Annotated in this window: 52 protein-coding genes and 3 rRNA genes (1 of these 55 cut by a window edge); 32 read left to right on the top strand and 23 right to left on the bottom strand. The window is 64.9% G+C overall.

What is annotated here, in order from left to right:
- The first annotated feature begins 546 nt into the window (after window positions 1–546).
- Window positions 547–2,001: a PAS domain S-box protein gene (locus NJQ44_RS12070; protein ID WP_254271599.1), complete on the top strand. Its 1,455-nt coding sequence runs from the start codon at window positions 547–549 to the stop codon at window positions 1,999–2,001.
- A gap of 76 nt (window positions 2,002–2,077) precedes the next feature.
- On the opposite strand, the gene katG is transcribed toward NJQ44_RS12070, so the two are convergent.
- The 3 genes from katG to NJQ44_RS12055 form a co-directional block, all read right to left on the bottom strand.
- The gene (gene katG, locus NJQ44_RS12065; RefSeq protein WP_254271598.1) at window positions 2,078–4,222 is read right to left on the bottom strand and encodes a catalase/peroxidase HPI; all 2,145 of its coding nucleotides are present in this window, start codon (window positions 4,220–4,222) and stop codon (window positions 2,078–2,080) included.
- A 332-nt stretch (window positions 4,223–4,554) separates the two neighbouring features.
- Window positions 4,555–4,908, bottom strand: coding sequence for an ArsR family transcriptional regulator (locus NJQ44_RS12060; protein ID WP_254271597.1), 354 nt, complete (start codon window positions 4,906–4,908; stop codon window positions 4,555–4,557).
- An 85-nt stretch (window positions 4,909–4,993) separates the two neighbouring features.
- Window positions 4,994–5,668: a helix-turn-helix domain-containing protein gene (locus NJQ44_RS12055; protein WP_348533057.1), complete on the bottom strand. Its 675-nt coding sequence runs from the start codon at window positions 5,666–5,668 to the stop codon at window positions 4,994–4,996.
- 224 nt (window positions 5,669–5,892) lie between these two features.
- On the opposite strand from NJQ44_RS12055, the gene NJQ44_RS12050 reads away from it, so the two are divergent.
- Window positions 5,893–6,090, top strand: coding sequence for a hypothetical protein (locus NJQ44_RS12050; RefSeq protein ID WP_254271595.1), 198 nt, complete (start codon window positions 5,893–5,895; stop codon window positions 6,088–6,090).
- A 142-nt stretch (window positions 6,091–6,232) separates the two neighbouring features.
- Here NJQ44_RS12050 and NJQ44_RS12045 read toward each other — a convergent pair whose 3' ends face one another.
- Entirely contained in the window at window positions 6,233–6,496 is a 264-nt protein-coding gene (locus tag NJQ44_RS12045) for a hypothetical protein (protein ID WP_254271594.1), read from the bottom strand.
- A 92-nt stretch (window positions 6,497–6,588) separates the two neighbouring features.
- Here NJQ44_RS12045 and NJQ44_RS12040 point away from each other — a divergent pair, with 92 nt between their 5' ends.
- Together NJQ44_RS12040 and NJQ44_RS12035 are read left to right on the top strand one after the other, a co-directional pair.
- On the top strand, window positions 6,589–7,311 hold the full coding sequence (locus NJQ44_RS12040; RefSeq protein ID WP_254271593.1) for a profilin-fold protein: 723 nt from the start codon (window positions 6,589–6,591) through the stop codon (window positions 7,309–7,311).
- Window positions 7,312–7,373: 62 nt separating this feature from the next.
- On the top strand, window positions 7,374–7,976 hold the full coding sequence (locus tag NJQ44_RS12035; protein ID WP_254271592.1) for a class I SAM-dependent methyltransferase: 603 nt from the start codon (window positions 7,374–7,376) through the stop codon (window positions 7,974–7,976).
- Window positions 7,977–8,096: 120 nt separating this feature from the next.
- Here the strand turns inward: NJQ44_RS12035 and NJQ44_RS12030 are convergent, their stop codons facing one another.
- Window positions 8,097–9,620, bottom strand: a complete 1,524-nt coding sequence (locus NJQ44_RS12030) for an aldehyde dehydrogenase family protein (protein ID WP_254271591.1) — start codon at window positions 9,618–9,620, stop codon at window positions 8,097–8,099.
- A 170-nt stretch (window positions 9,621–9,790) separates the two neighbouring features.
- Between NJQ44_RS12030 and NJQ44_RS12025 the strand changes: the two genes are divergently transcribed.
- Window positions 9,791–10,525 (top strand): helix-turn-helix domain-containing protein, encoded by a 735-nt coding sequence (locus tag NJQ44_RS12025; protein WP_254271590.1) that lies wholly within the window; start codon window positions 9,791–9,793, stop codon window positions 10,523–10,525.
- Here the strand turns inward: NJQ44_RS12025 and NJQ44_RS12020 are convergent, their stop codons facing one another.
- On the bottom strand, window positions 10,526–11,353 hold the full coding sequence (locus NJQ44_RS12020; RefSeq protein ID WP_254271589.1) for a proline dehydrogenase family protein: 828 nt from the start codon (window positions 11,351–11,353) through the stop codon (window positions 10,526–10,528). It abuts the gene before it with no gap.
- A gap of 159 nt (window positions 11,354–11,512) precedes the next feature.
- Here NJQ44_RS12020 and NJQ44_RS12015 point away from each other — a divergent pair, with 159 nt between their 5' ends.
- The 8 genes from NJQ44_RS12015 to NJQ44_RS11980 all read left to right on the top strand — a co-directional run bounded on the left by NJQ44_RS12015 (window position 11,513) and on the right by NJQ44_RS11980 (window position 20,097).
- Complete coding sequence (locus tag NJQ44_RS12015; RefSeq protein WP_254271588.1) at window positions 11,513–12,844, top strand: ABC transporter substrate-binding protein; 1,332 nt, start codon at window positions 11,513–11,515, stop codon at window positions 12,842–12,844.
- Between the two features lie 8 nt (window positions 12,845–12,852).
- Window positions 12,853–13,812, top strand: a complete 960-nt coding sequence (locus tag NJQ44_RS12010) for a branched-chain amino acid ABC transporter permease (RefSeq protein WP_254271587.1) — start codon at window positions 12,853–12,855, stop codon at window positions 13,810–13,812.
- Window position 13,813: 1 nt separating this feature from the next.
- Window positions 13,814–15,040: a branched-chain amino acid ABC transporter permease gene (locus NJQ44_RS12005; protein ID WP_254271586.1), complete on the top strand. Its 1,227-nt coding sequence runs from the start codon at window positions 13,814–13,816 to the stop codon at window positions 15,038–15,040.
- The gene (locus NJQ44_RS12000; protein ID WP_254271585.1) at window positions 15,033–15,851 is read left to right on the top strand and encodes an ABC transporter ATP-binding protein; all 819 of its coding nucleotides are present in this window, start codon (window positions 15,033–15,035) and stop codon (window positions 15,849–15,851) included. Before NJQ44_RS12005 ends, NJQ44_RS12000 begins: the two co-directional genes overlap by 8 nt.
- A gap of 2 nt (window positions 15,852–15,853) precedes the next feature.
- The gene (locus tag NJQ44_RS11995; protein WP_254271584.1) at window positions 15,854–16,567 is read left to right on the top strand and encodes an ABC transporter ATP-binding protein; all 714 of its coding nucleotides are present in this window, start codon (window positions 15,854–15,856) and stop codon (window positions 16,565–16,567) included.
- A gap of 385 nt (window positions 16,568–16,952) precedes the next feature.
- On the top strand, window positions 16,953–18,161 hold the full coding sequence (locus NJQ44_RS11990; RefSeq protein ID WP_254271583.1) for an orc1/cdc6 family replication initiation protein: 1,209 nt from the start codon (window positions 16,953–16,955) through the stop codon (window positions 18,159–18,161).
- A gap of 325 nt (window positions 18,162–18,486) precedes the next feature.
- The gene (locus NJQ44_RS11985; protein ID WP_254271582.1) at window positions 18,487–19,404 is read left to right on the top strand and encodes a universal stress protein; all 918 of its coding nucleotides are present in this window, start codon (window positions 18,487–18,489) and stop codon (window positions 19,402–19,404) included.
- 240 nt (window positions 19,405–19,644) lie between these two features.
- Window positions 19,645–20,097 (top strand): pyridoxamine 5'-phosphate oxidase family protein, encoded by a 453-nt coding sequence (locus NJQ44_RS11980; protein WP_254271581.1) that lies wholly within the window; start codon window positions 19,645–19,647, stop codon window positions 20,095–20,097.
- A 1-nt stretch (window position 20,098) separates the two neighbouring features.
- Here the strand turns inward: NJQ44_RS11980 and NJQ44_RS11975 are convergent, their stop codons facing one another.
- Entirely contained in the window at window positions 20,099–20,680 is a 582-nt protein-coding gene (locus tag NJQ44_RS11975; RefSeq protein WP_254274336.1) for a VIT1/CCC1 transporter family protein, read from the bottom strand.
- Between the two features lie 5 nt (window positions 20,681–20,685).
- Complete coding sequence (locus NJQ44_RS11970; protein ID WP_254271580.1) at window positions 20,686–20,976, bottom strand: DUF211 domain-containing protein; 291 nt, start codon at window positions 20,974–20,976, stop codon at window positions 20,686–20,688.
- A gap of 87 nt (window positions 20,977–21,063) precedes the next feature.
- Between NJQ44_RS11970 and NJQ44_RS11965 the strand changes: the two genes are divergently transcribed.
- From NJQ44_RS11965 to NJQ44_RS11955, 3 genes are all read left to right on the top strand, one after another.
- Window positions 21,064–23,646 carry a calcium-translocating P-type ATPase, PMCA-type gene (locus tag NJQ44_RS11965; protein WP_254271579.1) on the top strand — a complete coding sequence of 861 codons (2,583 nt, stop codon included), beginning with the start codon at window positions 21,064–21,066 and terminating at the stop codon, window positions 23,644–23,646.
- 87 nt (window positions 23,647–23,733) lie between these two features.
- Window positions 23,734–24,603, top strand: a complete 870-nt coding sequence (locus NJQ44_RS11960) for a universal stress protein (RefSeq protein WP_254271578.1) — start codon at window positions 23,734–23,736, stop codon at window positions 24,601–24,603.
- Window positions 24,604–24,750: 147 nt separating this feature from the next.
- Window positions 24,751–25,794, top strand: coding sequence for a DHH family phosphoesterase (locus tag NJQ44_RS11955; RefSeq protein WP_254271577.1), 1,044 nt, complete (start codon window positions 24,751–24,753; stop codon window positions 25,792–25,794).
- Here the strand turns inward: NJQ44_RS11955 and NJQ44_RS11950 are convergent, their stop codons facing one another.
- The gene (locus NJQ44_RS11950; RefSeq protein ID WP_254271576.1) at window positions 25,795–27,717 is read right to left on the bottom strand and encodes a beta-CASP ribonuclease aCPSF1; all 1,923 of its coding nucleotides are present in this window, start codon (window positions 27,715–27,717) and stop codon (window positions 25,795–25,797) included.
- Window positions 27,718–27,927: 210 nt separating this feature from the next.
- Between NJQ44_RS11950 and NJQ44_RS11945 the strand changes: the two genes are divergently transcribed.
- Window positions 27,928–28,101 carry a DUF5786 family protein gene (locus tag NJQ44_RS11945; protein ID WP_254271575.1) on the top strand — a complete coding sequence of 58 codons (174 nt, stop codon included), beginning with the start codon at window positions 27,928–27,930 and terminating at the stop codon, window positions 28,099–28,101.
- A 115-nt stretch (window positions 28,102–28,216) separates the two neighbouring features.
- Here the strand turns inward: NJQ44_RS11945 and NJQ44_RS11940 are convergent, their stop codons facing one another.
- From NJQ44_RS11940 to NJQ44_RS11925, 4 genes are all read right to left on the bottom strand, one after another.
- Window positions 28,217–28,555 carry a glutaredoxin family protein gene (locus NJQ44_RS11940; RefSeq protein WP_254271574.1) on the bottom strand — a complete coding sequence of 113 codons (339 nt, stop codon included), beginning with the start codon at window positions 28,553–28,555 and terminating at the stop codon, window positions 28,217–28,219.
- Between the two features lie 60 nt (window positions 28,556–28,615).
- Window positions 28,616–28,849 carry a BolA/IbaG family iron-sulfur metabolism protein gene (locus NJQ44_RS11935; RefSeq protein ID WP_254271573.1) on the bottom strand — a complete coding sequence of 78 codons (234 nt, stop codon included), beginning with the start codon at window positions 28,847–28,849 and terminating at the stop codon, window positions 28,616–28,618.
- 82 nt (window positions 28,850–28,931) lie between these two features.
- Window positions 28,932–29,231, bottom strand: coding sequence for a HalOD1 output domain-containing protein (locus tag NJQ44_RS11930; protein WP_254271572.1), 300 nt, complete (start codon window positions 29,229–29,231; stop codon window positions 28,932–28,934).
- Window positions 29,232–29,341: 110 nt separating this feature from the next.
- A complete protein-coding gene (locus NJQ44_RS11925; protein WP_254271571.1) occupies window positions 29,342–30,397 on the bottom strand; it encodes a TrmB family transcriptional regulator in 1,056 nt (351 codons plus the stop codon).
- Window positions 30,398–30,578: 181 nt separating this feature from the next.
- On the opposite strand from NJQ44_RS11925, the gene NJQ44_RS11920 reads away from it, so the two are divergent.
- Window positions 30,579–33,374 carry a glycoside hydrolase family 3 C-terminal domain-containing protein gene (locus NJQ44_RS11920; RefSeq protein WP_254271570.1) on the top strand — a complete coding sequence of 932 codons (2,796 nt, stop codon included), beginning with the start codon at window positions 30,579–30,581 and terminating at the stop codon, window positions 33,372–33,374.
- Between the two features lie 4 nt (window positions 33,375–33,378).
- Here NJQ44_RS11920 and NJQ44_RS11915 read toward each other — a convergent pair whose 3' ends face one another.
- Window positions 33,379–33,789: a CoA-binding protein gene (locus NJQ44_RS11915; RefSeq protein WP_254271569.1), complete on the bottom strand. Its 411-nt coding sequence runs from the start codon at window positions 33,787–33,789 to the stop codon at window positions 33,379–33,381.
- 187 nt (window positions 33,790–33,976) lie between these two features.
- Between NJQ44_RS11915 and NJQ44_RS11910 the strand changes: the two genes are divergently transcribed.
- Window positions 33,977–34,282, top strand: coding sequence for a HalOD1 output domain-containing protein (locus tag NJQ44_RS11910; RefSeq protein ID WP_254271568.1), 306 nt, complete (start codon window positions 33,977–33,979; stop codon window positions 34,280–34,282).
- Between the two features lie 35 nt (window positions 34,283–34,317).
- Here NJQ44_RS11910 and NJQ44_RS11905 read toward each other — a convergent pair whose 3' ends face one another.
- Window positions 34,318–35,181 carry an SDR family oxidoreductase gene (locus NJQ44_RS11905; protein ID WP_254271567.1) on the bottom strand — a complete coding sequence of 288 codons (864 nt, stop codon included), beginning with the start codon at window positions 35,179–35,181 and terminating at the stop codon, window positions 34,318–34,320.
- A gap of 157 nt (window positions 35,182–35,338) precedes the next feature.
- Here NJQ44_RS11905 and NJQ44_RS11900 point away from each other — a divergent pair, with 157 nt between their 5' ends.
- Window positions 35,339–35,515 carry a DUF7331 family protein gene (locus tag NJQ44_RS11900; RefSeq protein WP_254271566.1) on the top strand — a complete coding sequence of 59 codons (177 nt, stop codon included), beginning with the start codon at window positions 35,339–35,341 and terminating at the stop codon, window positions 35,513–35,515.
- Window positions 35,516–35,532: 17 nt separating this feature from the next.
- On the opposite strand, the gene NJQ44_RS11895 is transcribed toward NJQ44_RS11900, so the two are convergent.
- Window positions 35,533–35,904 carry a winged helix-turn-helix transcriptional regulator gene (locus tag NJQ44_RS11895; protein ID WP_254271565.1) on the bottom strand — a complete coding sequence of 124 codons (372 nt, stop codon included), beginning with the start codon at window positions 35,902–35,904 and terminating at the stop codon, window positions 35,533–35,535.
- A 110-nt stretch (window positions 35,905–36,014) separates the two neighbouring features.
- Between NJQ44_RS11895 and NJQ44_RS11890 the strand changes: the two genes are divergently transcribed.
- Window positions 36,015–37,436, top strand: coding sequence for an FAD-dependent oxidoreductase (locus tag NJQ44_RS11890; protein ID WP_254271564.1), 1,422 nt, complete (start codon window positions 36,015–36,017; stop codon window positions 37,434–37,436).
- Here NJQ44_RS11890 and NJQ44_RS11885 read toward each other — a convergent pair.
- The gene (locus NJQ44_RS11885; RefSeq protein ID WP_348533084.1) at window positions 37,433–38,623 is read right to left on the bottom strand and encodes an MFS transporter; all 1,191 of its coding nucleotides are present in this window, start codon (window positions 38,621–38,623) and stop codon (window positions 37,433–37,435) included. The two genes, NJQ44_RS11890 and NJQ44_RS11885, sit on opposite strands and share 4 nt — an antisense overlap.
- Before the next feature lie 288 nt (window positions 38,624–38,911).
- On the opposite strand from NJQ44_RS11885, the gene NJQ44_RS11880 reads away from it, so the two are divergent.
- Entirely contained in the window at window positions 38,912–39,355 is a 444-nt protein-coding gene (locus NJQ44_RS11880) for a YybH family protein (RefSeq protein ID WP_254271562.1), read from the top strand.
- Window positions 39,356–39,387: 32 nt separating this feature from the next.
- On the opposite strand, the gene NJQ44_RS11875 is transcribed toward NJQ44_RS11880, so the two are convergent.
- Together NJQ44_RS11875 and NJQ44_RS11870 are read right to left on the bottom strand one after the other, a co-directional pair.
- On the bottom strand, window positions 39,388–40,605 hold the full coding sequence (locus NJQ44_RS11875) for an iron-containing alcohol dehydrogenase family protein (RefSeq protein WP_254271561.1): 1,218 nt from the start codon (window positions 40,603–40,605) through the stop codon (window positions 39,388–39,390).
- 9 nt (window positions 40,606–40,614) lie between these two features.
- The gene (locus NJQ44_RS11870; RefSeq protein WP_254271560.1) at window positions 40,615–41,568 is read right to left on the bottom strand and encodes a ring-cleaving dioxygenase; all 954 of its coding nucleotides are present in this window, start codon (window positions 41,566–41,568) and stop codon (window positions 40,615–40,617) included.
- A 124-nt stretch (window positions 41,569–41,692) separates the two neighbouring features.
- Between NJQ44_RS11870 and NJQ44_RS11865 the strand changes: the two genes are divergently transcribed.
- The 9 genes from NJQ44_RS11865 to NJQ44_RS11825 all read left to right on the top strand — a co-directional run bounded on the left by NJQ44_RS11865 (window position 41,693) and on the right by NJQ44_RS11825 (window position 50,267).
- Window positions 41,693–41,899 (top strand): hypothetical protein, encoded by a 207-nt coding sequence (locus NJQ44_RS11865; protein ID WP_254271559.1) that lies wholly within the window; start codon window positions 41,693–41,695, stop codon window positions 41,897–41,899.
- On the top strand, window positions 41,896–42,744 hold the full coding sequence (locus NJQ44_RS11860) for a beta-keto acid cleavage family enzyme (RefSeq protein WP_254271558.1): 849 nt from the start codon (window positions 41,896–41,898) through the stop codon (window positions 42,742–42,744). The genes NJQ44_RS11865 and NJQ44_RS11860 overlap by 4 nt, the downstream gene beginning before the upstream one ends.
- A gap of 52 nt (window positions 42,745–42,796) precedes the next feature.
- Window positions 42,797–42,949, top strand: coding sequence for a hypothetical protein (locus NJQ44_RS11855; RefSeq protein WP_254271557.1), 153 nt, complete (start codon window positions 42,797–42,799; stop codon window positions 42,947–42,949).
- Window positions 42,950–43,551: 602 nt separating this feature from the next.
- Window positions 43,552–43,788, top strand: a complete 237-nt coding sequence (locus tag NJQ44_RS11850; protein WP_254271556.1) for a UPF0058 family protein — start codon at window positions 43,552–43,554, stop codon at window positions 43,786–43,788.
- A gap of 148 nt (window positions 43,789–43,936) precedes the next feature.
- Entirely contained in the window at window positions 43,937–44,233 is a 297-nt protein-coding gene (locus NJQ44_RS11845) for a translation initiation factor eIF-1A (RefSeq protein ID WP_256557158.1), read from the top strand.
- Between the two features lie 569 nt (window positions 44,234–44,802).
- Window positions 44,803–46,273: ribosomal RNA gene (locus NJQ44_RS11840) — 16S ribosomal RNA — on the top strand.
- A gap of 340 nt (window positions 46,274–46,613) precedes the next feature.
- Window positions 46,614–49,540, top strand: a 23S ribosomal RNA gene (locus NJQ44_RS11835).
- A gap of 129 nt (window positions 49,541–49,669) precedes the next feature.
- Window positions 49,670–49,792, top strand: a 5S ribosomal RNA gene (rrf, locus tag NJQ44_RS11830).
- Together the 16S, 23S and 5S rRNA genes form the textbook arrangement of a ribosomal RNA operon.
- Window positions 49,793–49,907: 115 nt before the next feature.
- Complete coding sequence (locus tag NJQ44_RS11825; RefSeq protein WP_254271555.1) at window positions 49,908–50,267, top strand: DsrE family protein; 360 nt, start codon at window positions 49,908–49,910, stop codon at window positions 50,265–50,267.
- A 5-nt stretch (window positions 50,268–50,272) separates the two neighbouring features.
- Here NJQ44_RS11825 and NJQ44_RS11820 read toward each other — a convergent pair whose 3' ends face one another.
- The 4 genes from NJQ44_RS11820 to NJQ44_RS11805 all read right to left on the bottom strand — a co-directional run bounded on the left by NJQ44_RS11820 (window position 50,273) and on the right by NJQ44_RS11805 (window position 55,157).
- A complete protein-coding gene (locus NJQ44_RS11820; RefSeq protein WP_254271554.1) occupies window positions 50,273–51,049 on the bottom strand; it encodes an ABC transporter ATP-binding protein in 777 nt (258 codons plus the stop codon).
- Window positions 51,046–51,852 carry an ABC transporter permease gene (locus NJQ44_RS11815; RefSeq protein WP_254271553.1) on the bottom strand — a complete coding sequence of 269 codons (807 nt, stop codon included), beginning with the start codon at window positions 51,850–51,852 and terminating at the stop codon, window positions 51,046–51,048. Before NJQ44_RS11815 ends, NJQ44_RS11820 begins: the two co-directional genes overlap by 4 nt.
- 25 nt (window positions 51,853–51,877) lie before the next feature.
- On the bottom strand, window positions 51,878–52,885 hold the full coding sequence (locus NJQ44_RS11810; protein WP_254271552.1) for an ABC transporter substrate-binding protein: 1,008 nt from the start codon (window positions 52,883–52,885) through the stop codon (window positions 51,878–51,880).
- Window positions 52,886–53,069: 184 nt separating this feature from the next.
- Window positions 53,070–55,157, bottom strand: coding sequence for a beta-glucosidase family protein (locus NJQ44_RS11805; RefSeq protein ID WP_254271551.1), 2,088 nt, complete (start codon window positions 55,155–55,157; stop codon window positions 53,070–53,072).
- Window positions 55,158–55,251: 94 nt separating this feature from the next.
- On the opposite strand from NJQ44_RS11805, the gene NJQ44_RS11800 reads away from it, so the two are divergent.
- Window positions 55,252–55,919 carry the 5' portion of a VOC family protein gene (locus NJQ44_RS11800; protein WP_254271550.1) on the top strand. The gene runs 166 nt beyond the window's last position, so 668 of the gene's 834 nt are visible here — the first part of the coding sequence; the start codon lies at window positions 55,252–55,254; its stop codon lies off the right edge, out of view.

Here is a 55,919-nt window from a genome sequence, read left to right as displayed (position 1 = left end):
AAACAACGTGGCTCAGATAACTCAGGGGTGTATGCTGGCCGCGACGGGGCGAACAGTCTGGGTCCGACACACGTCGGGCGACCGGCCAGCAGATGTCTGTGTCGTATTTTCTCTGTGTGGAACGGTCGGCGTATCTGTGTCTTTGTGTCAATACCGGATTGTCGGTGTCGGTCGGGAGTAATCGTCCGGTGAGTACGGCGGGTACCGCGCTCTCGGCCGACGGTGGTGGCGTCAGTCGCGGGACGGTCCGATGGCTCGGACCGCCCTTCGAAACCGGAGGGGCGCGCTATCACTTACCATGGTCTACCGTACGTTTATACCCTGGAGTACGGTTTCTTTGCTATACAGTCGACAGCGAAGACGTGCCACATGACTGTGTCACCGCATCGGGACGATGGCTGGAGGGAGTCCGGACACAGCGACAATCGGGGCGAGGCACCTGAGCCGACTGCGTAGACGGTCGGAGGCCGAATTTGGAATCCCCGGTTTCAGGTCGGCGTGACCGGTCTGCCGGAACGTTCCGACCCAGACGCGCCCCGAAAAACCATGCCACTCGACAATACTGAGAACCCGGACCGATTCACCGCGCTGTTCGAGAACGCTACCGACGCTATCGCGTCGGTCAGGTACGAGAACGACGCGTTCATCGTCGAGGAGGTCAACACCGCCTTCGAGGAGACGTTCGGGTACGGCGCGTCGACGCTCGTCGGGTCGGACATCAACGATTTCGTCATCCCCGACGAAGAGGGCGAGGGAACCGCGAGCGTCGGCGAACAGATGCGCGCCGGTGAACGCATCGAACGGCAGGTGAAACGACGGACCACGTCCGGGGTCCGCGACTTTCTGATACGGACTGCCCCGTTCGAACGGGACGGCACGTGGTCTGGGGGGTACGTCATCTACACCGAGATAACCGAACAGAAACGGCGCGAACGACTCTTAGAACGCTACGAGACGATAGTCGACGTCATTCCCGACCCGGTGTTCACCGTCGATGTCGACGGACGGTTCACCCTCGTCAACGACGCCTTCGCCAGCCTACTCGGGTGCGACCGGGAGTGGTTACTCGGGACCCACCTGACGGAGGTGTTCGAGGCCTCGATTGCGGACGACTACGAGGACCACGTGGCGCGACTTCAGGACTGTGCTGTCGGCGCAGTCGAGCGGTACGAACTGTCCATCGACGACGCCGAAAGCCACACGTGGATTTTCGAAAGTCACCTGACGCTGCTCCCTTCGGACGACCAGTTCGAGGGGGTTGCGTGCGTGCTATTGGACATCACGAATCGTCGGAAGCAGAAAGAGCGTCTCGAATCGCTGGCGAAAATCGTCTCGCACGACCTCCGAAATCCGCTGCAGGTGGCTCACGGTCGGGTCGACGCCCTGCGGCAGACGGACGTCGACGACGTGGTCGGTCTGGACGACGCAGTCGTCGCACTCGACCAAATGGATTCGCTCATCAACGAGTTTCTCGCCGTCGCACGCGAGAACGAGTCGGCGTTCTCGCTCGCCCCGGTGGACCTGACGGCCATCGCGTGCGAGGCGGCAGACGGTCTCTTGCGTGACGACATCGACTTCGAAATCGACGAGTTGGGGTCGACCGTGGCCGAGCGAACCCAACTGCACCAACTGTTCAGTAACCTGTACAACAACAGCAGCAACCACGGCGGCGAGTCGGTCACCGTTCGGGTCGAATCGCTGGCCGACGGGTTCGCCGTCGTCGACGACGGGCCGGGATTCTCGGTCGAGGAGCCACAGAGCGTGTTCCGTCGCGGATTTACGACGAGCGACACCGGAACCGGTGTCGGACTGACTATCGTCGACCGCGTCGCCAATATTCACGATTGGACTGTCGCCGCGACGAACGACGCCGAGACAGGCGGCGCACGCATCGAGATACGGGGCGTCGAATGGTACTCCGAAGACGACGCGGAGCACCCGTTGACGGCCGCAGAAGACGACGACACGGCGAACGACCCGTCCACTCCCGACGAGGGGTGAGCGTGCGGGCGGTGCGGCCGCGGCGGCGGAACACCGAACGTCGGTTACAGCAACCGATGCAGAGTCGCCGGTCGGCCTATTCGAGGTCGAACCGGTCGTTGGTCATCACTTTGTGCCACGCGTCGACGAAGTCCTGCACGAACTTCTCCTCGGCGTCGTCAGCGCCGTAGACCTCCGCGATGGCGCGGAGTCGGGAATGGGACCCGAAGATGAGGTCCACGCGGGTCCCGGTCCGCTCGACGTCTCCCGTCTCGCGGTCGCGACCCTCGTACACCTCTTCGGCGTCCGAAGCGGGTTCCCACTGGGTGTCCATGCTGAGTAGATTCGCGAAGAAGTCGTTGGTCAGCGTCTCCGGGTGGTCGGTGAAGATGCCGTGGTCGGCGTCGCCGTGCGTCGCGTCGAGCGCTCGCATGCCGCCCACCAGCACCGTCATCTCGGGCGGCGTCAGGTCGAGCAGGTCGGCCTTGTCGACCAGTAGTTCTTCGGCGGGTCGGTCGGCGTCGTCGCTGCGGTAGTTCCGGAAGCCGTCGGCGTCAGGCTTGAGCGCCTCGAAGGACTCCACGTCGGTCTGCTCCTGCGAGGCGTCCGTCCGGCCCGGTTCGAACGGCACTTCGATGTCGTGCCCGGCGTCCTGTGCCGCTTGCTCGACTGCGGCGTTACCGCCCAGCACGATGAGGTCGGCGAGCGAGACTTTCGTTCCGTCGGAGCGGGAACTGTTGAAGTCGTCCTGAATCGCTTCGAGCGTGTCCAGCACGGTCGACAGCTGTTCCGGCTCGTTCACCGCCCAGTTCTTCTGGGGTTCGAGGCGGATGCGCGCACCGTTCGCGCCGCCGCGCTTGTCGCTGTCGCGGTACGTCGATGCCGACGCCCACGCCGTCTCGACCAGTTCGGCGATAGAGAGGTCCGAGTCGAGGATTTCGGCTTTGAGGTCCTCGATTTCGTCCTCGCCGACGAGGGCGTAGTCGGCGTCGGGGACAGGGTCCTGCCACAGCATCTCCTCGTCGGGAACCTCCGGGCCGAGGAATCGCTCGGGTGGACCCATGTCGCGGTGCGTCAGTTTGTACCACGCCTTCGCGAAGTTGATACCGAACGCCATCGGGTTGTCCTGGAAGCGCTCGATGATTTCCCGGTAGTCCGGGTCCTTCTTCAGGGCCACGTCGGTCGTGAGCATCATCGGGGTTTGTCGCTTCGACTCGTCGTGGGCGTCGGGGACGGAATCCTCCAGTTCGTCGCCCTTCGGTGCCCACTGCCACGCACCGCCGGGGCCTTTCTCCGGTTCCCACTCGTAGTCGAGTAGGTTGTCGATGTAGCCCATGTCCCACTCGATGGGAGACTGTGTCCACGGCCCTTCGATACCGCTGGTGATCATCTCCCCACCCTTGACCGAGCCGTCTTCGTTCTCGTTCTCCCACCCGAAGCCCTGTGACTCGATGGGGGCCGCTTCGGGTTCGGGACCGAGGTTCTCGGGGTCGTCGGCGCCGTGGACTTTCCCGAACGTGTGGCCGCCGGCGATGAGTGCGGCCGTCTCCTCGTCGTTCATCGCCATGCGGCTGAACGTCTGTCGGATGCGCTCTGCGGACCATTCGGGGTCCGGTTCGCCCTCGGGACCTTCCGGATTGACGTAGATGAGTCCCATGACGGAGGCACCGAGCGGTTCGTCCAGCACGTCGTCCTCGTCGAAGCGGTCCCACGTCTCCATCTCGTCTTCCGGGCCCCAGTTGACGGCCTCGTCGGGGGCGTAGGCATCCTCGCGGCCCCCGGCGAACCCGAACGTCTTCCCGCCCATCGATTCGATGGCGACGTTTCCGGCCAGCACCATCAGGTCCGCCCACGAGAGGTTACGGCCGTACTTCTGCTTGACCGGCCAGAGGAGTCGCCGCGCCTTGTCGAGGTTCGCGTTGTCGGGCCAACTGTTGAGCGGGGCGAAACGCTGTCGGCCGCCTGCCGCGCCGCCGCGGCCGTCGACAGTGCGGTACGTGCCGGCGCTGTGCCACGCCATCCGAATGAACAACGGACCGTAGTGGCCGTAGTCCGCGGGCCACCAGTCCTGTGAGGTCGTCATCACGTCCTCGATGTCCGACTTCACCTCGTCGAGGTCGAGTTCCTCGAACGCCTCGGCGTAGTCGAACGCTTCGCCCATCGGGTCGTCTTGGCGAGCGTTCTGGTCGAGAATATCCAAACTCAACTGTTGTGGCCACCAGTCCGTATCGGAGCCGTTCATCACTCGCCGGTTGTTGCTTTCGCCTGTTAAAGTTGTCTAATGCGGAAATAAATTTCTTCTCCTGTCTAAGCAATTCATAGACTTCGTGAAGTTTTGTGTGCAGTATCCCGGACGCGTGCGCTGGTGTCACCGTGTCGCGCTGGGGCCGGGTCGGGCGAGGCGGCACGACCGACGAATCCCGCAGGGAGAGGGTGTCGCCGGTCGCGAGACCCGGACTAACCGTGCTTCAGACTGCCGTACTCGGTTCCTGATTCGCCGCAGAAGTGCCCCACCGCTTTGCCTCGACGACGCGCGCTACCGCGCGGCGTCGGTGGAGACCGTCTCCCAGTGTTTCATACGCCGACGTAGTCGCCGTCGAAGTCGCGGAACAGTTGGAGTACCGGTTCTATCTCGTTCCACTTCGGTCCCGTGTGAATCTCGCCGCGGTCACGCTTTCGCTCGATGTAGCCCATCTGTTCGAGTTTCGGCAGGTGCATGTGGTGCATCCTGACGCTGGTCGCTCGCGGGTCGTCGTGGAACACGTCGTCGAGCGTGCCTCCAGTCTCAAATGTGCGCATACCGGGCAGCGGGTTCTGTTCGAGGAGCGCCAACAGCAGACCGCGTCGATGCCGGTCCCGAATTGCGTCAAGCGTTCGGTCGAGGGTCTGACTGTTGCCCATAGTCTCTGTATTGGTCTCTGCACTCATCCCGGGAGTGCTTGGTCTACCAACTCCTATATATATAGGGTGCCAAGAGCGCCGCGCTCCGGTGGCACCTCTCGCCGCCGAATCGTCACTCGACAGGTGCCAAATCCTCGTCTGCGGCGGCAGTGATGAGCGTGTTCTCGACGAGTGCGACGATGGCGCGACGCAATCGCTCGGTGACGGCTTGGTCTGAGATACCGAAGATATCGGCGAGGTCTTGGGTCGATATCCGACGGGGGATGGAGTAGTACCCGTCTCCTACGGCCTGTATGAGCGTCTTACGCTGGGACTCTGTGAGTCCGTACCACGGCCCGATTCCGGGTTTCGTCGGGTTGTATACCTGTCCGAGTTCTATCGGGATGTCGGCGTCGACACAGTACTCCTGAAACTCCGCGAGGCGGTGGTGGTCTGGGAAGCGGATTTCGAACACCCATCCCTCGTTCGTCCCGGTCGCGCTCAACAGATTAGCCTGTGTCTCGAAAATACCCTGAAAGAAGGCGTCGTTAGACACTTCCCAGTCCAGCGCGTACAGCGCCTGCTCGCCGTGGCGGCTCACCTGCGTGAGGCTGTCGACGGACGAGTGGTCACGAATCGTCGATTCGAACGTGCGTTGGTCCTGGTCGTAGACGATGAAGAAGGGGACCGCACGCTCTCCGAGTGGGACCAGATTCTCGAGTTCGATGGTGGTCCCGTGGGTCATCTGTAAGATACGCCCCAGTTCGAACGCTGAGGCGGGCAGTTGTAGAGTAGCGATGACGGGCATGACCGTTCGTATAGAGTAGGTGGCCGACGGGTGTAAATATAGGTGGCTTGGCACACCATACTCCGAATACCTACTTGGCAGACCATGGTGTTCGATAGGTGTATCTGTCTGGGAGGCGTCGATTCAACCGGACCGAACGCCCTTCACGGAGAATCAGTCTTATCGGAACAGACTCGGGGAACCACCCTGCTTCGGGTTGCGGATATCGGCCCGGAGATACACCTATGACACGTGACCAGTTGGAGGACGTTCCGTTAAGCACCACGGCGGAGTTCGAGGACGTGCTGGCGGAGGCAGTCGAGAGGGCCCTCGCAGCAGGGGTCGAGGTACGCGGTGCGTGGGTGTTCAAGACTCCCGGTTCGACCCATCACTGGGAGGTCGAAATCCTCGAACTACTGAAGGAACCGGACGGCGGGGAGTGAGTCGGGGACACCCCGTTCTGTCGACGGAGTCGTCGTGTGCCGTCACGAGCGGTCTGTCTCGTCGACGGCCACCACGGCGACCGTAGAACGACCTATTCTCGTCCGCCGAAGCAGTCATGCGTACTGCCGTCCCCGTGCGGGGTCACTCGCTGGATAGCTGTCTCCCTCGGGCGACGACGTACAGCAGGACGACGCCGGTGCCGACGGCGAGGACGAACTGCCCGAGGAGGGCGAGTATCGCGCCGATTGCGGAGTTTCCGAGCGCGAAGAACCCGAGTCCCAGAGGGACGAGAGCGACAGCGACGAAGACGCCGACGAGTTTCGCCAGCGGTATCGCTTCCGCGAGAATCTGGTCGGTGTCCAGTTCGTTCGTCACCGGGTCGACGAAGGGGGGTTGGGAGGGCATACAGCGTCTCGTCTCGACCACTCGATACGTGTCTTGTGGTCTCGGCAGGGCGACACCGGACGGATTATGCCCGTTCGGACACTTCCACAGGTGTGACAGACTGGCCACCGGTCGACCCCGCGGACGCGACGGCGGTCGCCGAACGACGTGACGAACTGGTCGCCGCGGTCCGGGACCACGCGGGCGGACTCGCCTACCAACTCGCCCGCCTGAAGGGCGGGGACTACGGGCAGAAAGCGGTCGGGACCGACCGCGGCGAGTGGACGGTCAAGTACGAGGGCGGGGACCTCGAATACCTCCGATTCGACCCCAAGCGCGGGTCGGAGGTGTACGTCGTCTCGACGAAGCAGGACCCGGAACCCGAACCGCTCGCGGACGCCCTCGTCGACTACCCGGCGTTCGTCGCGGGATTCAACGACTACGTGCACTCGATGGACGGCGTCTTGGACGACGTGGTGACCGACTTCCCGAGCGTCGAGACGACCGACGGCGTCGTCGCCGAACGCGACCGCGTCCTCGGCCGCATCCGGGAGGTGTGCGACCGCATCGCGGGCGAACTCCAGCGCTACGAGGGCGGCGACTACGGTAGCTACGCGACCCGCGTCGACGGGACGCGCTGGGAACTGAAGTGGGAGGGCGCGCGGGCGTCCTATCTCCGAGTCGGCGGCACGGGCGGCCTGTATCTCCTCTCGCAGTACGAACCGCCGTCGGCCGCGGACATCCGCGAGTACGCGCCCCGATTCCGGGGATTCGTCCGGGCGTACAACGACCACGTCGCCGAGTTGGAGTCGGACCTGGGGACCGTCGAGTTGTGAGGCGGAGAACGTGGCAACCGGGCGGTCGGTAGACCTATCCGTCCGGGTCGCCCCTACCGAACGTGGATTCTCACGACGTTCGCGACGAGTGGGCCGACCGGTCCGGCGAGTACTCGCCGACCTACTACGCCCACTACGGCCCGGACGAGACGAGCGAGTTGGTGCGGTCGATTATCGCGGACCACTGCGGACGGGAGGCGAGCGTACTGGAAGTCGGGTGTGGCGTCGGCCGCCACCTCGCGGCCCTCGTCGACGCCGGGTTCGAGGACGTGACCGGCATCGACGTCAACGGCGAGGCACTGGACGTACTGGCCGACACGTACCCGGAGTTGGCGGCGGTGGGAACGTTCGAGGAGACGGCTATCGAGGACTACGCGCCCGCACAGGCCGACGACGCCTTCGACGTGGTGTTCTCGGTCGAGACGTTACAGCACGTCCATCCCGACGCCGCGTGGGTGTTCGACGACGTGGCGCGCATCGCCGGGCAGTTGCTCGTGACCGTGGAGAACGAGGACGGCGAGGACGGTGCGGTGAACTACGTCGACGACGACCTGCCACTGTTCTATCGCGACTGGCACCGCGTGTTCACCGAACGCGGGATGGTCGAAACCGAGTCGGCCGAGCGGAAACGCGATACGGTCCGGGCCTTCCGCCCGGACGAGTGAGTTCGAGGTCAGTCTGCGCCGTGCCGCGGGACCCACCCGCAGTGACGGCACGTCTCCACGCCCAGTCGGCGGCGGACCCGAGTCCCGCAGGCGGGACAGGTCGCGGACGTGGGGACGTGCTCAGTCATCGTCGCCGGTGATTATGTCGGCCGAGAGGCCCTGTGCCATCCGTATCTCTTTCGAGTTGTTCAGCGTCCACGCCGTCCGGTCGGTGACCGCCTCGATAATCTCGCGGGCGGAAGGGAAGCCGTTGCCGGACTTCTTCACGCCGCCGAACGGCAACTGAACTTCCGCGCCGATGCAGGGGAGGTTGCCGTAGGCGAGGCCGATTTCGGCGTGGTCGCGGTAGTAGTTTATCTGCCGGTAGTTCTCCGAGACGATGGCTCCGGCGAGGCCGTACTCCGTGTCGTTCTGAATCTCGACGGCGCGTTCGATGTCGCCGTCGTACTCCAAGAGCGCGACGTGCGGGCCGAACACTTCCTCGTGCGTACAGCGCAGGTCGGCGTCGGGGTCGGCCTCGTAGACGAACGGCCCGACCCAGTGGCCGTCTTCGTGGCCGTCCGGAATCTCGTCGGCGTCGAGTTCGGTGCGGTCGACGAGGACGTTGACGCCTTCCTCGCGGGCGAGTTCGTTGTAGCTGGTGACCTTCTCGCGGTGTTCGGCCTCGATGAGCGGCCCCATGAACGTGTCCTCCCGGAGGGGGTCCCCGACGGCGACTTTCGAGGCCACGTCGACGAACCGCTCTTTGAACTCGTCGTAGATGTCCGTGTGGACGACGAGGCGTTCGGAGGAGACACAGCGCTGGCCGGTCGTCTTGAACGAGGACATCACCGCCGAGTGGACGGCGATGTCGAGGTCCGCCTCCTCCGTGATGACGACGGCGTTCTTCCCGCCCATCTCGCAGGCGGCGCGCTTCCCGGAGACGCCTCCGACGGCGTCGGCGATTTTGTGACCGACTTCGGCGGACCCGGTAAAGAGGACCGTCTCCACGTCGTCGGACTGAACGATGGCGTTCCCGGCGTCGCCGTACCCGTGGACCATGTTGAACACGCCGTCGGGCACGCCCGCCTCGTCGAACAGTTCGGCGATGACCTGCGCGCATCGGGGCGTCTGCTCGGCGGGTTTGAACACGACGGTGTTGCCCTCGACCAGCGCGACGGCCATGTGCCAGTAGGGGATGGCGATGGGGAAGTTCCACGGAGTGATACACCCGACGACGCCGCGGGGTTTCCGACGCATGTAGGCGTCTTTGGCCGGAATCTCGGAGGGAACCACGTCGCCGCTTGGGTGGCGCGCGTCTCCGGCCGCCCACTCGACCATGTGGGCCGCTTCGACCACGTCGGCCCGGCCCTCGCTTATCTCCTTGCCGCACTCGCGCGTGACGATTTCACCGAACTCGTCGACGTTCGCTTTCAGGTCGTGGTACACGTCCCAGAGGTATTCGGCGCGTTCGACGCGCGAGAGTCCGCGCCACTCGTCGTACGCCTCGTCGGCGGCGTCGACCGCTCGTGCCACGTCCTCGGGCGTCCCGCGGTGGAACTCTCCGAGGGTGTCGCCCGTCGCCGGGTTGGTGCTCGTGAACGTTTCGGTCCCCTCGCCGGAGACCCATTCGCCGTCGATGTAGTGCTGATGTGTCGCTCCCATTGAACGATGCTATGACCCGGATGCGTCAATAAGGCCATCCGACCATGGACGGGTCCTTTCACGCCGTTGGTGTGTTCGGACGGCGGCGCGCGCATTCGGCCTGACGACTCACCGACACCCGACCATGGGAGGGTCGGGTCTTGTTAAACCGACACACACATGATTACCGCATGAGTAACTCTGCTATGGCCGTCAACGAACAGGTACCGGGGACGCGACTGACCCTCGACCTCTGGCACCCGGACTGCTGGGCTATCGAGGCGACCGGCGAGGTGGGTGGCGGCGTGTTGGCGCACGCCATCTACAACTCGCCCCAGACGAGCGGCGAGATGCCGTCGTCGGTCAACGGCCTGTTCACCGCCTTCGGCGACAGCGAAGCAGAAGTCGAGGCGCTCTTAGAGAAGATACAGGCGTCCGATAGGGCGGGTGACCTCCAGCAACTCCAGGAGCGGTTCGGCCGCCAGCGAAACGCGCCGGGAAACGTCGTCCGCGAGTTCTTCCTCGAATACGACCCCGACGACATGGTGTGTCCGACACTCCTCGAAAACGGGTTCGTCCACAGCGCGCCGGTCCGCATCGAGGACGGGCGCGAGGAGTGGCAGGTGTGTTTCGCCGACGAGCGCTCGAAGATAGAACCGGCGCTTGAGAGCGTCCGCGAACAGGCCGGTGCGGAGGTGAGCGTCGCCGCAATCACGGCCTCCGAACCCGCCGGGTCCGAACGCGACCAGCGTCTCGACTCGCTCACGGCCGCCCAGCGAAACGTCTTCGAACACGCACAGGAGTCGGGCTACTACGAGTGGCCTCGCGAGGTGTCCACCCGCGAACTCGCGGCCGACATGGACGTTTCGAAGACGACGCTGTTGGAACATCTCCGAAAAGCCGAGGCGAAACTGCTCGACCCGTGATTACCGGCCGACGACGGCCCGCAACGCGAACAGCGCGTTCCCCTTTCGCTCCCTGATTCGTCGGTAGAAGTACGAGAACCACTTGGTTCCGTACGGGATGTACTGATACACGTCGATTTCTTCGGCGAGTTCGAACTGCGCCGTCTCTCTGACACCGGTCAGCATCTGGACCTCGAAGGGCGTCCCGTACTCGGCGTGGAGTTCGCGGGCGTGGCTCACCATCGCCGGGTCGTGACTGCCGACCGCGATGCCGTCGTCGAACTCCCGGAACATGAATTCGAGGTCCTCCCGGTACGCTCGGTCGACGCGGGCCTTCTCGCGGTAGGCGATGTCGCCGGGTTCGTCGTACGCCCCCTTCACCAACCGGACCTTTCCGGGCAGGTCCGCAAGGCGTTCGAGGTCGTCCCGCGTCCGTTTGAGGTTCGCTTGGACACAGACGCCGACGTTCCCGTCCGTCTCCCGGGCGTGTCGTTCGAACGCGTCCAGCGTCACGTCGGTCGTCTCGTGGTCCTCCATGTCTATCCAGACGAGGCAGTCGGCGGCGTCGACGATGCGCGCGAGGTTCTCTTCGAACACCTCGTCGCCGATGTCCAGTCCGATCTGACTGGGCTTCACCGAGATGCACGAGTCGGTGTCTCGCGCCGCGAGTGCGCGGACGAGGTCGACGTACGCCTGCGCGTCCGCGTCGGCGTCCGCGCGGTCGTCGTAGTGTTCCCCGAGGAGATTGAGGATGCCGCGCACGCCGCGCCTGTTCAGGTCGTCGACGTGGGCCATCGCCGCCTCGGGCGTCTCGCCAGCGACGAAGTTGCTGGCAATGGGTGGTATCATGGAGACGGCTCAGGCCTAAACCCACCTATAACGGAACCCGACCAAATGTTTCGGCGACGCTCGCGACGGATTTAAGCCGGTTGCCGGGGCCTGAGCGACCAGTCCCGTCCATGGTCGGGACGAGGTTAACGGGGGATATAGTCATTGATGCACATAGACATGGTGTCTCGAAAACCGACGGACGAGCTGAACCGCCGAAAGATGCTGAAGGTCGCGGGACTGGCCGGACTCGGTGGACTCGCGGGGTGTGTGAGTACGACAGACGACAGCGACGGCGGCGATGGCAGCGACGGGAGCGACGGTGGCGATGGCGGTGGCGGCGGTGACACAGAGAGTACCGAGACGGAGGGCGGAGACGGCGGGAGCGGAGACTCGGGACCGTACAATATCGGGATGGTCAATTCCCTCACCGGGTCGCTGTCGGCGTTCGGTGAGCGAAACCAGCGCGGGAAGGAACTCGCCCTGGAGGCCGTCAACGACGTCGGCATCGACGGCCGCGAACTGGCCATCATCGAAGAGGACTCCGAGAGCGAGAGTCAGGGCGGCGTCTCGGCGGCGCAGAAACTCGTCAACCAGGACGGCGTCCCGTTCCTCATCGGGGCCGTCGGGTCCGGCGTCTCGCTGGCCATCTACGAGAGCGTCATTCAGGGAACCGACGTGGTTCAACTGAGTCAGAACTCGACGGGGCTCTCGCTCACGGACTTCCCCGGCCTCCTGCGGATGTCACCGACGGGGCGGACCCAGTCGACGGCGCTGGCGAACATCATCGCCGAAGACGGCTACGACAGCGTCGCCGTCACGTACGTCAACAACGACTACGGCCAGAGCCTCACCGACGCCTTCGTCGAGGCGTGGGACGGCGAAATCGCCTACAACAGCCCCCACGACCAGGAACAGCAGTCCTACTCCAGCGTCGTCTCCGAGATGAACAGTTCCGGGGCCGACGCGTGGCTGTTCATCACCTATCAGGCCGAGTTCGCGACGATGGTCAACGAGGTGTACTCCAGCGGCTACGAGGCCCAGTTCTACGGCGCTGACTCCGTCTCCGGTGACAACGTCATCGAGAACACGCCAGAGGGGAGCATGGACGGCATGAAAATCGTCGTCCCGTCCGCGCCCGTAGAGGAGGACAACTATCAGCAGTTCGCCTCCACGTTCGAGGAGGCGTACGGGGAGCAACCGACCGCGTGGTCGGCCTACGCCTACGACTGCGTGGTCGTCGCCGCGCTGTCGATTCAAGCCGCCGACGAGTTCACGGGCGCGGCCCTCCAGCAGACGGTCCGCGACGTGACCAGGCCGGAGGGCGAACAGGTCGATTCCTTCGAAGCAGCCAGTCAGATACTCGCCGACGGCGGCGGCCCCGACGACGTGGACTACCAGGGCGTCAGCGGCCCCATCGACTTCGACGAGAACGGTGACCCCGTGGGATTCCTGCAGATTCTGACCGTCGAGGACCACGATTACGTCGGAACCGGCTTCATCGAGTCGTAACTCGACCAATGGTCTTCGACTATCTCGCTAGCGGGCTGGTGTTCAGCAGCATCATCGTGCTGGGGAGCATCGGGCTATCCCTCATCTACAGCATCGCCGACTTCGCCAACTTCGCTCACGGGGACACGATGACGGTGGGCGCGTACGCGGCGTTCGTCACGTTCGGCGCCGTCGGCGGACTCGGCGGCGCGGTGCTCGGCCTCCCGTACGGCTTCTTCGTGGCGCTACTGGCCGGTATCGCCGTCGCGGCCGTCGTCGCCATCGTCACGGAGAAAGTGGTCTACGAGGGGATGAACGCCGGTTCTATAGAACTGCTCATCACGTCTATCGGTATCGCGTTCATCTACCGCGCCATCATCCAAATCGGGTTCGGCGCGGACTTCACGCGCTATCAGATTCAGTCGCTTCGCCCTATCGAGGCGCTGCTCCCCTACGGGGTTCGAGTGACGGTCCACGACGTGGCTATCGTCGCCTCGGCCGCCGTCCTCGTCGGTGGCCTGCACGTCTTGCTCCAGTACACCGACCTCGGGCGGAAGATGCGGGCGATGGCCGACAACCCGGACCTCGCCCGTATCAGCGGCATCCGAACCGACCGCATCAAACTGTGGACGTGGATACTCGGCGCGGGACTCGCCGGGTCCGGCGGCGTCTTCCTCGGCCTCTACAACCAACTGTCGCCCCGGATGGGGTTCAACCTCCTCCTGCTCATCTTCGCCGCGGTCATCCTCGGCGGCATCGGGTCCGTCTACGGCGCGATGCTCGGCGGCTTCCTCATCGGCATGATAAACCAACTGACGCCGGTGCTGTCGGACATCAGGCTCCTGACCGACATGGGGGCGCTGTTGCCCCTCGTCCCGGACAGTTTCGGCATCACCATCGGCATCGAGTACGCCAACGCCATCGCCTTCGTCATCATGGTGGCCGTGTTGCTCGTCCGGCCGAACGGCATCGCCGGGGAGGCGGTCTGAGATGCGGGTCGTCTCCGACCCGCGGGGGTATTGGGCGGACCTCACCGGGGCCGAACGGGCCGTCGTCGCGTTTATCGTCGGGTTCGCGGCGCTCCTCGTCGTCGGCCTGCTGACGGGAGCGCTCGCGCCGACGTACTTCCTGTATCTCGTCGGCATCGCCGGGATGTACTCCCTGCTGTCGTTCGGGCTGAACTCACAGTGGGGGTTCACCGGCCTCATCAACTTCAGCGTCGCTGCCTTCTTCGGTATCGGCGCGTACGGGACGGCGCTGATGAGCGCCAGCAGTTCGCCCATCGCGGGCGGGTTCGTCCCGGTCGTCGGCCTGCTCGTCGCACTCGTGGTGGCGGCGCTCCTCGCGCTGGCTATCGGGATTCCGACGCTCCGACTGCGGGCGGACTACCTCGCCATCGCCTCGCTCGGACTGGCCGAAGTCGTCCGACTGGTCGTCCTCAACGAACGGCAGTGGACCAATGGGAGCGCGGGCGTCCGCGGCATCCCGCAGTTCTTCGAGGGGTGGCCCGTGCTGGCCACGCTCCCCCAGACGATGCCGGGACTGGTCGTCAGACCGCTCCCCGGAACGGAAATCGTCTTGGAGACGCCGTTCTGGAGCGCGCTCCTGAACGTCGTCGTCGTTCTCGGGTTCGTCGGCGGCAGTTACGCTATCCTGCGGCGCGCCCACCGCTCGCCGTGGGGCCGCGTCCTCCGGACGATTCGCTCCGACGAGGACCTCGCGCGGGCGCTGGGGAAGAACACGTACGGCTTCAAGATGCAGTCGTTCGTCCTCGGGAGCCTCATCATGGCGCTGGCTGGCGTGTTCTACGCCCACCTGAATCTGTTCGTGAGTCCCGGCGACTTAGACCCAGTGACGACGTTCTACGTCTGGGTCGCCGTCATCCTCGGTGGCAGTGGTTCGAACCGCGGGGCGCTGTTCGGCGGGTTCGTCATCGTCGCCATCCGCGAGGGGACGCGCTTCCTCAGCGGTATCAGCAGTTTCGTCGTGGACCTCGGCGTCGTCGCCCTCGAGTTCGACCTCAGTTGGCTCACCTCGAACGTCGCGCCGCTTCGCCTCCTGCTCATCGGGGCGCTCATCGTCTTGCTGATGCGCTACCGGCCGCAGGGCGTGTTGCCGCCGCAGCGCGAACTCATCTGGCCCAGCGTCGTCGACAGAGCACCGGGGACGCTGGACTCGGGCGTCCGCGACGTGCAGGCGGGTGAGACCGATGAGTGAACAGACGGAGGTGACGCGGTCGGACACGGAAGCGAATCTCTCGAAAGACGACGTGGTCCTGCGCGTCGAGGACTTACAGAAGTCCTTCGGCGCGCTGACCGCCACCGACCACGCCACGTTCGCCGTCGAACGCGGGACGATTACGGGCCTCATCGGCCCGAACGGCGCGGGGAAGTCGACGCTGTTCAACCTCGTCTCCGGGTTCTACGAACCCGACGGCGGCCGCGTCGAGGTCAACGGCGCGGACGTGACCGGGTTGGAACCGTACGAAATCGCCGACCACGGCCTCATCCGAACGTTCCAGACGCCGCGGAAACTGGAGGGGATGACGGTTCGGGAGGCGATGCTCGTCGGCCCGCGCGAGCAACCCGGCGAGTCGTTCCTGAATCTGTTCTTCAGACCCGGAACGGTCGGGGAGCGCGAATCGGCGAACCTCGAGGACGCCGAGCGCATCCTCGAAGAGTTCGAGATAGACCACCTCGCTACCCAACCAGCGACGAAGATTTCGGGCGGGCAGATGAAACTCGTCGAACTGGCCCGTGCGATGCTCGCCGAACCGGAACTGCTCTTGCTGGACGAACCCGCGGCGGGGGTCAACCCGACGCTGCGGAACAAACTCGCCGAGCAAATTCGGCGTCTCAACGAACAGGGAACCACGTTCTTGCTCATCGAACACGACATGGACTTCGTGATGAACCTCGCCGACCCGGTCATCGTCTTGGACCAGGGGAGCGTGCTGATGGAGGGCGCGCCGAAGGCGGTGCAGACCGACAAGCGCGTCATCGACGCCTACCTCGGGGGGAGTCCGTGACCATGTCCGACGACGCGATTCTCGAACTCTCGCACGTCGACAGCGGCTACGGCGAGGTGCAGGTCCTCGACGACCTGACGCTCCATCTCGAACGGAACGAAATCGTCTGTCTCATCGGCCCGAACGGGGCCGGGAAGTCGACGGTACTGAAGACGGTGTTCGGCATGTTGACGCCGTGGGAGGGGTCGGTCACCTACCACGGCGACGACATCGGCGGGATGGCCCCCGAGGACATCGTCCGGGAGGGTATCGGCTACGTCCCCCAGACGGACAACGTGTTCGGGTCGCTCACCATCGACGAGAACCTCCGCATGGGCGGTGTCGCCCGGTCGGAGGGTCTCGAAGAGGTCATGGACACGCTGTACGAGCGGTTCCCGCTGTTAGACGAGACGCGGTCGGCGAAGGCCCGGACGCTCTCTGGCGGCCAGCGACAGGTGCTCGCGTTCGCTCGCGCGCTGGTGATGGAACCCGACGTGCTCCTCATCGACGAACCGTCCGCGGGTCTCGCACCCAACACCGCCGACGACGTGTTCGGGCACGTACAGGCCGTCAACGACCTCGATACGGCCATCCTCATGGTCGAACAGAACGCGACGAAGGGACTCGGTATCTCGGACCGCGGGTACGTCCTCGACCAGGGGACGGTGCGGTTCGAGGACACCGCCGAGGACTTACTGGACAACGACGACGTGTCGAAACTCTATCTCGGCGGATAGGGCGGGGACGGTCCCACCCCACCGCGTCGAGTGTTCTCTGACTACTCGGGGCGGACGAAACTGATTCTTCGAACGGGGTCGGCGCTGTGGGTGGTGTCGATTCTTCGACTCACCGCGTCGACTCGTCGTCCCTCTCCCACCCCATCGTGTCGAGTGTTCTCGCCCGTTCCGTCGGGAGGGTTCGTCCCGGTTTCGGCCGAAGCCCCGAACCCGGACGTGACCGTCGGCGAAGTCGGACCGGACCATTCACGTTCGCTCGGGCGAAGCGTCCCAAGAGGCCACGCCGTCGTCGACAGAACACTCGACAGGGTGGGGTGGTGTGAGCGGTTCACTCGACGCATTCGACACGGTGGTTTTATACGATGGTTGTCCATACGGTGGTGCAATGGCGAGGTTCACCCGCGACGAAGACGTGTTCCGCGACGAGGACATGCTGCGGGAGGACTATCAGCCCGATTCAATCGCCGCGCGCGACGACGAACTGGCCGCCTACGAGAACGCGCTCCAACCGGTCATCAACGGCGCGCAACCGCGCAACATCTTCCTCTACGGGAAGGCGGGCGTCGGCAAGACGGCGGTCACGCGGTTCCTGCTCTCGCACCTGAAACAGGACGTGGCCGCCTACGACGACGTGGACCTCTCGGTGTTCTGGCTGAACTGCACGAACTTCTCCTCGTCGTATCAGGTCGCCGCGAACCTCGTGAACCTCCTCCGCCCGGCGAACCAGCAGATAAGCACGACCGGTTACCCCCAACAGACCGTCTTCGACATGCTGTACGACGAACTGGAAGACGTTGGCGGGACGGTGCTGCTGGTCCTGGACGAAATCGACCACATCGGCGAGAACGACGACATCCTCTACGAACTCCCGCGCGCCCGGTCGAACGGTTACCTCGACTCGGTCAAACCGGGCGTCATCGGCATCAGTAACGACTTCGGCTTCCGTGAGACGCTCTCGCCGAAGGTCAAGGACACGCTCTGCGAGGAGGAGATTCACTTCCCGCCGTATCAGGCTCCGGAACTGGAGTCGATTCTGACGCAGCGCGTCGACGGCGCGCTCCGAGACGACGCCCTCTCGTCGGGCGTCCTCCAACTCTGTGCCGCCATCGCCGCCCAAGACACCGGGAGCGCGCGGCAGGCGCTCGACTTGCTGTACAAAGCGGGGGACATCGCGCGGACGGCGGGGGACCCACCTATCGTGGAAGACCACGTCCGTGACGCGTCCCAAGAACTCGAACGCGGGCAGATTCGACACGGGATGCGCGAGTTGACACACCACGGCCACCTGACGCTCATCGCGACGCTCTCGCTGGCCTTCGAGGAGGCGATGCCCGCTCGCGTCCGCGAAATATACCCCGTCTACCGCTCCGTGGCCGACCGCTCGGGAACGGACCCGCTGGTCCGTCGACGGATGCACGACCATCTCGCCGACCTCGCGATGGTCGGGATTCTCCAGCGCACCGTCCGCAACGAGGGTCGCGCAGGCGGACAGTACCACGAGTACGAGTTCGACGTGCCGCTAGACCTCGTCTGCGACGTGGTTCGGGAACTCGACGACATCGTGTTGCCCAACGACGTGGCCCGGCATATCTGAGGACGGGGGCGCGGTGTCCGTTGCGGTGAGAACACTCGACACAGTGGGGGGTGTCCCCCGCTGACGCTGTCGTCTGCGATGCCGCTGTCGGTGGTTTCCGCCGCGCGACTGGGGCCGTCGGCCGACAGTTCGGGAACACTCGACACGGTGGGGTGGGACGGGAACGACGCCGCGTTCACTCGCCGCCGCCATCGCCCTTCCCTGCTCACTGTCCGGGAACACTGGACACGGTGGGGTGGGGGTGGCCCCGCCGCCGACGGTGTTCCGTTCGACGACAGTCGTGACGTAGGACTATCAGTACCGGCCGCGTATCTCCCAGTCACCGATGTACGACCACATCCTCGTACCGACGGACGGGAGCGACCACGCCGTCGCCGCGGCCGAGTACGCGGCGTCTCTCGCCGAGGTTTTCGACGCGACGCTGCATCTGCTCACGGTCGTCGACGTGTCGGCGGCGGCCGGGCCGTTCTCGGCGGGCGGCGTCGACGACGAGTATCTCGACCGCCTCGAACGCGAGGCGGAGTCGGCCATCGACGCCCTCGAACCGGCCGTCGCGGGCGTCGACGCTGTCCGGTCGGCGGTGGTTCGGGGAACGCCCTCAGACGCCGTCCTCGGGTACACCGACGAGAACGATGTCGACCTCGTGGTGATGGGAACCCACGGCCGTCGGGGCCTCTCGCGGTACGTCCTCGGAAGTGTCGCCGAGCGGGTCGTTCGCCGGTCGGCGGTCCCCGTGCTCACGATTCGGGCGGAGGGCGCCGGCCAGTCCGTCACGGCCTGTGAGGACATTCTCGTCCCGACGGACGGGAGCGGCGAGGCGACGGCGGCCGTTGCACACGCCGTGGCTATCGCCGCACGGGTCGGCGCGACGGTCCACGCCGTCAGCGTCGTGGACCTCGGCGACGTGGCGACAGGGGCTGAGATGGGCGTGCCGCCCGGACTGGTCCAACAGTTAGAAGAAAACGCCGAGGCCGCCGCGGCCGCCGTCGCCGAGGCCGCGGCCGACGTCGGTGTCGACGCCGTCACCCGCGTGGATGTCGGCCACCCCGCGAACACCCTCCTGGAGTACGTCGAGGACAACGACGTTGACCTCGTGGCGATGGGGACCCACGGCCGGACCGGCCTGGACCGCGTGTTGCTGGGGAGTACCGCCGAGCGACTCGTTCGCCGCGCGCCCGTGCCGGTGCTGACGGTCAGTACGCGCGGACGGACGGAAGGCGGCGGCGACGGTATCGCGGAGTGAACACGCCGTCCGCAGTGCCGGACAACGACATCCCTCGACGGAGACAGGCTCTAACGCCGACGCACTCCGACGCCGACGCACTCCGACGCTGAGGCACTCCGACGCCGACGCACTCCGACGCTGAGGCACTCCGACGCCGACGTACTCCGATGCCGACGTACTCCGATGCCGACGCACTCCGATGCCGACGCACTCCGGCCGGTGGTCATAAGTTATAGGTCGTGCGACACAACTGGTGGTATGGACAGTGACAGCCACGTGGCGATGGACGACGAGGAAATCGAGGCCTTCCTCGGGAACGGCGGCGTCGGCGTGCTTTCGTTGTCGAACGAGACTGACGACCCGCCCTACACGGTGCCCGTCTCCTACGGCTACGACCCAGAGGGCGACGTGTTCTACTTCCGCCTCGCGGTCGGGCCGGACAGTTCGAAACCCGAACTGAACGACCGGGCGGCCTCGTTCGTGGTGCATCGAGAGGAGGACGAGCGGTGGCGGAGCGTCGTCGCCGACGGCCGACTGGAGGACGCCCACGAGGAGTCTATCGCGACTGACACGCTCGACGGCATGGACCGCGTCGAGATACCGCTGATAGACATCTTCGACAATCCGACGCGCGTCGTCTCCTTCGAGTTCTACCGCCTCGTTCCGCGGCACCTCACCGGTCGGGTCGAATCGCGGCCGGGCAACCTCTGAGTCACCCCGGCAGGACGAGGTTGACGGCGGCGACGACCACGCCAGCGAGCGCCATCCGGGCCGCGGCGACGTACCACCGCTGGCCCGAGATGGACCCCATATACGCCCCGAACACGCCGAGGATAGCGATGCCGATACCGACGGCGACGGCCGCCGCCTCGGTCAGTGTCAGGACCGTCCCTTCGAGGAGGAACGGCGTCAACGGGAGGAGGATGCCGACGGTCGGTCCGAGGCCGCTCATGACCGCGTGGAACAGTCGCGCGCCGCGCTGTTGGTGCTCGATACGCGTGTCGTCCAAGTCGGTGAGCATCGCGCGTTCGAGGCGGCGAATCTCCGCGCGCGTCTCGGCGCGCTCTATCTCCCAGACGCTCCAGACGGCCGACGTTCCCAACCCCACGGCCGCGCCGAGGCCGATTTTGACGACCGTCACGCCGTCGGGAACCCCCGAGAGGACCGACCCGATGACGACGCCGATGCAGGTGAGTGTGCCGTCGAACCCGTTGGAGACGAAGTAGCGTCTGGAGATGGAGAGCACGTCCTCGTCGCCGAGGATTCGACGCAGTAGCGAGCGAGGGGAGTCCACGCCGCTCAACTGTCCCGCGGCGTCGGGCGGATGGGGTCGACGCGGTCCCCGCAGGCCACGAGGTCGACTGAGTGGACCGTCCCGCCCAGTTCCTCGACAGTCGACTCGACGGCGTCGGCGTCGAGCGATTCGCCGACGGCGGTGAGCGCGACGTTCTGCACCTCCCTGTCGAGTTCGACCAGCGAGACGGAGACGCCGTCGACCGCCTCGGTCTCGCTGACTCGCTCTGCGAACTCGGGGAGCGGCGGGTCGTGGGGTTTCAACACGTCCAGTACCAACCGTCGAACGGGTGCCATGTCTCTCATTCCGAGCGGCCGCCACGTAAAACCGCGTCCCGTGTCAGCGGAAAACACACTTGGTGGTCGGCCGAGTTAGTCATCGCCGTGGACCCGCCAGCACACTCTCGGCCGGTCGCGGACGTGTTCGAGCGCCTCGAATCCGGGGATGACGGCCTCTCGGGGGCGGAGGCGCGTCGCCGACGCGAGGAGTACGGCCCGAACGCCGTCACGCAGGCGGCGGGCCGGTCGCTCCTCACGATTCTCGCCAGCCAGTTCCGGAGCGTCCTCATCTACGTTCTCGTGGTCGCCGCCGCGCTGTCGCTGTGGACCGGGCACGCCGTCGACGCCGTACTCATCGCCGTCATCGTCCTCGCCAACGGCCTGTTCGGGTTCGTACAGGACTACCGGGCCGAGGCGAGTCTCGCCGCGTTGCGGGAACTCACCGCACCGACGGCGATAGTCCGTCGGGACGGAACCACCGAGGAGGTGACCGCGACGGAGATAGTGCCCGGCGACGTGGTGGAACTGACGGGCGGCGACGTGGTCCCGGCGGACTGTCGCCTCGTCTCGGTGACGGGTCTCGAAGCCGACGAGTCGGCCCTCACCGGAGAGAGCGTGCCCGTCGGCAAGCACACGCCCCCGGTTCCCGCGGACACGCCGCTGGCGGAACGAACGCCGATGGTGTACAAGGGGACGAACGTCACCCGCGGACGGGGCGTCGCCGTCGTCACTGCGACGGGGATGGACACCGAAGTCGGCGCTATCGCGGCGGAACTCGCGGGGACGGAGACGACGGAGACGCCGCTCCAGCGCGAACTCGACTCGCTCGGTCGGAAACTCGGCGTCGGCGTCGTGATTCTGGCGGCGCTCGTCGTCCCGTTACTGCTCGCGCAGGGCACGGACCCGTTTCAGGCCGCGCTGACCGCCGTCTCGCTGGCCGTCGCCGCCGTCCCCGAGGGCCTCCCCGCCGTCGTGACGCTGACGCTGGCACTCGGGGTGCGACGGATGGCCGACGAGAACGCCCTGGTCCGGCGGCTACCGGCGGTCGAAGCGCTCGGTGGCGTCGACGTCATCTGCACCGACAAGACGGGAACGCTCACCCGCGGGCAGATGAGCGTCAGTCGGATGTGGGTCAACGACGGCGTGGTCGACTTCGGCGGGCCGTCCGAAGCGGAGGTGACGGTTCCGGACCGCGTCGAGTTGCTGTTGCGCGGGGCGGCGCTGTGCAACGACGCGACGCCGGACGACGAGGACGGCGACCCGACCGAACGCGCCCTCGTCGACGCCGCGGAGTCGGCCGGTATCGACGTGGCCGCCCTGCGCGACGCCAATCCCCGCACCGACGAAATTCCGTTCTCCTCTGAGCGCAAGTGGATGGGTACGGTCCACGACGACCGGGCGTACGTCAAGGGCGCGCCGGAAGTCGTCCTCTCGAAGGCCGGTCGCGTCGTGACCGGAGCGGGCGTCGAGGAGATGACCGACGAGCGCAGAGAGCGGGTCCGTGAGCAGGTCCGAGCCTTCGCTGACGACGCCCTTCGCGTGTTGGCCGTCGCCTACGCGGACGACGCCGACGGCGAGGACGACCTGACCGGCGGCCTCGTCTTCGTCGGCCTCGTCGGCCTCATCGACCCCGCCCGAGAGGAGGTAGCCGACGCCATCGCGGCGACGAAACGGGCGGGCATCGATGTGAAGATGGTGACCGGAGACAACGTCCGGACCGCGGCCGCTATCGCCGACTCGCTGGGGATGGACACCGAGGTGATGGAGGGCCGGGAACTCGCGGCGATGGACGACGAGGAGTTGCGAGAGCGCGTCGAGTCCGTCGACGTGTTCGCCCGCACCGCGCCAGAACACAAGGTCAGAATCCTCCGGGCGTTACAGGCCAACGGGCACCGCGTGGCGATGACCGGCGACGGCGTCAACGACGCGCCGGCGCTGAAGAACGCCGACATCGGCGTCGCGATGGGGATCCGCGGGACGGACGTGGCGAAACAGGCCAGCGATATCGTCCTCCTGGACGACAACTACGCGACCATCGAACGGGCCATCGAACGCGGCCGCGCCATCTTCGACAACGTCTGGAAGTTCGTCGCGTACCTCCTGAGCGCCAACGTCGCGGAGGTGGCTATCGTCTTCATCGGGTCGCTGTTCGGTTATCTCGTCCTGCCCGCCGTGCAGTTGCTCTGGATAAACCTGCTCACCGACGGCCTACCGGCGGTGGCGCTCGGCGCGGACCCGGCCAGCGAGGACGTGATGGACCGGCCGCCGCGCGACCCCGACCGCGGCATCGTCGGCCGGGGCATGCTGGGCCTGATGGCGGGTATCGGGACGGTGTCGACGGCGGTGATGCTCGGCCTCCTGTTCCTGACGCTCGACGGGGCGCGGGCGGTGACGCCGTACGCGATGACGATGGTGTTCACCGGATTCGTCGCCATCGAGTTCGAGAAACTGTACGTCATCCGATGGCTCGGCGAGACGCCGACGTTCTCGAACCCGTGGCTCGCGGGCGCTATCGCCGTCTCCGCGGTGCTCCAACTGGCGGTGCTGTACACGCCGCTGAACGAGTACTTCGGGACGGTGCCGCTGGGACTCGCCGACTGGGGCCTCCTCGCCGGAACGCTCCTCCTCGCCCTCCCGGGGTATCTCGCCGTCGCCGCCTACGTTCGGCGACGCTCGCGGACGAGGTGAGAGTGCGCGTGCCGCTTCGCGCCCATCGTTTTATGCTCTCGCTGCGACAACAGTTGTCCTGAGCTGACAGCCCAACGCCACTACCCCATGTACGACCACATCCTCTTTCCCACCGACGGGAGCGAAACGGCCGAATCGGTATTGGACTACGTCTTCGACGTCGCGGCGGCCCACGACGCCACGCTCTCGGTCCTCAACGTGGCGGACACGAACCGGGACAGCGTCACCGACGTGCGGGGTGAAATCGTCGACGCCCTCGAACAGGCGGGCGAGCGAATCGTCGCCGACGCGGTCGAACGGGCACGCGAGGCGGGCATCGACGCTCATGGGGAAGTCGTTCAGGGGGACCCCGCGGCGACCATCGTCGACCACGCCGACCGGTACGACGCCGACCTCGTGGTGATGCCGACCCACGGACGCAGCGGTATCGAACGCGTCCTCCTCGGAAGCGTCACCGAGGGAGTGGTCAACACCGCACCGGTTCCCGTCCTCGTGGTCAACCCCGACGGAGACCGATCGTACCGTTATCCCGCCGCCGACGTCCTCGTGCCGACCGACGGCAGCGCGGGCGCGAACCGGGCGCTCGCCGAGGCGACCGACCTCGCGTCGTCCACGGATGCGACCCTCCACGTCCTCCACGTCGTCGAGACGGGAACGCTCGGTCCGGATGCCCGGTCTGTGATCAAAGAGTCCGAACTGGACGCTCACGCGCAGGCGATTCTCGACGAGGCGGTGGCGACGGCCGAGGGGACGCTCGACGATGTCGTCGGGTCGCTCAGATACGGTCACCCTCACCGAGAGATTCAGCGGTACGTCGAGGACAACGACGTGGACCTCCTCGCGTTGGGGACACAGGGGCAGACGAACTTCAGTTGGTACGCGCTCGGCGGCGTGACTTCCAAACTCGTTCGGTCGTCGCCCGTTCCGGTGTTGACGACGCGCACTCCCGAGGAGTGACGGTCGGCGATACCGGCGGCGTAGCCGAGACTGGTGCGAACCTCGCCGGCCACGGTTCGCTCGCCGAGGCGGTCGCTGTGGCACGTGGCCGTCGCTCGCCTCAGTTCGGGCAGTAATGGCTTGTAGGAGGGGCGACAACTACGAACGATGAGTCGCGCCCAAGCCCTATGGGACCGCCTCGCCGAGAGCGATGACCTCACTATCATCTGTCACAACAACCCCGACCCGGACTGTCTCGCGAGCGCCGTCGCACTCGGCCAAATCGCCGCGAGCGCCGGTATCGACGAGCGACGAATCCTCTACAGCGGCGAGATATCCCACCAGCAGAATCGGGCGTTCGTCAACCTCCTCGACGTGGAGTTGAAGCCGTTCGACCCGGAACTGGTGCGAAACCGTCCCGAAGGGTCCCTCTTAGCGTTTGTCGACCACGCGATAGTCGGTGTCAACAACCGCGTCCCCGAGGGAACACCGGTCGACATCGTCGTCGACCACCACCCGGTCGAGGACATCGTGGCCGACATCGTCGACCATCGCGAAGGTGTGGGCGCGACGGCCACTATCCTCGCCGAGTACGTCAGGGAACTGCCGATGGACCCCAGTTCGCGCGTCGCCACGGCGCTGCTGTTCGCCATCCGTCGGGAGACGCTGGGCTTCCTCCGCGGGGCCACGCGAGCGGAGTACGAGGCGGCCGCTTACCTCCACGACTACGCGGATATCGACCTCCTCCAGAAACTCTCCTCTCCGGCGGTCAGCGGGGCGACCATCGACGCTATCGGCGACGCCATCGAGAACCGCGTCGTCCGCGGGTCGGTCCTCGTCTCGCACGTCGGACGGACGAGCGAACGGGACGCCCTCCCGCAGGCGGCCGACTATCTCGCGACCCTCGAAGGTATCCAGACCGCAATCGTCTTCGGTATCGTCGAGGACAGCATTCAACTCAGCGGCCGGTCGACGGACGCGCGCGTCCACATCGGCGAGGTGCTCCACGAGGCGTTCGAGGACGTTGGGAGCGCGGGCGGCCACCGCGAGATGGCTGGCGGAGAAATCCCGCTGGGAATCTTCTCGGACTACACCACCGACGACACCCAACTGGTCGATATCGTCGAACAGGTAATCACCAACCGGTTGTTCGTGGCGCTCAACCTCACGGAACGGGAGACGAAGTCGAAAGACGAGACGACAGAGGAGTAATCAGACGAAGCGGAACGTCTCCAGGTTCTTCGGGTTGAACGTCCGCATGTTGAACTTCTGGTACAGCGCCGAGGAGAGTTGGTTGGTCGAACTCTCGTCGCCGTGGACGCAGAGGACTTTCTCGGGTCGGGGGTGCATCGTCTCGACGAACGTCTCCAGTCCCTGCCGGTCGGCGTGGCCGGAGAAGCCGTCAACCGTCTCTACGTCCATCTTCAGACTGACACGCTCCGCCCGCGGACCGCTGGTGTCCCCGAGCGTGATTTCGTCCTGGCCGCGCTGAATCTGCCGTCCGAGGGTCCCTTCGGCCTGATAGCCGACGAAGACCATCGTGTTGTCCGGGTCGCCGCCGAGGAAGCGGAGCCACGACATGACGGGGCCGCCGGTGACCATCCCCGAGGTGGTGAGGATGATGGCGGGTTCCTCGTCGACGATGTCCTGTCGCATCTCCTCGCCGCCGTCGACCTGTTGGAACTGCTCGGCGAGGAAGGGATTCTCGTCCTCGTAGAGGATGCGGTTGCGGAGGCTCTCCCGGAGGTACTCGGGGTAGGCGGTGTGGATGGCCGTCGCCTCGCGAATCATCCCGTCGAGGTAGACGGGCATCGTCGGGATGTCGCCCTTCCGCATCGCCTCCTCTAAGACGAGCATCAACTCTTGGGAGCGACCGACGGCGAAGGCGGGGATGAGGATGTGGCCCTGCTTCTCGTGGGCCTCGTTGATGACGCGCTTGAGGACGCGCTCGGAGTCCTTCTGGTCCGTCTGATAGTCGTTCTTCCCGCCGTAGGTCGATTCGAGGACGAGCGTCTCGACACGGGGGAAGTCGTTGACCGCGCCGTCCAGCAGGCGGGTGTCTTTGTAGTGGATGTCCCCGGAGAAAGCGACGTTGTACCGGCCCTTGCCGATGTGGAAGTGACACACTGCGGAGCCGAGGATGTGGCCCGCGTTGTGCATGGTGAGTTTGATGTCCGGCGCGATGTCGGTGACGTTGCCGAACTCCAGCGGGATAGTGTGTTTCAGCGCGTCTCGAACCTGCTGGCTCTCGTATGGGGGCGCGCGGCCTTCCTTTGCGGCCACGTCGAGGTAGTCCAGTTGGAGCAGACCCATCAGGTCCCGCGTCGGCGCGGTGGTGTAGATGGGGCCGTCGTAGCCGTACTTGAACAGAATGGGGATGAGCGCGGAGTGGTCGAGGTGCGCGTGCGTGAGGACGACGGCGTCGATGGAGTTCGGCCCCGCCGCCAGCGCCTCTGGGACTTGCAGGTACGGCACTTCCCCCTCCGCACCCGGCTTGTCGCCGCAGTCGATGAGGATGCGGGACTCGGGCGTCGAGAGGATGAACGAGGCGCGCCCGACTTCCCGGCAACACCCCAGCGTCGTCAGTCGGACCCAGTCGTCGTCGGCGGTCAGGGGCCGGTTTATCTGCCGACCGACGCGCTCGAGGATGTCTCGTCGTTCGTCGCGTTCCTGCTTGAGGAAGTTCCGGACGTTCGACACCGTCGAGGACTCCATCGGCGGCGTGCGGACGACTTCGGGCGTCCACCCGACGCTCGCGGCGATTTGGTCCAGCGTCTCGCCGTGGCGACCGATGACGCGGCCGGGTTTCTCCGCCTCGATGAACACCTCGCCCGTCGAATCGTCGAAATCGAGGTTTTGCACCCCGGCGTTCTCCGGGATGGTCTCCTCTATCTTGACGCGGGCCTCGTTCTGCGGGACCAGCGCCGTCTGCGTCGGACGGATGTTGATACGCTTGCGAAGCGTCTGTGCGAGGTTCCGGACGATGCCGTCGCGATTGGCTATCTCCTTCGCGTCGGGCGTGTAGATGACCAGTTCCGGTCCCTCGAAAGTGACCGACGCGATGGTGATGTCGTCCGGCGTCTCGGCTTCGACCTGTGCTTTAATCTTCTCCAGTGTCTCGTCTGCGGTACTCATGTATGCGGGAAACTGCGATTGGAGACTTCGGCCGTCGAAGAACAACGGCTATCGAATGTCGTTATCTAGCCGATAAGCGACCACGGATAAGAACCTTTGCTTCGTGGGACGACTTCGGCGAGGACTCGATGGGGGCGTGTGACGCGATACCGCTCGCCGACGAGCGTGGACATCGTCCGTTTTTAGTCGCCGAGGCCACTCCCTCCTACTATGGGTTTTGGTAGCTACGACGAGTCCGAGCAGAAAGACCAGAACGTGGACACGGACGACGACGACGGCGTGGCCGTCCACGAGAACGACCACGACGGCGAGGTGTCGTTCGACACCGAAGCGTCGACCAGCGACCTCGTCGACCGCCTCGGCGAGATGAAAGACGACGACTGACGACTGCTGACCGAGGATACTGGCCGAGTGCGGCGGCCGCCGACCGACGCGGCCGCTCGCGACCCGCTCACCGCCGAAAAGCCGCTTTCTTCGCGCCCGACGCGACCAGCGACGGTTACGCCTGCAGGGTCTGTTCCAGTTCGCCGTTCTCGTCTAACTGCTCTAGGATGTCGCTCCCGCCGACGAACTCGCCGTCGACGAACGTCTGCGGAATCGTCTCGCGGCCGCTGTACTCCGATAGGGCCTCGCGGTACGCCTCCGTCGCCGTGAGGACGTTCACCGTCGCCACGTCGTCGCGGTACTGGCCGATGAGGCCCAACGCCTTCCGCGAGTAGCCACACTGGGGCATCAGTTCGGTCCCCTTGATGAACAGGGCCACCTCGTTGTTCTCGATTGTCTCTGCGACCTTCGTCTGGACTTCCTCGCGCGAGAGTTCTTCTGGTTCGAAGCTCATGTCCCCTCGTAACAGTCGGGCAGGGAAATGCGTACCGCCGTTCCCTTCGGGCGGGACCGCTCACTCGGGCGTCGACGTGCGGAGTTCGATGGCGTGGATGTCCCGCGTCAGGTGCTCGCCGAGGGCGTCGTGGACGAGTTGATGCTGGTCGACTAGCGACTCGCCCTCGAAGGCTGGCGAGACTACCTCGACGGCGTAGTGCTTGTCGTCGTCTGGGTCCCGCGGTGTCGTCACCGTCGCGTCGGCGTCGGGAATCTCGGCTTCGATGAGGGCTTTGACTTCGTCTGCGTCCATACCAGGAGTCAGGCCGTCGGCGAGGAAAACGGTTGGCTTCTCCGCGGTCCCGTTCGACGGGGGTCGTCGGCGTCGTGGCGGGTCATTCGTCGACGGGCGTGGCGACGACTTCGCCGTCCCTCTGCACGCAGATACGGAAGCCATCGTGCACGAACGTGAGTTCGAATTTATCCGACGACGTCGATTGCAGTAACTGGTCCACTGCGCCCAAGTCGACGGACTCGTACAGCGGTTCGACCGCGGTCACCCCGCGATTCGACGCCACGCTGACGACGCGACTGACCGCTTCGCTCGGGGATGTTTCGGCCCAGTCGAACCGATGTCGTATCTGCTCGTCGTGACCGCTGTAGCGGGCTTCGTCGGCACGTTCAGTACCCGTCATCGAACACAATCGTATACCACATCGTGTTACTTGCTAATGAATACCGACCGGTGTTATCACGATTTGAAACAGCCGGCAAGCGAGAGTCGCTTCGGCGGGTCCGGAACGACCTACAGCGGTTCGAGCCAGACGTGTTCCGCTTTGTAGTCCTCGAGGAACGCCCCGATGTCGCCCACGCTGACTTCACCCTCGTCCGTCTCCACGAGAATTGAGTTCTCCATCCCGAACTCCACGTCGCGTTCCTCGACGAGGCCCTGTCTGGTCCCTGCCAGCGTCCCGGTCCGTTCGGTCGGCGTCTCCGTCGTGTTTGTGGGGCGTGCCCGGAAGGTCACGGCGACGTTTCGGCCCGTACGGTGGTGGAGCGTCGCGTCGTAGACGGCCCGTCTGAAACTGTCGTACGATTCGGGTAGCGGGGTGGGGCGACGGAGCAGCAGTTCCTCCGAGGCGGGCCACATCGAGCCCAGAAACGCGCTCTCGACCGAGAGTGAGACTGTGCGGTTCTCGAAGTGTATCGCCTCCGCGTCGCCGTGTTTCCAGTCGAGCATCTCCGCCGGTGAGATGATGCCTCGTGAACGGTCGGACGTGAGACACACCGTCATCCCTCTGACCCCCGACCGGACGACGGTGGCGACGTTGGACAGCGTCTCGTTCTGGAACGCGTCCGTCGACCCGGCGATAGCGAGCAAGACGAAGACGTCCCGTTCGACCGCGTCTTCGAGCGCGTCGGCAATCTCTGGAACCATCTCCGCGGGGACGACCGCGAACACCTCCTCGGTGGCGCTCTCGATGGCCTGTCTGAACCGCTTGTGCAGGGTCGGCCGAGAACGCACGACTTCCAGCGCCTCGAAGTCTTTCGAGGGGCGTTCGTATCGGTCGGCAACCTCCTCCATCGTCTCGCTCATCGTCTCCAATCGGGCTTGGAGCGCTTCCGACGGCGGTGCTGCCCGCACCCGCGTCGGCGAGTGGTGGTCCTCGACGGAAACGACGCCGTGCTGTTCCAGTTGGGTACAGAGCTGATAGACGTAACTCGAGGAGACGCCGGCCGCAGAGGCGATGGTGCTCGGCGTCGCTTCGCCGCGCTCCACCACTGCAAGATATACGCTGGCTTCCGTCTCGGTGAACCCGAACTGCTGGAGCCGGTCGACGAGAGTGGTGTCCTGACCCATGGAGATAGGCCACATTGACGGAGGTCCCGTAATCACTGTATCGATTTGATGTCGGGGAGATTATGTTTTCGCCGTGGGCGTAATCGAATCAAAAGATTTTGTGACTTTGAAAAATATATTCCAATTTTGGGCCCAATAATCATGCAAATGTTTATTTATTGGCGCACAATTCGTGCTTCTGATGGCAGACGAACCAAATCTGACTGACGGTGGCGACGGAAGTGGCACGTCCCGGCGAACGTTCATGCGGTCGACGGGGGCGGTAGCGGCAGCGGCGTCTCTCTTCGGAGCGGCCGGTGTGACGGCCGCACAGGAGGGAACTGACGACCTCGGGGCGCTCGTCTCGGAGATGACCTTAGAAGAGAAAGTTCGGAGGACACACGGGGGTAGCGGTGGCCCGAGCGGTATCGCGGGCTACCTCGAAGGCGTCGAACGACTCGACGTGCCCGGAATGGGGATGGCAGACGGGCCGACTGGCGCGCGATTGGGCGACCCCACGACGGCGTTTCCGCATCCAATCGCCGTCGCGGCGACGTTCGACCCGGAGTTGCCGGCACGACAGGGCGAGGCAATCGCCCGCGAGGTGAAAGACGGCGACGTGCAGATTCTCCTCGGGCCGTCGATGGACACGTTCCGCGTCCCGCTACACGCCCGCGGCGGTGAGACGTACGGCGAGGACCCGTACCTCTCGGCGCAGATGGCCCGCGAGTACACGTCGGCCGTCCAGTCTGAGGGCGTCGTCGCGACGCTGAAACACTTCGTCGCGTACAATCAGGCGAGTACGACGGGGAACGTCTACGACTACTTCTCGACCTCGGAGCACAACGTCGTGGTGGGCGAGCGAGCGCTCCGAGAGATTTACTGCCCGCCGTTCCGCGAGGCGGTCACCGAAGGCGACGCCGGAGCAGTCATGCCTGCTTACAACCGCGTCAACGGGACCTACTGTTCCGAACACGACTACCTCCTCGAAGAGATTCTGCGCGAAGACTGGGGGTTCGAGGGGTTCGTCGTCTCCGACTGGGGCGGGACCCACAGCACCGTCGACGCGGCGGTCAGCGGATTGGACATCGAGATGCCGTCGGCGAACCACTTCGGGGAGTCGCTGGCGTCGGCCGTCGAAGCCGACCGCTTGCGCGAGGGCGTCGTCGACCGGCAGGTACTTCGCGGCCTCCGGTCACAGCAGGAAATCGGCGCACTCGGGGGCGACCAGGTCGGGAGCGAACCCGCACGAGGGACCGACGAGCACTTCTCGCTGGCCGAGCAGATGGCCGAGGAGGGGTCGGTCCTTCTCCAGAACGAAGGGGACCTGTTGCCGTTGGACGAGGACGTGAGCGACGTCGCCATCGTGGGCCCGACGCCGACCGAGTTCAAGGAGGGTATCGGCGGGAGCGACACCGTCACCGCGCTCCGGCGGGTCGGTCTCACCGAGGGCATCGAACAGGTCGCCGACGACGTGTCGGTGACGACGGTGTCGACGGAGCAGTCCGAACTCGCGGGGCCGGACGCGTTCACGCCCGCCCACGGGAACGACGGCGGCGACGGGTTCACTCGCCGGGTGTACGCTAACGGGGACTGGTCGGGGTCGCCGACGCGGAGCGAACGCGTCGACGCGGTCGAACTGACCGGCGAGGAACGGGACGCCTTCGACGGCGACACCGTCACGGTTCGCTGGGAAGCGACGCTCACCGCGCCCGAGTCGGGGACGTTCGCGTTCACGCTCACGAGTCAGGCCGCGAGCAGTCTCACCGTCGACGGCGAGACGGTCGTCGAAAACGAGGGGGGCGGGTTCTTCGGCCCGAAGGGGGAGGAAGCGGCGCTCACCTTGGAGGCGGGCGAGACGTACGAGATTCGCGTCGACGCAGTCGGGACGGCCCCGGTCCGACTCGAGTGGAACCGACCGTCTGCCATCGAGGCCGCGGTGGACGCGGCCGCTGACGCGGAGGTGGCTGTCGTCCTCGCCCGCAGTGACACCTTCTATGGAGACGACCGACACGAGTTCTCGTTGCCGGGCAATCAGGACGAAGTCGTTTCGCAGGTGGCCGCCGCGAACGAGGACACCGTTCTCCTGTTGAACACCGAGACGCCGGTGGCGATGCCGTGGGTCGAGGACGTGCCCGCCATCATGCAGACGTGGTTCCCCGGACAGGAAGCGGGGACCGCCGTGGCGAAACTCCTGTTCGGCGAGGTGGTTCCCTCGGGGAAGACGCCGGTCACCTTCGCGGCATCCCTTGACGACTACCTCCCGGGGGAGGTCACTTCACTGCCCGACGAAGGCCGCGCCTATCCGGGTGTGGACGGGAACGTCTTCTACGACGAGGGTGTCTTCGTCGGCTATCGGCACTTCGACGAGGCGGACATCGAACCGCTGTTTCCCTTCGGTCACGGCGAGTCCTACGCCGACTTCGAGTACGGGTCGGTCTCGCTGTCTCGCTCGACGACGACCCCGGAGGAGGGCGTCACGGTCAGCGTCGACGTGACCAACACCGGCGACGTGGCCGCCAGCGAGGCCGTGCAGGTGTACGTGGGGGAGCGAGACCCCGTCGTCGAGCGCCCGCCTAAGGAACTGAAGGGTATCCAGAAGGTGGAGGTTCCGGCGGGCGGGACCCGCACCGTCGAGGTGTCGCTGGGTGCGGACGCGTTCCAGTACTGGTCGACGGAGACGGACTCCTGGACGGTCGAGAACGGCGAGTTCGACGTTCTCGTCGGGGCATCGTCCCGGGATATCCGCGGCGAGGCGACCGTCGAACTGGTCGGGTCACTATCGGAGGGCAGTTCGGATAGCGGGAGCGACTCCGGGCAGTCCACGACCGAGACGGAAACCGCGACAACTACCCCTGCGGAGAGTGCGACCGACGCCGACACCGAGGCGGCGCAGTCGACGGCCGAGTCGACTACCGGCGGGTCCGGACCGGGCTTTACCGTCGGTGCCGCGCTGGTCGGCGTCGCCGCCGAAGCGGTGCGACGGATTCGGGAGTAACCCGTTAGGCTAGGAGACGCTGGTGAGTCGGCTTCATACAGCGGTCCTGCACCACGCGGCGACCGGCCTCCTCGGCGCGTTCGACGGCCTCGTCGTCGTGGATGCCCAACTGCAACCAGATGACGGCGTCGTCATCGCGGGCCAACGCCTCGTCGACGATGCCGCTGACCTCTTCGCTCGGTCGGAACACGTCGACGATGTCCACTTCGCCGGGCACGTCGGCGAGCGAATCGTACACTTCGCGGCCGAATATCTCGTCGGCGAAGGGGTTCACTGGAACAACGTCGTATCCCTGCTCGATGAGGTACTTCGGTATCTCGTGGGCGTCCTTCCCGGGACTGGCGGAACACCCGACGACCGCGACGCGGTTCAAGCCGAGAATCTCACGGAGTTCGTCGTCGTCAGTGACTGGCATACACCGACCTAGGGCGCGCACGGGCAAAACTGGCAGGGCCGGTCTGCGCCGGTGGTGACGAGGTGGAACGTAGCCGAAGTGCGGCGAGAACCAACTCGCGAGCGAATGGGGCGCGTCTTACCCGAACGTTCGACGTAGCTATATGTGACACCGAGGTGGAATCTTTGGTGACGGTACGTGACACGGCATGGCAACAGAAGACGCGGACGCTGAACTATCGTTACCGCACCCGATTAGCGGGTCGTGGTCGCCGGTCACGTCGCCGACGGTGACCCTCGTCGAGACTATCGCCGAGGCCATCGGCCGAGAGACGGAAGCGATGCCACCGCTCGCCGACGCCATCGACCCCGACGCCTTGGACGCACTCCTCTCCCGGCGGTACGGCGAGAACGGGGACGGCCTCAGTGTGTCGTTCAACTACGACGGCCTGCGCGTGACACTCGACACCGACGGTTATCTGTACGTCCAGAGTCGGACCGGAACGGACGGCTGAGTCCCGTGACACGGGACTTCCGGCGGACCGGATTTTCACTCGTAAGTGTGCGTGTAGCCGCCGTCGAACAGCAAGTCGCCGCCGTTGAGGTGTTTCGCGTGGCGCGAACACCCGAAGACGAACAGGTTCGCGACTTCCGCGGGGGTCATCATCTCCTTCGTCCGGGCCTGTCCGAGTATCACGTTCTCGACGACTTCCCGCTCGGAGATGCCGCGTTCCGCGGCGGTGTCCTCGATTTGGTCGACCATCAGCGGCGTCAGCACGTAGCCGACGCTCACCGAGAAGCCCCGGAGCGCGCCCGCCCCCTCGGCGGCGATGGCCCGCGTCAGCCCCACGAGGCCGTGTTTCGCCGTGATGTAGGCCGCCTTGTCCGTCGTCGCGTAGTGGCCGTGGACCGAGCACATGTTGGCGATAGCGCCGACGCCGTCGTCGGTGTCTCGGATGTGCGCCATCGCGGCCTGTGTCACCTTGAACGGCGCTCGGAGCATCACGTCCGTCAGGCGGTCGTACTCCGTCATCGGGAACTCGGGGATGCTCGCGATGTGTTGCATCCCGGCGATGTTGGCGACGAAGCGCAGGTCGCCCTCCTCGGCGGCCGCGTCGACGACCGCTTCGACGTCGTCGTCCGCGGTCAGGTCCGTCTCGACGCCGTGGAACACGCCGGACACGCCGCAGTCGTCGGCGATGTCGCCCGTCTCCGCGAGGCCGTCCGTGTCGATATCAGCGCCGACGACGGTGAGGCCGTTTGCGGCGAGGGCGACCGACGTCGCGCGACCGATGCCGGACGCCGCGCCGGTGACGACGGCGACGTTCTCGGGGTCGAAGTAGGGGTCGTCGAGCGTGAGGAAGTCGTCTTCGGTCAACTCGGGGGCCGTGAGGTCGAACTCGGAGTCGCGCATCTCGAATCACTCCACGGTCCTGTCAGTTCGAGCGACGTTAACTCCTCGCCCGGTGTCCCGTCCCGGGGCCTCGATTACCCCCCGGTTACCGCGACACTATCTGTCGTCGAGTGGTAGTTTACTACCTAGTCGACAGACGCCCCTTAACACACGATTCATGGTTTCGAAAACGCACGACGGCGACGACAGACTCCCGACGACCGGCCCGGACTCCGGCCGGTTCGATAGCTACCGCTCCGTCACGACCGGCGACAGCGCGATAATCTACGACACCGAGCGGGACGACGCGTGGATTCAGGCGACCCACACCGTCTCGCTCGCCGACTGGGTGTGAAGTACCGACGCGCGTCGTCACCGACCGCCGTCGACCTCCTCCGGTGGCCGAAGGTGTTCTTGGCCCCATTCGGCCATCGCGGTGATGACGGGTTCCAGCGACGCACCGCGTTCGGTCAGCGAGTACTCCACGCGAAAGGGCTGCTCGCTGATGACCGCGCGGTCCACCAGTCCCTTCTCCTGTAAGTCTTCGAGGCTGTCCGAGAGTACTTTCGAGGAGATGCCGTCGACGCTCGACTTCAGGTCGTTGAACCCCGACGGGCCGTCGGTAAGCAGGCGATGGACGATGACCGGATGCCACTTCTTGCCGATGAGACTCGCCGTCGTCGTAATCGGACACCAGTCCTTCCCGGCACACCAGACTTCCAACCGTTCGCCGCCGTCGCTCATATCGCACTGTTCGCGCTCGGGCGACAAAAAGTCACGTCTCGTAACTAACTCACCTGTGGTAACTATAGCGGTACTGAACAGTTAGGTAACTCCCGAGTGACACCTTCGGTATGGACGACCCGTTCGTCGTCGTCGGCGGCGACGCCGCCGGACTCAGCGCGGCCAGCAAGTATCGGCGCGAGAACCCCGACGGTGACGTACTCGTTTTCGAGAGGGGCAAGTGGGTGTCGTACGCGCACTGCGGGACGCCGTACTACGTGAAAGGCGAGGTGGACCGCCTGACCGACCTCCTCTCGCTGTCGCCGGAAGAGGCCGCCGAGCGCGGCATCGACCTCCGACGCGAACACGAAGTGGTCGCCGTCGACACCGACGCACAGGCCGTGACTGTCGACGGCAACGGCGAGCAGTTCGAACAGTCATACAGTGACCTCCTCGTCGCTACCGGCGCGCAGGCCGTCACGGACCCGATTCCGGGGAGCGACCGAGCGATGGCCTTTACTATGCACGGCCTCGACTCGGCGGCGGCGGTCCGGGCGGCGCTGGCCGACCCGGACGAACCGGCCGTCGACACGTCCATCGAGTACGTCGATGCCGAACTCGTCGAGCGGTACGCCGACCGCGACCCGCCGGACCGAGTCGCCGTCGTCGGCGGCGGCTACGTCGGCATCGAGATGGCCGAGGCGTTCCGCGCGCACGGACTGGAGACACACGTCTTCCAGCGGGGGCCGCACCTCCTCCCGCAGTTCGGAGACGCCGTCTGTGAACGGGTGGCCGAGCACTTGCGTGAACAAGGCGTGACGGTCCACCTGAACACCGCGGTCACCGAACTCGCGGGCGGCGACAGCGTCGCGGCCGTCGTCCACGAGGAGGGACGCGTGCCGGTGGACCTCGCGCTGGTCGGCATCGGCATCGCACCGAACACCGACCTCCTCGACGGGACGCCGGTCGAACTCGGCGAGTCCGGAGCGGTCGCCGTCGACGAGTACGGGCAGACGAACGTCGACACCGTCTACGCCGCCGGAGACTGCTCGGAAGACCGTCACGCCGTCACCGGTGCGTCAACGTGGGTCCCCCTCGGACTGACCGCGAACCGGGCCGGACGGGCCATCGGACAGACGGTGGCCGGTCGACCGGAACCGGTCGGCGACGTGGCCGGAACGGCCGTCGTCAAGGCGTTCGAGTTGGAGTGTGGGCGCGCCGGACTGGTCCACGAGGAGCGGGCCAGCGACGCGGGATTCGACCCCGTCTCGGTGTCTATCGACGCCGGGTCGCGGTCCGGGTACTACCCCGGCGGCGACGAGACGACGGTGACGCTGACCGCCGACCGACCGACGGGGAGAGTCCTTGGCGGGTCCATCGTCGGGCGGGACCGGGCGGCCATCCGCATCGACACGCTGGCGACGGCACTCGAATCGGACCTCACGGTCGCGGAACTCGAACGACTCGACTTGGCGTACGCGCCGCCGTTCAGCCCCGTGTGGGACCCGATTCTCGTCGCCGCGAAGGTACTCCGTGGGAAACTGGAATCTTAGCGGTTCCCGCTAGCTAACGCGCGTGACGCGGGCGAGCCGCGGAGCCGCCACATCGCCAGGGTCCCGACGGCGGGGCCGACGGCGAGTGGGAGAAACGCCCACTGCCACCCGACGCGGGCGGCCACCACCGGGAGCAACTGGATAGAGCCGATGGTGAGCAGGAATCCGACGGCCGTCTGGAGGGTCAGCGCCGTCCCGACGTAGCGCTCCTCCGCGAGTTCGGTCACGCAGGCCGAGAACTGTGCGGAGTCGGCGACGATGGTGAACCCCCAGACGGCGAGGAACGGAACCAGCACGAAAAGCGGCGCGTCGAAGACGACGCCAGCCAGTACGGAGAAACTGCCGCTGACGACCATGCTGGCGCTCGTGACCGTGGTCCGGCCCCAGTCGTCGGCGAGGACGCCCGCAACGAGCGCGCCCAGACTCCCGATACCGATAGTGCCGAACGCGAGCAACGCGGCGACCGTCGGCGTCGCGAGTGCTCCCTCACGGGCGGCGAAACTCGCGGCGAGGTAGACGGGAATCCACGTCCACACCGCGTACAGTTCCCACATGTGGCCGAAGTAGCCCAGGTTCGCCAGCATCGTGGCCCGGTCGGTGAGGATACGCCTGACTGCGCCGGGGTCGAACGGTGCGGCCGGTGACTGATACGGGCCGGGGCGCGCGCCGAGGACGAGGAGGCCGCCCACCGTCGCCAGTCCGGCGGCCACGAGCAGGACGAACTGCGGGCGTCCGACGCCGCCGACGGCCCGCACGAGGTGCGGCAGTGCCGACCCGAGGGTGAGCGCGCCGACCAGCGACCCGATGGCGAGGCCGCGCCGTCCCCGGAACCATCCGGCGACGAGTTTCATCCCCGGCGGGTAGACGCCAGCGAGGGTGACACCCGTGAGAAACCGGAGCGCGATGGCCGGACCGGCGCTGTCGACGGCGAGGCCGAGTGTCGCGGTGAGCGCCGCGCCCGCGAACGCCGAGGCGGCGAACAGATAGCGCGTGGGAACGGCGTCCGACAGGGTCAGCGCCGCGGAGGTCACCGCGCCGACGACGAAGCCTATCTGGACGGCGCTGGTGAGCCACGCCGATTCCGTCGGCGTGAGGCCCCACTGGGCGGTCAGTTCCGGGGCGACGGCCGACGCGCTGAACCACAGCGACATCGCCAGCAGTTCGGCGAGGCCGACCAGTGCCAGCATCCGCCAGCGACCGGCGCGCTGTTGGCCAATCGGTGTGGCTTGCCCGTCGGCGGCCTCTGGGGCCTCGTCGGTGTCAGTCGGCATCGTCGTGTGGAATTCCGCCAGTGCTGTCTCGTCGTCGGCCGTCCACCTCGCTCCGAATGTGATACCGTACCGACGGTTGCGCGCCCGCACTAATCAACGTACGGCAACCTCCTCGTAATCCGGTTACGGCGGTGATACGCCCCACTCTCGTCAGTAAGTGGCAACATCCCTATAAATCCTCACGGCGTGTCGGTATGGATTGCTATGTCATCACAAGAGACGAGCGCGGAAGTGGCGGTACGGGAGGCGTCCGACCGGTTCTACGACGCGCTAGAGCAGATGGCCAACGGGGACCCGGAACCGATGTCGAGCGTCTGGGCACACGACGACAACGTGACGACGATGCATCCCATCGGCGGTCGGGAAATCGGCTGGGAGGAGGTGCGAGGGCCGTGGAGCGCCGTCGCAGAGATGTCCTCGGACGGGGAGGTCACGCGGGCCGACCAGTTCATCCGCGTGTTCGAAGACACCGCGTACGAAATCGCCACCGAAAAGGTGTCGATGACGTTCGCAGGGGAACCAGTCAGTCTCGAGGTCAGAGCGACCAACGTGTATCGGTTGGTGGACGACGAGTGGAAGATAATCCACCACCACACCGACGTCGACGATGAGTTCGTCGCGCTCTTAGAGCAGTCGGCCGGCAACTGAGCGCCAGATAGCTACTTTTCGGTTCGGTGCGGTCACCACGCCGCGTCGAGAACCGCCTCGATGTCTTCGCGCGTCGGGTCGAACTCATCGGGGGCGTTCGCCATGAACGAGTCGGCGAGGACCGCCTCCGCGACGGCGGGGAACTCCTCGCGTGTGGGGCCGTCCACGTCCCGCAGGCGGGTGGGCAGGTCCAGCGCGTCGGCGACCGCGGCCACGCTGTCGACGACGGCGTCGGCGGGGTCCTCGGCGTCGGACACGTCGAACGCTTCTGCCAACAGGTCCCGGCGGCCGTCGACGGCGTCGAACACGCAGTCGAGGGCGTGGGGCGCGACGATGGCGTGGGCCGCGCCCTGCTGGACCGGGTACGTTCGGGTCAGCCCGTGGCCGAAGGCGTGAATCAGCGAGAGCGTCGTCTCACCGGGTCGGGAGATACCGTACTGGACGAGCACGATGCCGCGCGCGAGCGTCCGGTACACGGCGTCGCTCTCCTCGCCGTCGCCGAAGGCCAGCAGACCGTCCCGTAACAGCGAGAGGCCGCGCATCGCCGTGGCGTCGGTCACCGGCGTCGCGTTGCTCGCGTACAGCGTTTCGACGCCTTTGTCGAAGCCGTTCATCGCGGAAGCGGCGAGGACGTTTCGGGGTGTGGTCGCGAGGAGTTCCGGGTCGTAACACACCGCCGTGGGCATCAGTTGCGGGTCGGAGATGCCGCCGCTGGCCGGTTCCCCGACTGGGCACGTCGCCGGGTCGGCGGTGACGCCCGCGACCATCGAGAGGTCGGCCCCGGCGAGCGTCGTCGGGACGGCGAGAATCGGGGGCAGACCGCTCTCCGGAATCGGGAGCGTTCCCGTCTCGACGAACGCCTCGCCGACGGCGTCAGGGTCGCGGTCGGTCGCGACCAGTACGGCGAGCACTTTCGCCACGTCGAGGCTACTACCGCCGCCGACGCTGACGATGGCGTCCGCGTCGTGACGTTCGTAGGCCGCCAGCGCGTCGTAGGCCGTCCCCAATCGTTTTGCGGGTGTCGTCTCGGCGAAGACGCTCGCGAGCGACTCACCGAGGCCGTCTTCGACGGGGTCCATCACCGCAGGCGTCGACCCGACGGTCGACCCGGTGACGACGAGCGCCCGGTCGCAGTCGAGTTCGGCCAGTTCGTCGCCCAGCGCCGCCACGCAGTTCGGGCCGTAACGGAGCGTCGCGGAGTCGTACTCGAACCGGAACGGGGGCGCGTCGTCCGGGAGTTGTCCGGGCATCAGTACCACTCACTCCGCGGGGGCGTTCGGCCCCTCGAACGGCGGGAGTTGCGCTTCGATGGCCTCGCGTTCGTCTTCGAGCCAATCGGGTAGTGTGAGCGATTCGCCGAGTTCCCCGAAGTCCTCGTCGGCGGTGAAGCCAGGCCCCATCGTCGAGATCTCGAAGAGGACGCCCCCGGGTTCGCGGGCGTAGATAGCGTGGAAGTACTTCCGGTCGATTATCTCGCTGGGTTCGAGGCCCTTCTCGATATACGCCTCGCGGTAGGCCGCCTGCTCCTCGGTGCTCTCCGCGCGGAAGGCGACGTGGTGGACCGTGCCGACGCCCATCCGCCCCCGCTCTTGGTCCGTCTCGACCACGTCGAGGACCGACCCGAACCCGCCGCCAGCGCTCCGGTAGCGGTGTCGCCCGTCCTCGGTCGCCTCGTGTTCGTACCCGAGCACGTCGGTGAGAATCTCCGCGGTCGGCCCGACCGACTCGACGGCCAGCGTCACCGAGTAGAACCCTCGTAGCTGATGCTCCTCGGGGACGGGGCCGTCGGGCCACGGCACGGCGTCCGTCTCTGCATCGGCGGCGACGAGTTCCAGTCCGATGCCGTCGGGGTCCTCGAACTGGAGGACCGTCTCGTCGAATCGCTCCGTCCGCTCGACGGTGATTCCGTGGGACTCCAGTCGCTCGGTCCAGTACTCGACGGCGTCCTCGGGGATGAGGTAGGCCGTATGCTGTGTCTGTCCCGCGCCGAATTCGCCCTGTCGTCCGCGGTCGGTCCACGGGAAGAAGGTGATGTTCGTCCCCGGCGTGCCCTCGCCGTCACCGAAGTAGAAGTGGTACGTCCCGGTGTCGTCGTGGTTGACCGTCCGCTTCACGAACCGCAGGCCGAGGACGCCGACGTAGAAGTCGGCGTTACGCTGTGGGTCACCGGCGATTGCAGTCACGTGGTGGAGCCCGGTCGTCTCGGGTGACATGGACACTGATAGGTGGCCGCTCCTTGTGGTCCTTTCCTCACCCGGGTGTCACCCGGGGACGTGAGGGTTACTAGCTCACTCACAGTGAGTAAGCCGTTAACACGTCTGCCCGATTACGTGACGCATGGGCTGTCCCTATCTGGCGTATCGCGAGACGGGCGACGAACAGTCGTTCGACGAGGCCCGCGCCTTCTGCACAGTTGTCGACGAATTCGTCCAGCCGATGCGGGCGGACATCTGTAACGACCGCTACGAACTCGCTCACGAACGGCATTGCGAGATTTACCGCGCGCACGAGGGAACCGGTGAGGAGGGGAGTGCGGACACGTGACCTACGAGGCCTTTCTCGACCGCGCCCCGCTCGTCGTCACCGCCGCGCTGACCGGCGGGGTCCACGGGAAGGAGGCGAACCCCAACGTCCCCGAGACGCCCGAAGAGATAGGCGAGGCCGCCGGGGCCGTCGAAGCGGCCGGTGCGTCTGTCGTTCACCTGCACGCGCGACGGCCGAACGGGGAGCGGAGTTTCGCCACCGAGCGGTTTCAGGAAATCGACGACGCCGTCCGGCGGCACACCGACGACGTAATCATCCAGCACTCGACGGGCGGGACGGGCGCGCCGGACGCTGACCGACACCGCCCGCTCCGGACCGACCCGCCGCCGGAGATGGCGTCGCTCGACATGGGGCCGCTGAACCGGTACGACCACCTCACGAGCGAGAACACGCGCGCCCTCGTCGACTCGCTCCACGCAGAGATGGTCGACCGAGGCATCAAGCCCGAACTGGAGGTGTTCAACGACGGCCACCGCAACGAAGTGTACGGACTGCTGGAGCGTCGTGACCTCGCCGACCCGGTGTACGCGACGCTCATCTTCGGGCCTGGGACGCTCACGCGCCCGCGCCCGGAGAACTTCCTCACCGCCATCTCGGACCTGCCCGTGGGCGCGCAGTTCAACACGCTCGGGTTCGGCCGCCACCAACTCCCGTTCGCGACCATGGGCATTCTCTTCGGCGGCCACGTCCGCGTCGGCCTCGAGGACAACGTCTACTACGACCGCGGGGAACTCGCAGAGAGCAACGCGCAACTCGTCGAACGCGTGGTCCGCGTCGCCGACGAACTCGGTCGTCCCGTCGCGACCACCGACGAGGCCCGCGAGATTCTCGGACTGTCTGAGTGAGGGTGACGCACGAGTCCGGAAGCGGTTACACGGTTCGGGCCGACTAGCGGGCATGGGAACGCTTCGCTGTCGCCGGTGCGGCGAACCACTAGCGACGGGGCTGCTCGCCGGAACCCGTCGAGGTTGCTGTCTCAACGCCACGCCCATCGCTGGCGCGTGCCCGAACCACGGTCCGGTCGGTCCGCACGACGCCGTCGAAGAGTAGCGTCGCTAGACGGTCGGCGTCGAAAGAAGTTGTGTGTCGATTACGCGACGAGGCTCGCGGCGGCGATGAAGGACCAGCGAGTCCCGCTGCTGGCCTCACTCTGTTTCGCTGCCGCTTTCGTCTCATTTCGTGGGTGTTTCCAGTTCATGGTAGCTACCTCTTCGCCCTCCAACGGGATAAACTATACGAAAACTGATATATTGTCGTGGTTGTTTATGGACAACTTTGCAGTCATGATTAGTCGTTTCGGTCGCTCTATCCCACAAATATTCACTCACGATGGGAACAACGGTGGTAAAAATATGCGGAAACTGATGCTTGCGCTCTATGTCCGATAGCAGGACGCTGGGTACACATACTTTCCATCGGTAGCCGCGTCAAGCCCCCAGATACAGTATTTACACCGCGCCTGCACCCGCACACGAGTAGCGGTTTGACAACCGGAAACGGCGAGCGTATCACTCCGGAAACCGTCGGTCAGCCCCACGGATGGTGCCGCATTTCGAGACGGGGATGGGAACCAGTGCCGTCGCGCCCGCCTCAACATGATAACATTTGGCAAGATAGTACTATATCCCTTGGTCTATTAGCCGGTACTATCCATGAAGAAGCAAGAACTCATTCACCTGCACAGTCTCCTCGCACAAGTACAGCACCACTACGAGGCCGAAGCCGAGACCTCGGTCGAACACGACGAGTACGCGACACTCGGTGTCAAACCGACATCCATCCACAAGTCCAAGACAGATCACAAAGACGCCGTCTTCGCCCTCGCCGACGGACTCACGTCCGATATGGTCGCCGAGAGCGACGAACCGCTGACGCTCACCGCCGACTGAGGCCGCCGCTTCGATTTCTCGCCGTCACTCTCTCTTCGATAGCCTCAGCAGTCTCTCGACTCCGACGAAACGCACGAACGGTCGGCCGCGTGGTACGCGGTATCGCAACTCTCAGTCCACTTATAGGCTGAGGGGACATATTACAGGTGTGAGCGAAGATACAGGGCGGCGGAACCTCCGCATGCCTACAAGTGACGAGATGTTTGCAGTCGTAACAGAACACCTCGGCGGCAACCACGTCCGCATCCTCTGTGAGGACGGCGTGACCCGCCTCGGGCGCATCCCTGGCCGGATGAAATTCCGGACGTGGATTAACGAGGACGACATCGTGCTGGCCGAACCGTGGGACTGGCAGGACGAGAAGGCCAACATCGAGTGGCGCTACGAGGGGCAGGACGCCGACCAGCTCCGCGCTGAGGGCCACATCGACTCCCTGACTGCCTGATTACCGCATCTTACCGAGCCGTGTAGTTCCCGAGAGACGATTCTTTCTCCCGCGCCGAGTCTGACTGGCCCGTCGAGACACCGGATTCGTCGGCTACCTTGCACCCCATCTGGAGAGCTATTAGCAGTACGTAGCGCCGAGTCAGTGGACTGCCAAAATAACAGGAAAACAACTTATCGACTACAGTATATTTGGTCCGTCTGTTCCAGTGATGTGTTGCGGTTTGCTGTGTGATGTACTCACGTCACGTGTGGGCTATGTGTGGCTTGCACAGGGCGGCCGCGAGACGAGTCATTTATGTATACCCCTCCCATCGGATATGATGCGAAGGTCGCCCCGGGCCGCAACGGACCGGGACGACACGACGCCTCGTGACCTATGCGAGGTGTCTCTCGCAGAAGTCCCTCGCGGGACTTCGAGAGTATGAGGATTCCACCCCTGCGGTCCGCCGTCAAGATGGAATCTGATGTGAGCCCACGGACCCATACAGTAGTCACCATCGACGTAGGAGTCGATGGGTTACGCTTCCGACGGAGTGCAACCACTTCCGCCGCTGACTTAGTCAGCACATTCCGGTTGATCCTGCCGGAGGCCATTGCTATCGGAGTCCGATTTAGCCATGCTAGTCGCACGAATTCAGATTCGTGGCATATAGCTCAGTAACACGTGGCCAAACTACCCTACAGACCGCGATAACCTCGGGAAACTGAGGCCAATAGCGGATACAACTCTCATGCTGGAGTGCCGAGAGTTGGAAACGCTCAGGCGCTGTAGGATGTGGCTGCGGCCGATTAGGTAGATGGTGGGGTAACGGCCCACCATGCCGATAATCGGTACAGGTTGTGACAGCAAGAGCCTGGAGACGGTATCTGAGACAAGATACCGGGCCCTACGGGGCGCAGCAGGCGCGAAACCTTTACACTGCACGCCAGTGCGATAGGGGGACTCCGAGTGCGAGGGCATATAGTCCTCGCTTTTCTGAACCGTAAGGTGGTTCAGGAACAAGGACTGGGCAAGACCGGTGCCAGCCGCCGCGGTAATACCGGCAGTCCGAGTGATGGCCGATTTTATTGGGCCTAAAGCGTCCGTAGCCTGCTGTGTAAGTCCATTGGGAAATCCGCCAGCTCAACTGGCGGGCGTCCGGTGGAAACTACACAGCTTGGGGCCGAGAGACTCGACGGGTACGTCTGGGGTAGGAGTGAAATCCTGTAATCCTAGACGGACCACCAATGGCGAAAGCACGTCGAGAGACCGGACCCGACGGTGAGGGACGAAAGCCAGGGTCTCGAACCGGATTAGATACCCGGGTAGTCCTGGCTGTAAACAATGCTCGCTAGGTATGTCACGCACCATGAGTGCGTGATGTGCCGTAGTGAAGACGATAAGCGAGCCGCCTGGGAAGTACGTCCGCAAGGATGAAACTTAAAGGAATTGGCGGGGGAGCACCACAACCGGAGGAGCCTGCGGTTTAATTGGACTCAACGCCGGACATCTCACCGGTCCCGACAACAGTAACGACAGTCAGTTTGACGAACTTACTCGAGCTGTTGAGAGGAGGTGCATGGCCGCCGTCAGCTCGTACCGTGAGGCGTCCTGTTAAGTCAGGCAACGAGCGAGACCCGCATCCGTAGTTGCCAGCAATACCCACGTGGTAGTTGGGTACACTACGGAGACTGCCGCTGCTAAAGCGGAGGAAGGAACGGGCAACGGTAGGTCAGTATGCCCCGAATGGACCGGGCAACACGCGGGCTACAATGGCCACGACAGTGGGATGCTACGCCGAGAGGCGGCGCTAATCTCCAAACGTGGTCGTAGTTCGGATTGCGGGCTGAAACTCGCCCGCATGAAGCTGGATTCGGTAGTAATCGCGTGTCAGAAGCGCGCGGTGAATACGTCCCTGCTCCTTGCACACACCGCCCGTCAAAGCACCCGAGTGGGGTCCGGATGAGGCCTGGATACCCAGGTCAAATCTGGGCTCCGCAAGGGGGCTTAAGTCGTAACAAGGTAGCCGTAGAGGAATCTGCGGCTGGATCACCTCCTACAGACCGGGATCGAGGCTCTGCCTCGACCCACCTTACACTGGTGGCTTTTGCCACCCGCACTGTCAGAGCGTACGCTGACCACTGTATGGGCCCTTGGGCTCACAAGACCGCTCCGAGACGGAATCCCCTCACGGGGATGTCGGGTGCAACTCCCGACGGGTCCGTATCTCGCACTCATGCCTTCGGGTATGGGTGCGACGACTGATGCACCAACCCGGGTGAAACCGCGGCTGGGAAGGGTCGATTCGCCTACCATCTACCACCTTGGGGGCGAGTATGAAACCGTGTGTACGTGCGATCCAGGCGTCCACTGGACTCGTTCAGTTTAACGAGTCACAACGACGTTGGCTACTATGCCAGCTGGTGGATAGCTCGGCTCGAGAGCTGAAGAAGGACGTGCCAAGCTGCGATAAGCCTGAGGGAGCCGCACGGAGGCTAAGAACTCAGGATTTCCGAATGAGAATCTCCTCAGCAATTGCTTCGCGCAATGAGGAACCCCGAGAACTGAAACATCTCAGTATCGGGAGGAAAAGAAAACGCAACGTGATGTCGTCAGTAACCGCGAGTGAACGCGATACAGCCCAAACCGAAGGTTTCACGACCAATGTGGTGTTTGGACTGACTCTCATCGCTTGACCGTCTTCATGAAATCCCTTGGAACAGGGTATGAAACAGGGTGACAATCCCGTAATGAAGGCCAGTACGGCGTGCGTCAGTTCCGGAGTAGCGGGGGTTGGAAATCCCTCGCGAACAACGCAGGCATCGACTGCGAAGGCTAAACACTCCTCGAGACCGATAGTGCACAAGTAGTGTGAACGAACGCTGCAAAGTACCCTCAGAAGGGAGGTGAAATAGAGCTTGAACTCAGTTGGCGATGGAGCGACGGGGCACACAAGGTCCCCTGAGAAATGACATATCTGCGAAGATACAGTAAGACTCACGGGAAGCCGGTGTTCCGTCGTACGTTTTGAAAAACGAGCCAGGGAGTGTGTCTGTATGGCAAGTCTAACCCGAGCATCGGGGGAGGCACAGGGAAACCGACATGGCCGCAGCCTCACGGCGAGGGCCGCCGTCTTCAAGGGCGGGGAGCCAGACGGACACGACCCGAATCCGGACGATCTACGCATGGACAAGGCGAAGCGTGCCGAAAGGCACGTGGAGGCCTGTTAGAGTTGGTGTCCTACAATACCCTCTCGTGATCTATGTGTAGGGGTGAAAGGCCCATCGAGTCCGGCAACAGCTGGTTCCAACCGAAACATGTCGAAGCATGACCTTCACCGAGGTAGTTCGTGGGGTAGAGCGACCGATTGGTGTGACCGCCTCCGAGAGGAGTCGGCACACCTGTCAAACTCCAAACCTACGAACGCCGTTGACGTGAGGATTCCGGTGTGCGGGGTAAGCCTGTGCACCAGGAGGGGAACAACCCAGAGGTAGGTTAAGGTCCCCAAGTGTGGATTAAGTGTAATCCTCTGAAGGTGGTCTCGAGCCCTAGACAGCCGGGAGGTGAGCTTAGAAGCAGCTACCCTCTAAGAAAAGCGTAACAGCTTACCGGCCGAGGTTTGAGGCGCCCAAAATGATCGGGACTCAAATCCACCACCGAGACCCACCCGCACCTGTCACAAGGTGACCGAGTAGGTTGGCGCTCTATTTGGATGGAAGCAGGGGCGAGAGCTCCTGTGGACCGAATAGTGACGAAAATCCTGGCCATAGTAGCAGCGATAGTCGGGTGAGAACCCCGACGGCCTAATGGATAAGGGTTCCTCAGCACTGCTGATCAGCTGAGGGTTAGCCGGTCCTAAGTCATACCGTAACTCGACTATGACGACATGGGAAACGGGTTAATATTCCCGTGCCATTATGCATTGAAAGTCGACGCCCTGGGGTCGATCACGCCGGGCTTTCGCCCGGTCGAATCGTCAAACTCCGTGGAAGCCATAACGGCAAGAAGCGGACGAACGGCGAGATAGGGAAACGTGATTCAACCTGGGGCCCGTGAAAAGACGAGCATAATGTCCGTACCGAGAACCGACACAGGTGTCCATGGCGGCGAAAGCCAAGGCCTGTCGGGAGCAACCGACGTTAGGGAATTCGGCAAGTTAGTCCCGTAAGTTCGCGATAAGGGATGCCTGCTCCGGAACGGAGCAGGTCGCAGTGACTCGGAAGCTCGGACTGTCTAGTAACAACATAGGTGACCGCAAATCCGCAAGGACTCGTACGGTCACTGAATCCTGCCCAGTGCGGGTATCTGAACACCTCTTACAAGAGGACGAAGGACCCGTCAACGGCGGGGGTAACTATGACCCTCTTAAGGTAGCGTAGTACCTTGCCGCATCAGTAGCGGCTTGCATGAATGGATTAACCAGAGCTTCACTGTCCCAACGTTGGGCCCGGTGAACTGTACATTCCAGTGCGGAGTCTGGAGACACCCAGGGGGAAGCGAAGACCCTATGGAGCTTTACTGCAGGCTGTCGCTGAGACGTGGTCGCCGATGTGCAGCATAGGTAGGAGGCATTACACAGGTACCCGCGCTAGCGGGCCACCGAGCCATCAGTGAAATACTACCCGTCGGTGACTGCGACTCTCACTCCGGGAGGAGGACACCGGTAGCCGGGCAGTTTGACTGGGGCGGTACGCGCTCGAAAAGATATCGAGCGCGCCCTAAGGCTATCTCAGCCGGGACAGAGACCCGGCGAAGAGTGCAAGAGCAAAAGATAGCTTGACAGTGTTCTTCCTAACGAGGAACGCTGACGCGAAAGCGTGGTCTAGCGAACCAATTAGCCTGCTTGATGCGGGCAATTGATGACAGAAAAGCTACCCTAGGGATAACAGAGTCGTCACTCGCAAGAGCACATATCGACCGAGTGGCTTGCTACCTCGATGTCGGTTCCCTCCATCCTGCCCGTGCAGAAGCGGGCAAGGGTGAGGTTGTTCGCCTATTAAAGGAGGTCGTGAGCTGGGTTTAGACCGTCGTGAGACAGGTCGGCTGCTATCTACTGGGTGTGTTATGGTGTCTGACGAGAACGATCGTATAGTACGAGAGGAACTACGATTGGTGGCCACTGGTGTACCGGTTGTCCGAGAGGGCAATGCCGGGCAGCCACGCCACACGGGGTAAGAGCTGAACGCATCTAAGCTCGAAACCCACTTGGAAAAGAGACACCGTTGAGGTCCCGCGTAGAAGACGCGGTAGATAGACTCGGGGTGTAAGCACTGAGGTAACGAAGTGTTGAGCCCGCGAGCACTAACAGACCAAAGCCATCATTCATACGCACTGTGACTCGATTCACCGACGATTACTCGTCGACTGAACGAGTCCAGGCGCAAACTGGATCGCACGTACGAATTCATCGACTGACCGAGTTGGAGCATCACGGTTCGACTCCGTGACTCGGCGTTAGGCGGCCATAGCGGCGGGGTTGCCTCCCGTACCCATCCCGAACACGGAAGATAAGCCCGCCAGCGTTCCAGTAAGTACTGGAGTGCGCGAGCCTCTGGGAACGTTGGTTCGCCGCCACCATTCATACCTATTCATTCGAGGCCCGTGAGAGTAATCGCTCTCGCGGGCTTTTTGCATATATGACGAGCGGCCGCGCTGGGGGAAGGCTTTCACTCACCGGTATCGACCGAAAGGTATGGTGCGCCACGACACCGACGCGTACGGAACCGTCTTTCACGTTCCCGAGAGCGGCCGGGAGTACGCAGAACGAGCGTTCAGGAACGTGGCGAATCTACTCGACGACGAGACACTCGATAGTGACATCACCGTGGTCTGCAACGGCGGCGGCGCCGGGCACGTTTTAGCGTCGGCTGTCACGGCAGGGACGGTCGAAACACTGGTTGCTGAGGATGTCGACGTGTGCGTGTGCCGTAACTCGCTCGACGCGGCGGACATCGATACGTCGATGCTGGTGGACGGTGTCCGAGTGGTACCGACAGCGATGGGTGAACTCACTCGCCGACAGTCGAAGGGAGACGCGTATATTCGACCCTAACGCTGTCAGTTCTGGATGAGGTTCAGAATGCGTTGGTAGATGGTGTCGAAGTCGTCGTCGGCCCGCGACCGGGGGCGTTCGATGTCGACGTCGATGATTTCGCGGACGTGACCCGGTTCCTTGCCCATGACGACGACGCGGTCGGCGAGTTTGACGGCTTCGTCCACGTCGTGAGTGACGAAGAGGATGGTCTTGCCCGTCTCGGTCCAGATGTCCAGCAGTTCGTCTTGGAGCATCTTCTTGGTCTGTGCGTCGACGGCACCGAACGGTTCGTCCATGAGGAGGAGTCCGGGGTCCATAGCGAGCGCGCGGGCGAGGGCCGTTCGTTGCTTCATGCCGCCCGAGAGGTCGCGCGGGTAGGTGTCTTCGAACCCGCCGAGGCCGACGAGGTCGACGAGCGACTGGACCCGACGAGTGCGCTCGTCCTTCTCGACGCCCTGCGTTTCGAGACCGAAGCCGACGTTTTCGGCGACGGTGAGCCACGGGAACAGGTGGTACTCCTGGAAGACGAGACCGAGGTCGGGACCGGGTCCGTCGACGGAGTCGCCGTCGAGGAACACGGTGCCGCTGGTCGGGTCCTCCAGTCCGGCGATGATGCGGAATAGGGTGGTCTTGCCACACCCGGAGGGGCCGACGATACAGACGAACTCCCCGGCGGTAACGTCGAAGGAGACACCGTCCAGCGCTCGGACGAGGCCGTTGGTCCCGTCGTACTGCTTGCCGATGCCGTGGATACGGACGCGCGGCGTCGCTGTGTCGGCGTTCGGTTCGTCGTCGTTCATCGCCACGCGAGGGCCCTCCGTTGGAACGCGCGGAACGCGACGTCTACGAGCAGGAACATCAGGCTCAACACGAGGATGTAGGTGATGACTACGTCGACCTGCAAGTTGTTCGAGGCGCGAAGGATGCGGCGGCCGATACCGGGAACGCCGAAAATCTCCGAGGCGACGACGAGCATCCAGCAGCGGCCGATACCGGTTCGGACGCCGGTAGTAATCTCGGGGAGCGACGCGGGAACTACGACGGAGCGGATGAGTTCGAAGTCGCCTTGCACGCCGAGGCTCCGGGCCACGTCGAGAAGGTCCTCCGAGACTCCTTCGACGCCGCCGTACGTCGCGTAAAAGTTGATCCAGAACGCCCCGATGGCGATGATGAACGCGGCCCCGGCGTGATTGATGCCGAACCACGCGATAGCGAAGCCGATGAGCGCCAATGGCGGGACGGGCCGAAGGACGCGGACGACCGGCGAGGAGATGTCGTCGACGAGGGGACTCCACCCGAGCGCGATGCCCGCTGCGATTCCCAGTCCGGTGCCGACGACGGCGCCGGGGACCCAGTGGAGAATGCTGTTGCCGAGGGCGGTGAGCATCCCGCCGCCCGTGGCTTCGCCGTAGAACGTCGTCGCCACAGTGAACGGTGACGGGAGGACGTAGGGCGCCTGCGTCAGCGACGCGAGCCACCACAGGAGGACGAACGCGGCGATGCCGAGGAGTCCGCGGGCCGCGCCCCGGGCGTCGATATCGGCCGCCGCGCCGACGAGTGACTCGTCGGACCGGTCGACTTCTTCGGTAACGTCGATAGCCATTGTTGTGGGTGTGTTCGTGTGGGGTCTATAGGCTGTCGTAAACGCCGTAGTCGAATATCTCGTCGAGCGATAGCGCCTGCTCTATCTGTCCGTTCTGGGCGGCGAACTCCGAGAATATCTGCGTGCCGTTCTCGATTTCGCTTGGGTCGGTGACGAACGTCGAGAGGGGACCCTGCAACGCCGAGAGCGCTTGGTCGGCGGGCATCCCGATACCGGACTCGACGATGTCGGCGGTCGGTTCGGGATTGTTCTGGATGAACTCCGTCGCGCGGACGTGCTGTTCGAGGAACTGTGCGGCGACGTCCGTGCCGCGAATCTCGTCGCTCATGAGCGTCACGGCGGCGGGTTGGCCCGGCATGATTTCGCTCGCGAGTCGGAACGTGGAGACGGGGACGTCCGCCTGTGAGACGCGAGTCGGGACCGGTTCCATGATGGAGGAACCGTCGACTTCCCCGTTGGCGATGGCCTGCCAGACGGCGTTGGCACCGTTGATTTCGATGATGTCGACCGCCGAGGTGTCGACGTTCTGTTCGCTGAGCCAGTAGCGCAGGAGCACGTCGGGCACGGACCCCTGCGGGAAGGTTCCGAACCGGAACTTCTGTCCCTTCTGCTCTTCCCAGACGGCGAAGGCGTCGGAACCGTGTTCTTCCCACAGCGCCTGCAGGTCGTCGTGGGCGAGGATAGCCATCGGCTCTTTGATGTTCGCGGCGGTGACTTTGGCGGGAATCCCTCGGTCGATGACGATCATCGACGGGACGATGCCGAACATCGCCACGTCGAGTTCGCCGCCGCCGTAGGCTTGGACGATGGCGGGGCCGTCCGTGAACTCGTTGCCCTCTATCGTCGCGTCGATTTCCTCCAGATAGCCCTCGGACTCCATCACGAAGTACTGGAGGTCGGGGAAGATTGGCATGTACGCGACGGAGAGCGAGTCGGCACCGCTCGCACCGAGGCATCCGGTGAGGCCGAATGTAGCGGCCGCGCCGGTTCCAGCGAGATACGCACGCCGAGAGAGTGTCGGTCGTTCGGTCATAGGTACCCGTACTAACGTCCTGAGGACCTTAGGGAGCGAGGCGGCGTCAAAATCGTCGCACAACTGAGACACCGATATCGGTGGAATTCGACCTTCTCTGGGCCTCTCGTTCCTTTCGATACTGTTCTGAACACCGGCGGTCGTCACAGACGACGGGGAAATATGCCGGTTTTGGGTGACGAGGTCAGCGCTCGACGCCGACCGTTCCACGGATGTCGGCGGCGGACCGACCGATTTCGACGGTGTACGTGCCAGAGTCGACGGTCCAACCCGACGCCGAATCGTACCGCGAGAACGCGAGTTCGTCGAGTGTGAGCGTGACAGTTCGGGATTCGCCGGGTGAAAGCGGCACCGACGCGAATCCTCCGAGTTCGCGGACCGGACGGTCGACCGGTGCGTCTTCGGGGGGTCGCACGTACGCTTGGACGACTTCACGGCCCGGACGCTCGCCGACGTTCTCGACGCGGATGGAGACTGTCCCGTCGTCGACTCGCGGGTCGCCGTACTCGAACGCCGCGTACGAATGACCGTGACCGAAGGAGTAGGTCGGGTCGGCGTCGGCCGAGTCGAAGTGACGATAGCCGACGAACACACCTTCGTCGTAGCGGGCCACGTCGTCGACGCCGGGGAACCGCCGTTCGTCGGTGGTCGGGTACGTCTCTTCGGGAGCGAACGTGACGGGGAGGCGACCGGCGGGGTCACGGTCACCGTAGAGGACGCTCGCCAGCGCGTCGCCGTCGGCCTGTCCGGGATACCACTGCTCGACGACGGCGGCCACGTCGTCGCGCCACGGCGTCTCGACGGGGCCACCCGTTCGGAGGACGACGACGGTCCGGTCGTTGGCGGCGGCGACGGCCTCGACGAGTTCGTCCTGTCGCCCCGGTAGCGAGAGCGAATCCCGGTCCCGGGCCTCGGTCGTCGCGTCGCGGACGAGGACGACGGCCACCTCCGCCTCGGCGGCCGCGTCGACGGCCGCGTCGAGTGACGGGTCGGTGTCGGGACCCGGGGACTCGGTATCCTCGCGGCCGCCCTCGACGAAGGGGAGGAGGTCGAACAGAGAGACGGACTCGATTTCCTCGACACCCCGGGCAACGGTCACGGACCCGTCGGCGCGTGCTTCGAAGCCGTCGACGGGACTGACAGCGTGGATGGGCGTCGTCTCGGAGGACCCGCCGCCACCGAGTTTCGGTTCGTAGACGTGCGGGCCGACGAGGGCAACGTCCGCGTCGTCGGCAAGCGGGAGGACGCCGTCGTTGTCGAGCAGGACCGTGCCGCGGGCGGCGACTCGTTCGGCCACGTCGCGGTGGCGCTCGCTGTCGAGTTCCCCGGTGCGCTCGGCGTCGTTGAACAGGCCGATACGGGCCATCTGCCCGAGGACCCGCCTGGCCATGTCGTCGAGTCGCTCGGGCGGGACCGACCCGTCGTCGATGGCCGCGCCAAGCGGTTCGCCGAACAGGCCCGCGTGGGTCGCGTCCGGGATGCCGTCGGGCCACTCGAACTCCCCCTCGTCGGGTTCGACCGGGATGCCGGGCATCTCTACGTCCAACCCGGCGTTGGCCGCGCCGACGGTAGTCTCCAAACCGTACCAGTCGGAGACGACGTAGCCACCGAAGCCCCACTCGTCTTTCAGCACGTCGCCGACGAGTCGCTCGTGGTCGCTCATGTGCGTCCCGTTCACCCGGTTGTAGGCCGTCATCACCGACCCGACGCCCGCCTCCACGGCGGCGCGGAACGGCGGGAGATAGAGTTCGCGGAGGGTTCGCTCGTCCACGTCGGCACTGACAGTCGTGCGGTGTGTCTCCTGATTGTTCGCGACGAAGTGTTTCACCGTCGCAACCACGTCCTCGGACTGGATGCCCTCCACGAGCGAGCGGCTGATGTCCGCCGCGAGAACGGGGTCTTCCGAGAGGTACTCGAAGTTCCGACCGCAGTGAGGCACGCGGATGATATTGACACCGGGGGCCAACAGCGAGTACTGTCCGTGGGCGGTGGCTTCGCGGGCCATCGCCGCGGCTTGTTCACGTGCGAGTCCGGGGTCGAACGTCGCCGCAGTCGCGAGCGAGGCGGGAAAGGCCGTCGCGCGCTTGCCCTCCGCACGGACGCCGAGGGGGCCGTCGACCATCCGGAACGGGGGGACGCCGACCCGTTCGACGCCGGGTAGATAGCCCGTCGCGGTGCCCTCGGGGTCCACCGCCCCATGAACGAGCGATAGCTTCTCCGCGCGGGTCAGTTCGGCGAGAATCCCGTCGATATCGGGCGTTGTCGGTGCCATCTGATACTCCGTGGTCGAACGGACCCGGTAAAGAGGTTCTGACCCCGACAAGTTGCGACATAACCGCTATGTGTCTCCGCGGGGAGATGACTGTATGACTGGCGAGAGGCTTCCCGCCGAGACGAGCGTGGGCCGGGTCGGACTGACGGTGAACGACCGCGCGGCCGTCGCCGCGTTCTACGAGGACGTGGTCGGACTCACGGTTCAGGACCGCTCGGCCGACACGGTAGTTCTCGGGGACGGCGAGACGCCGCTGTTGGAACTTCGCGAAGACCCGTCGGCACCGGAGCGCCCGCGGAACGCCGCGGGCCTGTTCCACACGGCCGTTCGGGTCCCAGACCGAAGTGCGCTGGGCGATGCCCTCGACCGAATCGAGTCCGACTGGCGACTCTCCGGGGCGTCGGACCATCTCGTCAGCGAAGCGCTGTACTGTCGAGACCCGGAAGGCAACGGCGTCGAAGTGTACCGCGACCGGCCGCGGGCAGAGTGGAGCGAGACGTCCGACGGAGGCGTCGAGATGGCGACGGAACCGATGGACATGGAGGGCGTTCGCGCCGCGGCGGGCGGCGAGTCGACGGCACCGGTGGGGACCGATATCGGCCACGTCCACCTCGAAGTCACGTCGCTCGACGCCGCACGCGCCTTCTACGCCGACGCGCTGGGGATGAACGTTCGGACGAACTACGAGGGGGCGCTGTTCCTCGCCGCTGGCGACTATCACCATCACGTCGGTGTGAACGTCTGGAACCGCCGGAGCGCGCC

Origin of the sequence: Haloarcula marina (assembly GCF_024218775.1) — an archaeon.
GTDB lineage: Archaea > Halobacteriota > Halobacteria > Halobacteriales > Haloarculaceae > Haloarcula > Haloarcula marina.
Note: the sequence above shows the minus strand (reverse complement) of the source record. Positions and strands in the feature narration are given on the sequence as shown.

Excerpts from the sequence above, each read along its gene's own strand:
- NJQ44_RS12070 (WP_254271599.1), top strand. The coding sequence starts at position 547 with ATGCCACTCGACAATACTGAGAACCCGGACCGATTCACCGCGCTGTTC.
- katG (WP_254271598.1), bottom strand. The coding sequence starts at position 4,222 with ATGAACGGCTCCGATACGGACTGGTGGCCACAACAGTTGAGTTTGGAT.
- NJQ44_RS12060 (WP_254271597.1), bottom strand. The coding sequence starts at position 4,908 with ATGAGTGCAGAGACCAATACAGAGACTATGGGCAACAGTCAGACCCTC.
- NJQ44_RS12055 (WP_348533057.1), bottom strand. The coding sequence starts at position 5,668 with ATGCCCGTCATCGCTACTCTACAACTGCCCGCCTCAGCGTTCGAACTG.
- NJQ44_RS12050 (WP_254271595.1), top strand. The coding sequence starts at position 5,893 with ATGACACGTGACCAGTTGGAGGACGTTCCGTTAAGCACCACGGCGGAG.
- NJQ44_RS12045 (WP_254271594.1), bottom strand. The coding sequence starts at position 6,496 with ATGCCCTCCCAACCCCCCTTCGTCGACCCGGTGACGAACGAACTGGAC.
- NJQ44_RS12030 (WP_254271591.1), bottom strand. The coding sequence starts at position 9,620 with ATGGGAGCGACACATCAGCACTACATCGACGGCGAATGGGTCTCCGGC.
- NJQ44_RS12025 (WP_254271590.1), top strand. The coding sequence starts at position 9,791 with ATGAGTAACTCTGCTATGGCCGTCAACGAACAGGTACCGGGGACGCGA.
- NJQ44_RS12020 (WP_254271589.1), bottom strand. The coding sequence starts at position 11,353 with ATGATACCACCCATTGCCAGCAACTTCGTCGCTGGCGAGACGCCCGAG.
- NJQ44_RS12015 (WP_254271588.1), top strand. The coding sequence starts at position 11,513 with ATGGTGTCTCGAAAACCGACGGACGAGCTGAACCGCCGAAAGATGCTG.
- NJQ44_RS12010 (WP_254271587.1), top strand. The coding sequence starts at position 12,853 with ATGGTCTTCGACTATCTCGCTAGCGGGCTGGTGTTCAGCAGCATCATC.
- NJQ44_RS12005 (WP_254271586.1), top strand. The coding sequence starts at position 13,814 with ATGCGGGTCGTCTCCGACCCGCGGGGGTATTGGGCGGACCTCACCGGG.
- NJQ44_RS12000 (WP_254271585.1), top strand. The coding sequence starts at position 15,033 with ATGAGTGAACAGACGGAGGTGACGCGGTCGGACACGGAAGCGAATCTC.
- NJQ44_RS11995 (WP_254271584.1), top strand. The coding sequence starts at position 15,854 with ATGTCCGACGACGCGATTCTCGAACTCTCGCACGTCGACAGCGGCTAC.
- NJQ44_RS11990 (WP_254271583.1), top strand. The coding sequence starts at position 16,953 with ATGGCGAGGTTCACCCGCGACGAAGACGTGTTCCGCGACGAGGACATG.
- NJQ44_RS11985 (WP_254271582.1), top strand. The coding sequence starts at position 18,487 with ATGTACGACCACATCCTCGTACCGACGGACGGGAGCGACCACGCCGTC.
- NJQ44_RS11980 (WP_254271581.1), top strand. The coding sequence starts at position 19,645 with ATGGACAGTGACAGCCACGTGGCGATGGACGACGAGGAAATCGAGGCC.
- NJQ44_RS11970 (WP_254271580.1), bottom strand. The coding sequence starts at position 20,976 with ATGGCACCCGTTCGACGGTTGGTACTGGACGTGTTGAAACCCCACGAC.
- NJQ44_RS11960 (WP_254271578.1), top strand. The coding sequence starts at position 23,734 with ATGTACGACCACATCCTCTTTCCCACCGACGGGAGCGAAACGGCCGAA.
- NJQ44_RS11955 (WP_254271577.1), top strand. The coding sequence starts at position 24,751 with ATGAGTCGCGCCCAAGCCCTATGGGACCGCCTCGCCGAGAGCGATGAC.
- NJQ44_RS11950 (WP_254271576.1), bottom strand. The coding sequence starts at position 27,717 with ATGAGTACCGCAGACGAGACACTGGAGAAGATTAAAGCACAGGTCGAA.
- NJQ44_RS11945 (WP_254271575.1), top strand. The coding sequence starts at position 27,928 with ATGGGTTTTGGTAGCTACGACGAGTCCGAGCAGAAAGACCAGAACGTG.
- NJQ44_RS11940 (WP_254271574.1), bottom strand. The coding sequence starts at position 28,555 with ATGAGCTTCGAACCAGAAGAACTCTCGCGCGAGGAAGTCCAGACGAAG.
- NJQ44_RS11935 (WP_254271573.1), bottom strand. The coding sequence starts at position 28,849 with ATGGACGCAGACGAAGTCAAAGCCCTCATCGAAGCCGAGATTCCCGAC.
- NJQ44_RS11930 (WP_254271572.1), bottom strand. The coding sequence starts at position 29,231 with ATGACGGGTACTGAACGTGCCGACGAAGCCCGCTACAGCGGTCACGAC.
- NJQ44_RS11925 (WP_254271571.1), bottom strand. The coding sequence starts at position 30,397 with ATGGGTCAGGACACCACTCTCGTCGACCGGCTCCAGCAGTTCGGGTTC.
- NJQ44_RS11920 (WP_254271570.1), top strand. The coding sequence starts at position 30,579 with ATGGCAGACGAACCAAATCTGACTGACGGTGGCGACGGAAGTGGCACG.
- NJQ44_RS11915 (WP_254271569.1), bottom strand. The coding sequence starts at position 33,789 with ATGCCAGTCACTGACGACGACGAACTCCGTGAGATTCTCGGCTTGAAC.
- NJQ44_RS11910 (WP_254271568.1), top strand. The coding sequence starts at position 33,977 with ATGGCAACAGAAGACGCGGACGCTGAACTATCGTTACCGCACCCGATT.
- NJQ44_RS11905 (WP_254271567.1), bottom strand. The coding sequence starts at position 35,181 with ATGCGCGACTCCGAGTTCGACCTCACGGCCCCCGAGTTGACCGAAGAC.
- NJQ44_RS11900 (WP_254271566.1), top strand. The coding sequence starts at position 35,339 with ATGGTTTCGAAAACGCACGACGGCGACGACAGACTCCCGACGACCGGC.
- NJQ44_RS11895 (WP_254271565.1), bottom strand. The coding sequence starts at position 35,904 with ATGAGCGACGGCGGCGAACGGTTGGAAGTCTGGTGTGCCGGGAAGGAC.
- NJQ44_RS11890 (WP_254271564.1), top strand. The coding sequence starts at position 36,015 with ATGGACGACCCGTTCGTCGTCGTCGGCGGCGACGCCGCCGGACTCAGC.
- NJQ44_RS11885 (WP_348533084.1), bottom strand. The coding sequence starts at position 38,623 with ATGCTGGCACTGGTCGGCCTCGCCGAACTGCTGGCGATGTCGCTGTGG.
- NJQ44_RS11880 (WP_254271562.1), top strand. The coding sequence starts at position 38,912 with ATGTCATCACAAGAGACGAGCGCGGAAGTGGCGGTACGGGAGGCGTCC.
- NJQ44_RS11875 (WP_254271561.1), bottom strand. The coding sequence starts at position 40,605 with ATGCCCGGACAACTCCCGGACGACGCGCCCCCGTTCCGGTTCGAGTAC.
- NJQ44_RS11870 (WP_254271560.1), bottom strand. The coding sequence starts at position 41,568 with ATGTCACCCGAGACGACCGGGCTCCACCACGTGACTGCAATCGCCGGT.
- NJQ44_RS11865 (WP_254271559.1), top strand. The coding sequence starts at position 41,693 with ATGGGCTGTCCCTATCTGGCGTATCGCGAGACGGGCGACGAACAGTCG.
- NJQ44_RS11855 (WP_254271557.1), top strand. The coding sequence starts at position 42,797 with ATGGGAACGCTTCGCTGTCGCCGGTGCGGCGAACCACTAGCGACGGGG.
- NJQ44_RS11850 (WP_254271556.1), top strand. The coding sequence starts at position 43,552 with ATGAAGAAGCAAGAACTCATTCACCTGCACAGTCTCCTCGCACAAGTA.
- NJQ44_RS11825 (WP_254271555.1), top strand. The coding sequence starts at position 49,908 with ATGGTGCGCCACGACACCGACGCGTACGGAACCGTCTTTCACGTTCCC.
- NJQ44_RS11820 (WP_254271554.1), bottom strand. The coding sequence starts at position 51,049 with ATGAACGACGACGAACCGAACGCCGACACAGCGACGCCGCGCGTCCGT.
- NJQ44_RS11815 (WP_254271553.1), bottom strand. The coding sequence starts at position 51,852 with ATGGCTATCGACGTTACCGAAGAAGTCGACCGGTCCGACGAGTCACTC.
- NJQ44_RS11810 (WP_254271552.1), bottom strand. The coding sequence starts at position 52,885 with ATGACCGAACGACCGACACTCTCTCGGCGTGCGTATCTCGCTGGAACC.
- NJQ44_RS11805 (WP_254271551.1), bottom strand. The coding sequence starts at position 55,157 with ATGGCACCGACAACGCCCGATATCGACGGGATTCTCGCCGAACTGACC.